The organism is Collimonas sp., assembly GCF_035566375.1.
In the GTDB taxonomy this organism is placed as follows: Bacteria; Pseudomonadota; Gammaproteobacteria; order Burkholderiales; family Burkholderiaceae_D; genus Collimonas.
On sequence record NZ_DATMRK010000007.1, the window covers coordinates 1 to 57545 of the forward strand.

Annotated in this window: 56 protein-coding genes (1 of these 56 running past the window's edge); 21 read left to right on the forward strand and 35 right to left on the reverse strand. The window is 56.5% G+C overall.

Annotated elements, in window-relative coordinates:
* The 8 genes from VNZ60_RS00990 to VNZ60_RS01025 form a co-directional block, all read left to right on the forward strand.
* Positions 1-346, forward strand: a 346-nt coding sequence (locus VNZ60_RS00990) for an O-linked N-acetylglucosamine transferase family protein (RefSeq protein ID WP_473964748.1), incomplete at its 5' end; no start/stop codon positions are given.
* Positions 343-1470, forward strand: coding sequence for a dTDP-4-amino-4,6-dideoxy-D-glucose aminotransferase VioA (gene vioA / locus VNZ60_RS00995; protein WP_325656306.1), 1128 nt, complete (start codon positions 343-345; stop codon positions 1468-1470). The genes VNZ60_RS00990 and vioA, both read left to right, overlap by 4 nt.
* Before the next feature lie 47 nt (positions 1471-1517).
* On the forward strand, positions 1518-2243 hold the full coding sequence (locus tag VNZ60_RS01000; RefSeq protein WP_325656308.1) for a WbqC family protein: 726 nt from the start codon (positions 1518-1520) through the stop codon (positions 2241-2243).
* Complete coding sequence (locus tag VNZ60_RS01005; protein WP_325656309.1) at positions 2236-3240, forward strand: hypothetical protein; 1005 nt, start codon at positions 2236-2238, stop codon at positions 3238-3240. Before VNZ60_RS01000 ends, VNZ60_RS01005 begins: the two co-directional genes overlap by 8 nt.
* Position 3241: 1 nt before the next feature.
* Complete coding sequence (locus VNZ60_RS01010; RefSeq protein ID WP_325656311.1) at positions 3242-3766, forward strand: GNAT family N-acetyltransferase; 525 nt, start codon at positions 3242-3244, stop codon at positions 3764-3766.
* A gap of 20 nt (positions 3767-3786) precedes the next feature.
* Positions 3787-4578 (forward strand): phytanoyl-CoA dioxygenase family protein, encoded by a 792-nt coding sequence (locus VNZ60_RS01015; RefSeq protein ID WP_325656313.1) that lies wholly within the window; start codon positions 3787-3789, stop codon positions 4576-4578.
* A 2-nt stretch (positions 4579-4580) separates the two neighbouring features.
* A complete protein-coding gene (locus tag VNZ60_RS01020) occupies positions 4581-5330 on the forward strand; it encodes a class I SAM-dependent methyltransferase (protein WP_325656315.1) in 750 nt (249 codons plus the stop codon).
* 2 nt (positions 5331-5332) lie between these two features.
* The gene (locus tag VNZ60_RS01025; RefSeq protein ID WP_325656317.1) at positions 5333-6445 is read left to right on the forward strand and encodes a class I SAM-dependent methyltransferase; all 1113 of its coding nucleotides are present in this window, start codon (positions 5333-5335) and stop codon (positions 6443-6445) included.
* A gap of 41 nt (positions 6446-6486) precedes the next feature.
* On the opposite strand, the gene nadC is transcribed toward VNZ60_RS01025, so the two are convergent.
* Together nadC and nadA are read right to left on the reverse strand one after the other, a co-directional pair.
* Positions 6487-7377: a carboxylating nicotinate-nucleotide diphosphorylase gene (nadC, locus tag VNZ60_RS01030; RefSeq protein WP_325656319.1), complete on the reverse strand. Its 891-nt coding sequence runs from the start codon at positions 7375-7377 to the stop codon at positions 6487-6489.
* Positions 7374-8525 carry a quinolinate synthase NadA gene (nadA, locus tag VNZ60_RS01035; protein ID WP_325656321.1) on the reverse strand — a complete coding sequence of 384 codons (1152 nt, stop codon included), beginning with the start codon at positions 8523-8525 and terminating at the stop codon, positions 7374-7376. Before nadA ends, nadC begins: the two co-directional genes overlap by 4 nt.
* 272 nt (positions 8526-8797) lie before the next feature.
* Between nadA and VNZ60_RS01040 the strand changes: the two genes are divergently transcribed.
* On the forward strand, positions 8798-9349 hold the full coding sequence (locus tag VNZ60_RS01040; RefSeq protein WP_325656322.1) for a hypothetical protein: 552 nt from the start codon (positions 8798-8800) through the stop codon (positions 9347-9349).
* Positions 9350-9451: 102 nt separating this feature from the next.
* On the opposite strand, the gene VNZ60_RS01045 is transcribed toward VNZ60_RS01040, so the two are convergent.
* Together VNZ60_RS01045 and bla are read right to left on the reverse strand one after the other, a co-directional pair.
* Positions 9452-11053, reverse strand: coding sequence for an ABC-F family ATPase (locus tag VNZ60_RS01045; protein ID WP_325656324.1), 1602 nt, complete (start codon positions 11051-11053; stop codon positions 9452-9454).
* Positions 11054-11178: 125 nt separating this feature from the next.
* Positions 11179-12135, reverse strand: coding sequence for a class A beta-lactamase (gene bla / locus VNZ60_RS01050; protein WP_325656326.1), 957 nt, complete (start codon positions 12133-12135; stop codon positions 11179-11181).
* A gap of 127 nt (positions 12136-12262) precedes the next feature.
* Between bla and VNZ60_RS01055 the strand changes: the two genes are divergently transcribed.
* Entirely contained in the window at positions 12263-13123 is an 861-nt protein-coding gene (locus VNZ60_RS01055) for a LysR family transcriptional regulator (protein WP_325656327.1), read from the forward strand.
* An 88-nt stretch (positions 13124-13211) separates the two neighbouring features.
* On the opposite strand, the gene ldcA is transcribed toward VNZ60_RS01055, so the two are convergent.
* From ldcA to guaB, 8 genes are all read right to left on the reverse strand, one after another.
* On the reverse strand, positions 13212-14147 hold the full coding sequence (ldcA, locus tag VNZ60_RS01060; RefSeq protein ID WP_325656329.1) for a muramoyltetrapeptide carboxypeptidase: 936 nt from the start codon (positions 14145-14147) through the stop codon (positions 13212-13214).
* On the reverse strand, positions 14144-14611 hold the full coding sequence (gene tadA, locus VNZ60_RS01065; protein ID WP_325656331.1) for a tRNA adenosine(34) deaminase TadA: 468 nt from the start codon (positions 14609-14611) through the stop codon (positions 14144-14146). Before tadA ends, ldcA begins: the two co-directional genes overlap by 4 nt.
* 14 nt (positions 14612-14625) lie before the next feature.
* Positions 14626-15075 carry a 6-carboxytetrahydropterin synthase QueD gene (queD, locus tag VNZ60_RS01070; RefSeq protein WP_325656333.1) on the reverse strand — a complete coding sequence of 150 codons (450 nt, stop codon included), beginning with the start codon at positions 15073-15075 and terminating at the stop codon, positions 14626-14628.
* Between the two features lie 22 nt (positions 15076-15097).
* Positions 15098-15733: a 7-carboxy-7-deazaguanine synthase gene (gene queE, locus VNZ60_RS01075; RefSeq protein ID WP_325656335.1), complete on the reverse strand. Its 636-nt coding sequence runs from the start codon at positions 15731-15733 to the stop codon at positions 15098-15100.
* A 450-nt stretch (positions 15734-16183) separates the two neighbouring features.
* On the reverse strand, positions 16184-16765 hold the full coding sequence (gene thpR / locus VNZ60_RS01080) for an RNA 2',3'-cyclic phosphodiesterase (protein WP_325656337.1): 582 nt from the start codon (positions 16763-16765) through the stop codon (positions 16184-16186).
* A gap of 66 nt (positions 16766-16831) precedes the next feature.
* Positions 16832-17416, reverse strand: coding sequence for a hypothetical protein (locus tag VNZ60_RS01085; RefSeq protein ID WP_325656339.1), 585 nt, complete (start codon positions 17414-17416; stop codon positions 16832-16834).
* Positions 17417-17748: 332 nt separating this feature from the next.
* Positions 17749-19329, reverse strand: a complete 1581-nt coding sequence (gene guaA / locus VNZ60_RS01090) for a glutamine-hydrolyzing GMP synthase (protein WP_325656340.1) — start codon at positions 19327-19329, stop codon at positions 17749-17751.
* 220 nt (positions 19330-19549) lie between these two features.
* Entirely contained in the window at positions 19550-21010 is a 1461-nt protein-coding gene (gene guaB, locus VNZ60_RS01095; protein ID WP_325656341.1) for an IMP dehydrogenase, read from the reverse strand.
* Positions 21011-21195: 185 nt separating this feature from the next.
* On the opposite strand from guaB, the gene VNZ60_RS01100 reads away from it, so the two are divergent.
* Complete coding sequence (locus VNZ60_RS01100) at positions 21196-21708, forward strand: DUF4124 domain-containing protein (protein ID WP_325656342.1); 513 nt, start codon at positions 21196-21198, stop codon at positions 21706-21708.
* Positions 21709-21744: 36 nt separating this feature from the next.
* On the opposite strand, the gene VNZ60_RS01105 is transcribed toward VNZ60_RS01100, so the two are convergent.
* Together VNZ60_RS01105 and VNZ60_RS01110 are read right to left on the reverse strand one after the other, a co-directional pair.
* Positions 21745-22101: an RnfH family protein gene (locus tag VNZ60_RS01105; RefSeq protein ID WP_325656343.1), complete on the reverse strand. Its 357-nt coding sequence runs from the start codon at positions 22099-22101 to the stop codon at positions 21745-21747.
* A complete protein-coding gene (locus VNZ60_RS01110) occupies positions 22094-22534 on the reverse strand; it encodes a type II toxin-antitoxin system RatA family toxin (RefSeq protein ID WP_325656344.1) in 441 nt (146 codons plus the stop codon). The genes VNZ60_RS01105 and VNZ60_RS01110 overlap by 8 nt, the downstream gene beginning before the upstream one ends.
* A gap of 67 nt (positions 22535-22601) precedes the next feature.
* Between VNZ60_RS01110 and smpB the strand changes: the two genes are divergently transcribed.
* Complete coding sequence (gene smpB, locus VNZ60_RS01115) at positions 22602-23051, forward strand: SsrA-binding protein SmpB (protein ID WP_061942239.1); 450 nt, start codon at positions 22602-22604, stop codon at positions 23049-23051.
* A gap of 94 nt (positions 23052-23145) precedes the next feature.
* On the opposite strand, the gene VNZ60_RS01120 is transcribed toward smpB, so the two are convergent.
* Both VNZ60_RS01120 and VNZ60_RS01125 read right to left on the reverse strand, forming a co-directional pair.
* Positions 23146-24063 (reverse strand): SPFH domain-containing protein, encoded by a 918-nt coding sequence (locus VNZ60_RS01120; protein WP_325656347.1) that lies wholly within the window; start codon positions 24061-24063, stop codon positions 23146-23148.
* Between the two features lie 89 nt (positions 24064-24152).
* Positions 24153-24641, reverse strand: a complete 489-nt coding sequence (locus tag VNZ60_RS01125; protein WP_325656349.1) for an NfeD family protein — start codon at positions 24639-24641, stop codon at positions 24153-24155.
* Between the two features lie 184 nt (positions 24642-24825).
* On the opposite strand from VNZ60_RS01125, the gene VNZ60_RS01130 reads away from it, so the two are divergent.
* The 3 genes from VNZ60_RS01130 (at position 24826) to VNZ60_RS01140 (ending at position 27298) form a co-directional block, all read left to right on the forward strand.
* A complete protein-coding gene (locus VNZ60_RS01130; protein WP_325656351.1) occupies positions 24826-26577 on the forward strand; it encodes a tetratricopeptide repeat protein in 1752 nt (583 codons plus the stop codon).
* A gap of 109 nt (positions 26578-26686) precedes the next feature.
* Positions 26687-26983, forward strand: a complete 297-nt coding sequence (locus VNZ60_RS01135; RefSeq protein ID WP_325656353.1) for a type II toxin-antitoxin system RelE/ParE family toxin — start codon at positions 26687-26689, stop codon at positions 26981-26983.
* 3 nt (positions 26984-26986) lie between these two features.
* Entirely contained in the window at positions 26987-27298 is a 312-nt protein-coding gene (locus tag VNZ60_RS01140; RefSeq protein WP_325656355.1) for an addiction module antidote protein, read from the forward strand.
* 84 nt (positions 27299-27382) lie between these two features.
* On the opposite strand, the gene ppsA is transcribed toward VNZ60_RS01140, so the two are convergent.
* Positions 27383-29740, reverse strand: coding sequence for a phosphoenolpyruvate synthase (gene ppsA, locus VNZ60_RS01145; protein WP_325656427.1), 2358 nt, complete (start codon positions 29738-29740; stop codon positions 27383-27385).
* A gap of 360 nt (positions 29741-30100) precedes the next feature.
* On the opposite strand from ppsA, the gene ppsR reads away from it, so the two are divergent.
* On the forward strand, positions 30101-30949 hold the full coding sequence (gene ppsR, locus VNZ60_RS01150) for a posphoenolpyruvate synthetase regulatory kinase/phosphorylase PpsR (protein WP_325656357.1): 849 nt from the start codon (positions 30101-30103) through the stop codon (positions 30947-30949).
* A gap of 39 nt (positions 30950-30988) precedes the next feature.
* Here ppsR and VNZ60_RS01155 read toward each other — a convergent pair whose 3' ends face one another.
* The 16 genes from VNZ60_RS01155 to rpsB all read right to left on the reverse strand — a co-directional run bounded on the left by VNZ60_RS01155 (position 30989) and on the right by rpsB (position 46943).
* Positions 30989-31780, reverse strand: a complete 792-nt coding sequence (locus tag VNZ60_RS01155) for a TrmH family RNA methyltransferase (RefSeq protein ID WP_325656358.1) — start codon at positions 31778-31780, stop codon at positions 30989-30991.
* Entirely contained in the window at positions 31777-32406 is a 630-nt protein-coding gene (rnhB, locus tag VNZ60_RS01160; protein WP_325656360.1) for a ribonuclease HII, read from the reverse strand. Before rnhB ends, VNZ60_RS01155 begins: the two co-directional genes overlap by 4 nt.
* Positions 32407-32460: 54 nt before the next feature.
* A complete protein-coding gene (gene lpxB, locus VNZ60_RS01165; RefSeq protein WP_325656362.1) occupies positions 32461-33642 on the reverse strand; it encodes a lipid-A-disaccharide synthase in 1182 nt (393 codons plus the stop codon).
* A 1-nt stretch (position 33643) separates the two neighbouring features.
* The gene (gene lpxA, locus VNZ60_RS01170; protein ID WP_325656363.1) at positions 33644-34432 is read right to left on the reverse strand and encodes an acyl-ACP--UDP-N-acetylglucosamine O-acyltransferase; all 789 of its coding nucleotides are present in this window, start codon (positions 34430-34432) and stop codon (positions 33644-33646) included.
* A gap of 4 nt (positions 34433-34436) precedes the next feature.
* A complete protein-coding gene (gene fabZ, locus VNZ60_RS01175; protein ID WP_325656365.1) occupies positions 34437-34943 on the reverse strand; it encodes a 3-hydroxyacyl-ACP dehydratase FabZ in 507 nt (168 codons plus the stop codon).
* Complete coding sequence (gene lpxD / locus VNZ60_RS01180) at positions 34936-36003, reverse strand: UDP-3-O-(3-hydroxymyristoyl)glucosamine N-acyltransferase (RefSeq protein ID WP_325656367.1); 1068 nt, start codon at positions 36001-36003, stop codon at positions 34936-34938. The genes fabZ and lpxD overlap by 8 nt, the downstream gene beginning before the upstream one ends.
* Positions 36004-36134: 131 nt before the next feature.
* A complete protein-coding gene (locus VNZ60_RS01185) occupies positions 36135-36605 on the reverse strand; it encodes an OmpH/Skp family outer membrane protein (RefSeq protein ID WP_414648753.1) in 471 nt (156 codons plus the stop codon).
* Between the two features lie 138 nt (positions 36606-36743).
* Complete coding sequence (bamA, locus tag VNZ60_RS01190) at positions 36744-39122, reverse strand: outer membrane protein assembly factor BamA (protein ID WP_325656370.1); 2379 nt, start codon at positions 39120-39122, stop codon at positions 36744-36746.
* A 60-nt stretch (positions 39123-39182) separates the two neighbouring features.
* Positions 39183-40550 (reverse strand): RIP metalloprotease RseP, encoded by a 1368-nt coding sequence (rseP, locus tag VNZ60_RS01195; RefSeq protein WP_325656371.1) that lies wholly within the window; start codon positions 40548-40550, stop codon positions 39183-39185.
* Positions 40551-40564: 14 nt separating this feature from the next.
* Positions 40565-41734, reverse strand: a complete 1170-nt coding sequence (ispC, locus tag VNZ60_RS01200) for a 1-deoxy-D-xylulose-5-phosphate reductoisomerase (protein ID WP_325656373.1) — start codon at positions 41732-41734, stop codon at positions 40565-40567.
* Positions 41735-41739: 5 nt separating this feature from the next.
* Complete coding sequence (locus tag VNZ60_RS01205; RefSeq protein ID WP_325656375.1) at positions 41740-42564, reverse strand: phosphatidate cytidylyltransferase; 825 nt, start codon at positions 42562-42564, stop codon at positions 41740-41742.
* The gene (uppS, locus tag VNZ60_RS01210; RefSeq protein WP_325656376.1) at positions 42564-43349 is read right to left on the reverse strand and encodes a polyprenyl diphosphate synthase; all 786 of its coding nucleotides are present in this window, start codon (positions 43347-43349) and stop codon (positions 42564-42566) included. Before uppS ends, VNZ60_RS01205 begins: the two co-directional genes overlap by 1 nt.
* Before the next feature lie 43 nt (positions 43350-43392).
* Entirely contained in the window at positions 43393-43953 is a 561-nt protein-coding gene (gene frr, locus VNZ60_RS01215) for a ribosome recycling factor (protein WP_325656378.1), read from the reverse strand.
* Between the two features lie 176 nt (positions 43954-44129).
* A complete protein-coding gene (gene pyrH / locus VNZ60_RS01220) occupies positions 44130-44846 on the reverse strand; it encodes a UMP kinase (RefSeq protein ID WP_211454164.1) in 717 nt (238 codons plus the stop codon).
* 265 nt (positions 44847-45111) lie between these two features.
* Positions 45112-45993 (reverse strand): translation elongation factor Ts, encoded by an 882-nt coding sequence (gene tsf, locus VNZ60_RS01225; protein WP_325656382.1) that lies wholly within the window; start codon positions 45991-45993, stop codon positions 45112-45114.
* Positions 45994-46187: 194 nt separating this feature from the next.
* Positions 46188-46943, reverse strand: a complete 756-nt coding sequence (rpsB, locus tag VNZ60_RS01230) for a 30S ribosomal protein S2 (protein WP_325656384.1) — start codon at positions 46941-46943, stop codon at positions 46188-46190.
* Between the two features lie 343 nt (positions 46944-47286).
* Here rpsB and map point away from each other — a divergent pair, with 343 nt between their 5' ends.
* The 3 genes from map to VNZ60_RS01245 all read left to right on the forward strand — a co-directional run bounded on the left by map (position 47287) and on the right by VNZ60_RS01245 (position 51533).
* Positions 47287-48114, forward strand: coding sequence for a type I methionyl aminopeptidase (map, locus tag VNZ60_RS01235; protein ID WP_325656386.1), 828 nt, complete (start codon positions 47287-47289; stop codon positions 48112-48114).
* Between the two features lie 15 nt (positions 48115-48129).
* Entirely contained in the window at positions 48130-50682 is a 2553-nt protein-coding gene (locus VNZ60_RS01240) for a [protein-PII] uridylyltransferase (RefSeq protein ID WP_325656388.1), read from the forward strand.
* 104 nt (positions 50683-50786) lie between these two features.
* On the forward strand, positions 50787-51533 hold the full coding sequence (locus tag VNZ60_RS01245) for a pseudouridine synthase (RefSeq protein WP_325656390.1): 747 nt from the start codon (positions 50787-50789) through the stop codon (positions 51531-51533).
* 127 nt (positions 51534-51660) lie between these two features.
* Here the strand turns inward: VNZ60_RS01245 and VNZ60_RS01250 are convergent, their stop codons facing one another.
* A complete protein-coding gene (locus VNZ60_RS01250; protein WP_325656392.1) occupies positions 51661-52131 on the reverse strand; it encodes a cyanophycin metabolism-associated DUF1854 family protein in 471 nt (156 codons plus the stop codon).
* A complete protein-coding gene (locus VNZ60_RS01255) occupies positions 52128-54452 on the reverse strand; it encodes a cyanophycin metabolism-associated ABC transporter (protein ID WP_414648752.1) in 2325 nt (774 codons plus the stop codon). The genes VNZ60_RS01250 and VNZ60_RS01255 overlap by 4 nt, the downstream gene beginning before the upstream one ends.
* 289 nt (positions 54453-54741) lie before the next feature.
* Here VNZ60_RS01255 and VNZ60_RS01260 point away from each other — a divergent pair, with 289 nt between their 5' ends.
* Complete coding sequence (locus tag VNZ60_RS01260; protein ID WP_325656393.1) at positions 54742-56898, forward strand: cyanophycin synthetase; 2157 nt, start codon at positions 54742-54744, stop codon at positions 56896-56898.
* Positions 56899-56978: 80 nt separating this feature from the next.
* Positions 56979-57545: the start of a cyanophycin synthetase gene (gene cphA, locus VNZ60_RS01265; protein WP_325656395.1), read on the forward strand. It continues 2004 nt past the right edge of the window; only the first 567 of its 2571 coding nucleotides appear in the window; it begins with the start codon at positions 56979-56981; the stop codon falls past the right edge of the window.

Sequence of the window (57545 nt, forward strand, 5' to 3'; positions counted from 1 at the left end):
GATGGGCGTGCCGACCTTGACCCTGGCCGGCAATACCGTCGCCGGCCGTACCGGCGCGGCAATCCTGGCGCAGGTCGGGTTGCAGCAGTTTGTGGCACAGGACGCCGAGGAATTCGTCGGCAAGGGTTTGGCCTTGGCCAACGATCCGGCTTTGCTCGCCGATATCCGCGCAAGCTTGCGCGAGCGCTTCACCAACTCGCCCATCAGCCAGCCGGCGCGCATCGCCGACAGCCTCACAGCCGCCATGCGCACCATGTGGCGCCGCTGGTGCAACGATGAACCTGCCGCGACCATCCCGCCATCCCCGCAAGACCATCGCCGTTGTTTACCAAAGGCCAGCGCATGAACTGTCTGACAAAACCACCGCAGATTTATGTCACGCAGCCGCTGCTGCCGCCATTAGCCGAGTTCATGCCCTATCTGGAACAAATCTGGAGCAACAAGATCCTGACCAATTGCGGCCCGTTTCACAAGCAACTGGAGCAGGCCCTGTGCGACTACCTCGGTGTCAAGCATATTTCCTTGTTCGCCAACGGCACACTGGCGCTGATCACCGCCTTGCAGGCATTGCGCATCGGCGGCGAAGTCATCACCACTCCGTACTCCTTCGTGGCGACCGCGCATTCCCTGCTATGGAACGGTATCAAGCCGGTATTTGTCGACATCGATCCGGTAACGCTGAACCTGGATCCGGCAAAAATCGAGGCCGCAATTACCCCGCAAACCACCGCGATCATGCCGGTGCATTGCTATGGCAATCCGTGCGACGTCGAGCGCATCCAGAACATCGCCGACGTCTATGGCCTGAAAGTGGTCTACGATGCCGCCCATGCCTTTGGCGTGAAAACCAATGGCAACAGCACCCTCAATCACGGCGATCTGTCGGTACTGAGTTTCCATGCCACCAAGGTATTCAATACCTTTGAAGGCGGCGCTATCGTTTCCCAAGATGCAAAAACCAAGCAACGCGTGGATCACCTGAAAAATTTCGGCTTTGTCGACGAAGTGACCGTGGTGGCGCCAGGCATCAACGGCAAGATGAGCGAAATCAATGCCGCCTTCGGCATGCTGCAGCTCAAAGGCATCGATCAAGCCTTGCAACAGCGCCAGGCTATCGACCGGCGCTATCGGGCCGGCCTGGCCGGGGTGGAAGGTATTGGCTGCTTGCCGCTGGCAGAAAATTTACAGTCCAACCATGCGTATTTCCCGATCTTCGTCCAGAATCACTTTCCGCTCAGCCGCGATAATTTGTACAACAAGTTGAAGAATCACGACATTTACGCGCGCCGCTACTTCTATCCATTGATCACCGATTTTCCGATGTATCGCGGCCTGCCGTCTGCCGCGCATGAAAATCTGCCGGTCGCCAGGGAAGTGTCGGGCCAGGTAATCTGCCTGCCGATCTATCCGGCGCTGATGCCGGAGCAGGTCGATTTCATTGTTGAACTGATTGCCGGCGAGCGTGGCTGATGGGTAGTCTGAGTCTGGCACGTAGTCTGGCGCGCAGTCTGGTTATCATGCAGCCCTATTTTCTGCCCTATATCGGCTATTGGCAGCTGATGCGGGCGGCCGAGCGCTTCGTCATCTACGACGATGTCAACTACATCAAAAGCGGTTGGATCAATCGCAACCGGATCCTGATCAACCGCGCTCCCGCGTATTTCACACTGCCGCTGCAACAGGCGTCGTCGAACCGACGCATATGCGACATCGGCCTGCAGCCATCCGAGGTCTGGCGCGACAAGCTGGTCAAGACATTGGAACTGACTTATCGCCAGGCGCCCTGCTTCCCTGAGGTATTCCCGGTCCTTGCAGCGATCATCCGTCACCGCACAGACAGCCTGGGCGAATTCCTGGCGCACCAGCTCCAAACCCTGGCGGCCTTCATGGGGTTGGCGACCCAATTTATCCTGGCCAGCAAATGCCATCAGAAGGATAGCCTGGATGGCCAGGCGCGCGTCATCAACATTTGCCGGCGCGAGGGAGCGACCGTATACATCAATCCACAAGGCGGCCAGGGGCTGTATGACGCTTCAGCGTTTTACCAGCAAGGCATAGATCTGCGTTTCCTCGTCATGCAGCCGATCCCGTATCCACAGGCCTCCCGCGAGTTCTTGCCCTATCTGTCGATCGTCGATGCGCTGATGGCGGTCGGGCCGGTCGCCATCAAAACGCATCTTGACGCGTATCGGCTGATCCGGCCTGGGCTATTTAACGACATCGGTAATCTCCATCATGCGTAACATAAACTCAACCGCCTCAACCGGCGCAACCGCGATAGGCGGCTATCTCGAACTTGAATTGCCGCAAGCGGTCCACCGGCTGTATCCGGATGCCTTGAGATTCCAGTCGGCGCGCGCAGCATTTCATGCGCTGTTGCTGGTCGGGAAACCCAAACGTGTCTGGCTGCCAAAATACATTTGCAATGCGATGCCGGACGTGGTGCATGCGCTCGCCATCGAATGCAGTTTCTATGATCTCGATCCGCAGCTGGGCGTCGCGCCGTCAGTCGTCCTTGCCGACGGCGACTGGCTGCTGCATGTCAACTACTTCGGCATTTGCGGACGCCAGCAACAGGCGTTGTCGATACGGTTCAATCCCGCGCAATTGATATTCGATCATTCGCAAGCCTACTTTTCACCGCCCGGGCCCGGTCTGGCGACCATCTACTCGCCGCGAAAATTCTTTGGGATACCGGATGGCGGCCTGTTACTGACAACTTTACCGGTTGCCGAGCCTGAGCATCATGATGCGAATTCGCTGGCCCGTTGCGCGCATTTGCTGGCGCGGCTGTACTCGGTTCCCGAAGCCGGTTATGCCGCATTCCAACAGGCGGAACAAACGCTCGACGATAGCCGGCCGGCCGCCATGTCGCCCCTAACGCGCCGCCTGCTTGCCAGCATCGATGACGAAGTTGTAAGACTGCGCCGCAATGACAACTTTCAATTCCTGCACAGCCGCTTGCAGCATGTGAACCGCATGCAAATTGATCCGGCGGATGCAGACGGGCCATTGTGCTACCCACTCCTTTCTGCAATTCCCGACCTGCGCAAAGCCTTGCTTGCCGAACGTATTTTTGTTCCAACTTACTGGCCTGAAGCGGCAAGCGGAACGGCAGCCGACTCGCTGGAACGGGATATGGTCGAGAATTGCCTGCCGATTCCTTGCGATCAACGCTACGACCGGACGGCATTGAGCAGGGTCGCAGATACCCTGGCCCGCTTGCTGGGAGATCGATGATATGACGCCTTATTTCAGAGAGCTGAACCGGTCCGACCTGGCTGCCATCAACCGCTGGCGCAACAATGCCGAGATGGTGGCGCAATTAGGGACGGCCTTCCGATTCATCGGCATGGACAGCGACGAAAAATGGATGGAGCATTACCTTTCCTCCAGAAGCAACAACGTCAGGCTGGCGATTTGCGACGATGGCACCCGGCAACTGATCGGCGTGGTGTATTTGCTCAACATCGACTGGCTGCACCGCAATGCCGAATGCGCGATCTGGATTGGTGAAATCGAAGCGCAAGACCGGGGGCTTGGAAAACTGGCGATGCAGCGGCTGCTGAGTCATGCCTTTCACGATCTCAATCTGCACCGGATTTATCTCAGCGTTTTATCGAGCAACGTGCGCGCATTCAGCATGTATAAAAAAATCGGATTTAGCGAAGAAGGCAAGCTGCGCGACGCGCTATTCAAGAACGGCGGCTATGCTGACCTGATTCAAATGTCGATACTCTCGAACGAATACGGCGGACCGCAGTGAGCACGCTTATGAGTACACCTATGAGCACACCTATCAGCATTACGGATTTCCAGCAGCAAATCGCTGAAACGGGATTTGTCATATTCGGGCAAGCCGTTGCGCCCGGCATGATCGAGCGGCTGCGCGCCGAGATTCCACTGAAACAGGAAATCTGCCGGCACTGGCAACGCAAGAATGGCCTGGATAGCGGCATGGATGGCGCCGCTCATCATATCGCCGGCGGCGCGGACAGTCTGGATGATTTCTTGTCGGCCTTCTATCTGGATGAATACATACGCGCCTATTTCGATAGCGAATATATCCTCAATTCCTACGGCGCACTGAATAACCTGCCGCATTCGGCAAACGCCTACCAGCATGGACAGAATTTCCACCGGGACGTCAGGACCTATTCGAAGGATTTTCGGCTGATGCTCAACATGCTGGTCATGGTCGACGATTTCACGCTGGAAAACGGTGCGACAAAGCTGGTTCCAGGCAGCCATCAAGTCAAGGACAGGCCCGCCGAAGCTTACCTGGCTAGCAACTCGGCGCGCGCCATCGGCAAGGCCGGCAGCATTCTGCTGTTCGACTCCAATCTCTGGCATTCGGCGGCGCCGAACACAACATCCCAGCCGCGGATGGCGCTCACCCTGACCTTCACCCGGCCGTTCTTCAAGCAACAAATGGATTATCCGCGCATGTTGGGCGACGCCTACCCCAAGAATGACAAGCTGCGCCAGCTTTTAGGCTACAACGCTCGCGTGCCGAGCAACTACGACGAGTGGTATCAGCCACCGGAAAAACGCATGTACAAACCAGGCCAAGGCTAACGATGAAAAACAGCTCTATAGATTGCAGCAGAGATCACAATCAGGAATACCAGGATAACGACGCCAGGCAATATGCCTACGATTTCGACTATGTCGTGCGGCGCTACATGATGCGCACGCTGTCGCCCTTCTTTGCCAAAGGCAAGGCATTGGAATTAGGCTGCTTTGAAGGTGAAACCACCAAGCTGTACACCGAACATTTCGACGACCTGAGCGTGATTGAAGCCGCCGACAGTTTGATTGAAGTGGCCAAACGCAAAGTCGCGCCGACTGTCCGCTTCATTCATTCCACCATCGAAACCGCCGAACTGGAACCGATCTACGACGCCATTTTCCTGGTCCATACACTAGAGCACCTGGACCAGCCGGTCCAGGCGCTGGCGCGGATCCGCCAATGGCTGAGCCCGACCGGCCGGCTGTTTGTGGTGGTACCAAACGCTAACGCCGCCTCGCGCCAGATCGCCGTCAAAATGGGCTTGATCGACACCAATGCCGCAGTTACCGCCGGTGAACTGGCGCACGGCCATCGCTGCACCTACAGTCTGGATACGCTGGAACATGCGGTGCGGCAGGCAGGTTTGCAAATCCAAGCCAGAGGCGGCGTGTTCTTCAAGCCATTCGCCAATTTCCAGTTCGACCAGCTGCTGCAGCACAAGATCATCGATCAAGCTTATCTCGACGGTTGCTACGCGCTCGGCATGCAATACCCGGATCTGTCGGCCAGTATTTACATGGTATGCGGCCGCGATTGACAATGATGAATTCCGATAACCACGTCAAACCCATCCTGATTTTTCCAGCCGGCATGCCGCGTTCGCTGGAGTTTCTGCGCAAGGCGCTGGGCGAAGGCCGCAGCGTGATCGGCGCTTCGTCGCTGAGCTTGGACCCGTCGCAGGAAAAATATCCGGCATGGCTGAACTTGCCCGACATCACCGCGCCTGAGTTCGGTGAGAAGCTGGGACAGGCCATCACGCAATGCAATATCAGCGGCATTTACACCCCCAACCCGGTGGTCTGGGATTATCTGAATCGTACGCTGAAAGAGATTGCGCCTGGCGTCAGCCTGGTGAACGAATCGCCGGTCGACATGGAATTGAACGGCTATCGTTCAGCCATCCATCATGCCGGGAAATTGCTCGCAACGGCGTTGCCTCTGGCGTCAAATATCGCCGGAAAAAAACCGGTCGCACAGATCGAACTCGCCGCCTTGGTGCGGCATGCCGATGTCATTCCCGGCATGTGCGATCACGAGAAATTCCGCGTGCTATGCGAAATCGCAAGGCACAGCCCGCGCGGCGACATCGTCGAAATCGGCAGCTGGTGGGGCAAGTCCGCTTTCATTCTGGCGCGCCTGGCGCGACTGTACGATATCGGCAAGCTGCTATGCGTCGATCCCTGGTCCAACCAGCATCTGGTGCAGAACGACGAACAAGGCATGGTCGACACCGTCTCCGCGCAAGTCGACGCCGAAGAAGCCCTGGCCGTGTTCGAAATGAATCTGCTGCCGTACAGCGCCGATCATGTGAATTATCTGCGCCTGCCGTCGGTGGACGCCGCGCTCCAGTACAGGAGCCGGCGCCAGGCCAGCACCGCAACCTTCGGCACCACCGACTACAGCGGCAGTATCGCCATCTTGCATATCGACGGCAACCATAGCTACAGCGCCGCGCAGGCCGATATCGCCGCATGGAGCGGCTTAGTGGCGGCAGGCGGCTGGATTGTCGTCGACGATTATGTCTGGCCGTATGGCGATGGCCCGCAACGGGCCGGGGACGAATTCCTGGCGGAAAACCAGGAGAAAATCGACGTCGCCTTTGTCATGGGCAGCGCGCTGTTCATTCAGCTGTCTCCAGGCGGCGATTATTGATATGACGGCTGGCCGGGAACCAAGGCCGGGCCGTCATCGATTTACTCAATAATCCGCAACGAGTAATCCGTTGCCCGGACATCCTTGGTCAGGCTGCCGATCGAAATCCGGTCAACCCCGGTTTCAGCGATCGCCCGCACGGAAGCCATGTTGATGCCGCCGGAAGCTTCCAGCAGCGCCCGGCCGGCAGTCAGGCTGACGGCGTCGCGCATGGCGTCGAGGCTGAAGTTATCAAGCAGGATCGATTTTGCCCCTGCGCGCAATGCTTCATCCAGCTGCACCAGGCTTTCCACTTCGATCTGCACCGTGACGCCCGCGTCCAGCTTGTCTGCGGCCTGCATGGCTGCAGCAATGCCGCCGGCTGCAGCAATGTGATTTTCCTTGATCAGGATACCGTCGTACAAAGCCAGGCGCTGATTATGTCCGCCGCCCACGCGCACCGCGTATTTTTGCGCCAGCCGCAGGCCGGGCAGGGTTTTGCGGGTATCGAGAATATGCGCCTTGGTGTCGGCAATGGCGTTGACGTAAACACGCGTCGCGCTGGCAACGCCGGACAGCAATTGCAGGAAATTCAAGGCGGTGCGTTCTGCGGTCAACAGGGCCCTGGCGGGCGCATCGATGATACAAACCTGGCTGTCGGCGCTCATCAGATCGCCCTCGGCATAAGACCATTCGATACGAATCCGCGCATCCAGCTGCTGCATCACCGCTTCGAACCACGGCGCGCCGCACAGCACTGCCTGCTCACGCACGATCACGCGCGCCTTGACCATCTGCTGCTCGGGGACCAGCTTGCCGGTCAGATCGCCGCTGCCGACATCTTCGGCGATCGCGCTCCGGATATTGCCATCAAATGCCGTTTGCAACGCAGCGTCAAACGGCGCGAAACGGTTCTTTAGGTTACTAACTAAGTTGCCGGTGGAAGTACTCATGCGGGACCGATTCCTGAAAACAGTTTTTGTTCTTGCGCCAGATCGCTGGATGGGCGCACATTGGCTTTGCGTTGCGCCGCAAAGTCGAGCATGCGGTCGATACAGCCCACCGCCTTGCGGCCGATTTCAGCATCGACATGGATTTCATTGCTGCCGGATTCCAGCACGTCGGCCAGATTCTGCAAGCCATTCATCGCCATCCATGGGCAGTGCGCGCAGCTCTTGCAAGTGGCGCTGTTGCCGGCGGTCGGGGCGTCGATAAAACGTTTGCCCGGCGCCGCCATTCTCATCTTGTGCAAAATGCCGTTGTCGGTTGCAACGATGAATTCGTCGGCGTCCAGGGTCTGGGCGGCGGCGATCAGTTGCGTGGTGGAGCCAACCACGTCGGCTTGCGCCACCACAGCTTCCGGCGATTCCGGATGGACCAGGATCTTGGCGTGTGGATGCTGCTGGCGCAGCAATTCCAGCTCGACGCCCTTGAATTCGTCATGCACCAGGCAGGAACCCTGCCACAGCAACATGTCGGCGCCGGTCTTTTTCTGTATATAACCACCCAGATGCTTGTCCGGCGCCCACAGGATTTTTTTACCTTGCGCGTGCAGATGGGCGACGATGTCGAGGCCGATCGAGGAAGTCACCATCCAGTCGGCGCGGGCTTTGACGGCGGCGCTGGTGTTGGCGTACACCACCACGGTACGGTCCGGATGAGCATCGCAAAAGGCAGAGAACTGGTCCGCTGGGCATCCCAGATCGAGCGAACAGGTTGCATCCAGATCGGGCATCAGCACGCGTTTATGCGGGCTCAGGATTTTTGAGGTTTCGCCCATGAACTTGACGCCGGCAACCACCAGCGTCTTGGCCGGATGATCGCGGCCGAAGCGCGCCATTTCCAGCGAATCGGAGACGCAGCCGCCGGTTTCTTCTGCCAGGTCTTGTATATCGCCATCAACGTAATAATGCGCAACCAGCACTGCCTGCTGTTCTTTGAGCAAGCGTTTGATGCGCTCCTTGAGTGCGATTTTCTGGTCTGGCGTGGGGGTATCAGGGACGCGAGCCCAGGCATGGGCGGTGCAGCTGGATGCTGCGCTACTGCCTAGGTCCATTTGCGGCCGCTCGAATTCAACGGTTTTGATGGCGTGGGTTTGCATGGCTACGATGGATGAGAGGGTAATGAACTGCGGTTAGGTCACAATAATACGACAGAAGGCCGAATAACATATTTTGCCGCAGTTGGCACGCTTTAGCTGGAACGGAATTCTACCGCTATCCGTTACGCCGTGTCTTAACATTACCGTATTGCAAGCTGGAATGAACTCCCGTACTATGATTTAACAATTATCATACAAGACTGTCACCAAAAAATTGCCGGAGTGCATCTTCTGGCATTTTTTTGGATGCAATAAAGGAATACAGGGGCATCATGATCATTTTCGACAAGACCGAGCGCGGCCGTACAGAAATAGCAACACGCGGCCAAACCGTTGCGCCACGCTTGCGTACGCTGTTATTGCTGGTAGACGGCAAGACCGGCAACGATGAATTACTGAGGAAGGTAGCCGGCCTGGGTCTGGGCCAGGAGCATCTGGATGAGTTGCTGCAAGCCGGTCTGATCCAGGTCAGCGCCGATACCGGCAATAACGCAGGTCATACCGCCGCCGCTATCGAAACTGCGGTGGTGAAAGAGATCCCGCCACCTGCTCCGCCGCTGCCGATTGAACAGGTGTTGCCGCCGGGGCAAACCCAGTTTGAAGCGATTTACCATTTCTATAACAACACCATCAAGAGCATGATCGGCCTGCGCGGATACGGTTTGCAGCTGAAGGTCGAGCGCGCCAGCAGCGTCCAGGATTTCCGCGAACTGCGGCAGCAATATCTGGAAGCGGTGCTCAAGGCCAAGGGCGATGAAATCGCCCGCAGCCTGCGCGGCCGGCTGGATCAGTTGTTGTATCTGGGAGAGCGGCCGCCACCGTAAACTAGTGCAATCCGTACAGCGATAAAAAAAGCGTGGCAGATAAATTCTGCCACGCTTTTTTTACATCATGGCGCAGTGATTTCCGCGCCCGACGATTTGCATTTACTCGATGCCCTGGCTGCTCAGGTAATCCTCGTAAGAACCCTGGAAGTCCACCACTTCGTTTTCCTTGACTTCCAATACCCGGGTCGCCAGCGACGACACGAACTCGCGGTCGTGCGAGACGAAGATCAGGGTGCCGGCATACTTCTCCAGCGCGATGTTGAGCGACTCGATCGATTCCATATCCATATGGTTGGTTGGCTCATCCAGCAGCAGTACGTTATGGCGGCCCAGCATCAGCTTGCCATACATCATGCGGCCCTTTTCGCCACCGGACAATACCTTGACGGACTTCTTGACGTCGTCGCCGCTGAACAGCAAACGGCCCAGGCTGGAACGTACGGCCTGGTCGTCATCGCCTTCCTGCGTCCATTGGCCCATCCAGTCGGTGAGTGTTTTGTCGGTCGCAAAATCTTCGGTCGGATCTTGCGGCATGTAGCCGACATTGGCGTTCTCTGCCCATTTGACCAGACCGCTGTCGGCTTCCAGGCCAGCGATATCGCTGCCGCCTATGCTGCGCAACAGCGTGGTTTTACCGGCGCCGTTGGCGCCGATGATGGCGATTTTTTCGCCGGCTTCAACCATGATGCTGAAATTCTTGAAAATCGGCCGATCGTAAGTCTTGCTGATGCCCTGCACTTCGACTGCCAGCCGATGCAGTTTTTTCTCGCCGTCAAAACGCACGAAGGGATTGGCGCGGCTGGATGGCTTGACGTCCTCGACCTTGATTTTTTCGATTTGCTTGGCGCGCGAAGTAGCCTGGCGTGCCTTTGATTTGTTGGCCGAGAAGCGGCGCACGAAATCCTGCAATTCAGCGACTTTGTCCTTGGCCTTGGCATTCACCGACAACTGCTGCGCACGCGCTTGCGACGACGCCAGCATGTAGTCATCGTAATTGCCGGGGTAAACCTTCAGGGTGCCGTAGTCCATGTCGGCCATGTGAGTACACACCTGGTTCAGGAAATGGCGATCATGGGAAATGATGATCATGGTCGAGTTGCGCTGGTTCAGCACATCTTCCAGCCAACGAATGGTATTGATATCGAGGTTGTTGGTCGGTTCGTCGAGCAGCAGGATATCCGGATTCGAAAACAACGCCTGCGCCAGCAATACGCGCAGCTTCCAGCCTGGCGCGACATTGCTCATCGGGCCTTGATGCTGTTCGATCGAGACGCCTACCCCCAACAGCAACTCACCAGCACGCGCTTCGGCGGTATAGCCGTCGTATTCGGCAAACCTGGCTTCCAGGTCGGCCGCCTTCATGTAGTCGTCGTCGGTGGCTTCGGGATTGGCGTAGATCGCATCGCGCTCGGCCATCGCTGCCCACATTTCGGTGTGCCCCATCATCACGACGTCGAGCACGCGCATTTCTTCAAACGCAAACTGATCCTGACGCAATTTACCCAAGCGTTCGTTCTGATCGAGCATCACGTTGCCGGCCGACGACTCCAAGTCGCCACCCAGGATCTTCATGAACGTGGATTTGCCGCAGCCGTTGGCGCCGATCAAGCCATAGCGATTGCCATCGCCGAATTTGACAGAAATGTTTTCAAACAGCGGCTTGGGGCCGAACTGCATCGTGATATTTGCGGTGGACAACATCTTAGCTTTGGTCTTTTCTTAATTGAATCATGGGGTTAGATAGTGGCGGCATTATACAGTATCCGCATTTGTGCACTGCATGAAGCGATGTAAAACCGTCGTCTGCAGCCGCTATTTCCACGAATTCAGCTCAATCTTCCGTTTTCCGCCTGACCGCCGCCTGACTTGGTTTGATCAGCAACTACCAGCGACGCCGCCAAACGCCCGACTTCCGCCAGCGTTGCATTGCGCGTGGCCTCCGCTGCCTTGGTCTCGGTCAGATAGCTGACAACCAATAGCGGTGCGCGGCCTGGCGGGAACAACACGCCGATATCGTTAGTAGAGCCGTAAGCGCCCGAGCCCGTCTTGTCCGCCACGCGCCAGCCGGCTGGCAACAATGCACGCAAACGCTTGTCGCCGGTCGTATTGCCGAGCAGCCAGTTTTTCAGCTGCTCTCGCGAGCTAGTGGACAAGGCCGTTCCCAACACCAGCTGGCGCATGGTGGCCAGCATCGCATTCGGCGAGGTGGTGTCGCGCGGATCGCCAGGGGTGGCGTGGTTGAGCTCCGGCTCGATGCGGTCGAGCCGGGTCACTTTATCGCCAAGGGAGCGCAGGTAGGCGGTCAACTGAGGCGGGCCGCCAAAGCTGTGCAGCAACAAATTGGCTGCAGTATTGTCGCTGAGGGTGAGGGCCGCTTCGCACAGTTCTGCCACCGCCATACCGCTGCCGCCGACATGTTTCTCGGTGGCCGGCGAATACGAGACCAGATCGGCAGTCTCGAAGCGGATCCGCCGAGTCAGTTGTTCCTGGCCCTGGTCCACACGCTTCAGCGTGAATGCCGCTGCCAGCAACTTGAAGGTGCTGCACATGGGAAACCGTTCATCGCCCCGATATGCATGGGCCTGTCCGCTATGGGTGTCGAGGATGGCAACACCGAGGCGGCCGCCGCTTTTAGCTTCTATCTCACGCAGTTGCCGGGCAATCGGGTCTGCCAGCGGCTTGCCGGCCTTAGCAGCCGAGGCCCAGGATTTCTGTGTGTAGCCGCTTAAGACTAACGCTCCGAGAGCGGCTCCCAGGCTTCCGGCAAACTGACGTCGTTTCATGTTTTCCCTCTTAGATGTATGAACAGGCAGCAACGATAACGCCGCCAGGATTATCTCTCAAGCTACAATATCCAAGGCAAGCCATAAGAAAAACTAGGCCAAATGAAGAAACCAATGGAGAAACAACGTGCACCTTCCCCTCAATTCATTACGCGCTTTCGAAGTCTCGGCACGCTTCCTGAGTTTTACCCGCGCCGCCTCCGAGTTGAATGTCACGCAAGCGGCGATCAGCCAACAGGTGAAGAATCTTGAGGAAAGGATGGGGGTGCAGCTATTCCGCAGACTGCCGCGCGGGTTGGCGCTGACCGACGAAGGCATCGCCCTGCTGCCGGTGCTGGCAGAATCGTTCGGCCGCATTGGCGCGGTTCTACAGCAATTCGGCGACGGCAGACGCTTGCGTGAGGTGCTGACCGTGGGCGCGGTCGGCACGTTTGCCGTTGGCTGGCTGATCCCGCGCCTGCGCGATTTCCAGCAAGCCCACCCGTTCGTCGATTTCCGCTTGTTCACCAACAATAACCGGGTCGATATCGCCGGCGAGGGGCTGGATTATGCGATCCGCTTCGGCGACGGCGCCTGGCATGCGACAGAAGCTGAAGCGTTGCTGGCGGCGCCGCTGTCACCGATGTGCTCGCCGGCAGTCGCATCGTTTCTGCGCGATCCAGCCGACCTCGCTGGGCAAGTATTGCTGCGCTCCTACCGCACCGACGAATGGGCTGCCTGGTTCACCGCAGCGGCGCTGCCCTGCCCCTTGCTCAGAGGCACCGTGTTCGATTCCTCGCTCACCATGGCCGAAGCCGCGGCACAAGGCGCCGGCGTAGCACTGCTGCCAACCCGCATGTTCGCCCGCGAGCTGCAACACGGCCGCCTGACGCGCCCGTTCGACATCGAGATCGCCGGCGGCAGCTACTGGCTGACCCGCCTCAAATCCAAACAAGTCACGCCCGCGATGCAAGCCTTTAGAGCATGGCTGCTCGATGCCACCAACTAAATTGGGGTCAGAGTCGAATTAATCGGATGACATGCATTACCCGCCAGCAGCAGTGCGAACGGGCTTTCTAGCCGGCAGATAGGAGATATCAGGACGCCAGGATGAGCGGGTTCTGAATAGTCAGTTGAAAGCCGTTTGCATCAGAGCGCAATTGCGCTTGTGCACCCACTTGCAGGGTTACCTTGTCGCGGATATGACCGAACGGCAAGCCGGTCAGTATCGGTACCGGCACGTGAGCTCGCAGATAAGCCAGCATGGCATCGAAGCCATAACCGTTGTCATACTCGGCCAGGCGATAATTGGAGAAATCACCCAATACAATCGCCTGCTGCCGCCCCAAAATACCGGCATATTGCAATTGCAGCATCATGCGTTCGATGCGATATGGATGCTCGCCGATATCTTCAAGGAACAAGATGCCGTCTTCGATTTGCGGCAAATAGGAGCTGCCGATCAGATGGTTCAGCATCGCCAGATTCCCGCCCCATAAGGTGCCGCTGACATTGACGACTGGATTGTCAGGCGCGCTGATTTGCAGCACCTGCTCCGGCTGTCGCAAACACTGCCAAAAATGCGACATCGTATATTCGCTCAGCTCGGCTTCACCGAAATCGCCGCACAGCATAGGCCCGGCAACACTCGTCGCTCCGGTCTGCGCCAACAGGGCCAGATGCAGCGCGGTGACGTCGCTGTGGCCGACGAATATTTTCTTGCTGGCAGCCAGGCGGCGCAAATCCAGCAGCGGCAATAAACGCGACATACCGTAGCTGCCGCGTATGGCCAGTACGATCTGCACCTGGGGATTATCGATCGCCGCGTAAATCTGTTCTACCCGGGCGGCGTCGGTGCCGCCGAAACGCAGGTATTTGGCGGCCGGATCATAGTAGTCATAGACCACGCAGCCCTGGCTTTGCAGTGCCAGAATGCCGCGCGCCAGCGCTGCTTCGTCGGGGGCGTAACCGCCGGGCGCAATCAGCGCCACACCGACGGATTTTTTTGAAGGCAGTTGGGAGATTTCAGTCACGATTGTTTTTGTTGAGCTTGCCGGCGTTCGGCGAAAAATTCTTTGAGTAGTGTGCCACATTCCTCAGCCAGCACGCCAGCCGTCACCTCGGTGTGGTGATTCAATTTTTCCTGCTCAAACAGATTGAGCACCGAGCCGCAAGCGCCGGTCTTGGGATCGCTGGCGCCGTATATCACGCGTGTGAGCCGTGCGTGCATCATGGCGCCGGCGCACATCGCGCACGGCTCCAGGGTTACGTACATTTCGCAACCGGGCAGACGATAATTACCGAGGATGGTGGCAGCTGCGCGCAGCGCCATGATTTCCGCATGCGCGGTGGGATCGTGATTGCCGATCGGCTGATTGAAACCGGTGGCGATGATCTGTCCGTCTTTCACTACCAGCGCGCCTACCGGCACCTCTCCCAAGGCCCAGGCATTGCGGGCCTGGGAAATGGCTTGCTGCATATAAATCGCATCACGCATAGGCACTCAACGACTCAACGGTCTTCTGAAATCTCGGCCCAGCAATTGGGCGTTTCATGCAATACCAGTTTTTGCAGATGCAGACCGGTGCCGTAGTGATCCTTGTAAGCCGCCTTGAGGATATCGAAAGCGGTGCGCGCCAGGTTCTCGACTGTCGGGATACGGTCGATGATGACGGTCTTGTGATCTGGCAGCGTCGCCAGGAAATCGCGTACTGCCGCGTCTTTTTCGTAGACCAGGAAAGCGTGATCCCAGACATCCACCAGATGCTGTTTTGCCAAGGTCTTGATGTCAGAGAAATCCATGATCATGCCGTTATCGGAGCTGCCCTCGACTTCAATCACCGCACCGACCAGAGTAATTTCCAGAGTGTAGCGATGGCCGTGCAGATTGCGGCACTGGCTCTTGTGATCGGGAATCCGGTGTCCGGCATCGAATTCCAGTTTGCGGGTGATGGTAAGCATAGCTAATCTTTTCTTTATAAATTCAGGGAATCTGCAGCAACTTGTGGGTCTGCAGGCTCAGTTTCCATTTCGGATTGCGCTTGCAAGTCTCAATCGCCAGCGCCAGATTGTGCGCCAGTTGCGGGCCATCCATGGCTTGTACGTAGAAATGTTCGAAATCAAGCGATTCATATGCCGCAAGCGATTGGCCGACTTGCGGAATCACCACTTTCAACTCATTGCCCTTGCGCAGCTTCAACACCGAACCCATCTTTGGACTGACGCAGATCCAGTCTATGCCTGGCGGCGGCAGCAGCGTGCCGTTGGTTTCGATGGCGATTTCAAAACCGGCCGCGTGCATGCTGTCTATTAGTGCCGCATCCAGCTGCAGCAACGGTTCGCCGCCGGTGAACACCACGAATTTGCTGGCGGCGTAGGTCTCAGGCCAGAGCGCATTGATGGTGTTGGCCAACGATTCACTATCCTTGAATTTACCGCCGCCTTCGCCGTCGGTGCCGACAAAATCGGTATCGCAGAACTGGCAAACCGCTGTACTGCGGTCTTCTTCGCGACCGCTCCACAGATTGCAGCCGCTGAAACGGCAAAACACCGCCGGGCGGCCGGCATGGGTGCCTTCGCCTTGCAGTGTGTAGAAAATTTCCTTGATGCTGTAGGTCACGGTGCTTCTCGCATATTCTCATCAGTTGGGAACGGAGGAAATCGTCGCAATGCTGGCTTGGCGACGCTTAAACGCTGTCCCGTAACGGGTAATTCTTACTCAGTTGTTTCTCGTTTGATTCTAGTTTGCTTTTCGTTTGATCCTCGCCTCTGGAAATCCGCATGGATATCTGGCTTAGCACAATCAATACTCGCAGTTTCCCGTCATTTTTACTATCAAAAACGACGGCATTTACTGGTGTGGGAGATAGGTCGATTTGCGGGAAAACCGCATTTCTGTTTCAAATATTTATGAGCAGATGGCGAACTAACCCGCTATTTTAGCGTAGAAAGGTGGTTTCCGCGATCCACAGGCAATATCCGATCGGCAAGAGCGCAGTACTTTCTGGCAATTTTCCAGTGCGTGGGCGGCACTGGTCGGTTGTCGCTGGACCCGGCATCAGGTTGAAAGTCAGGATAGGAGCGGCCACCGCGCCAGCTGTATGTGGCGGGTCTCACCAAGCAGGCTGCGTACCAGAACAAACTCATTCACTGTCCAGCGGATAGGTGCAATCGCCCGTAGCGGAAGCTGGTAATTGTTATACAACAAAGTCAGGTGAGGCGTGTAGTGTGAACGCGCGCTTCTTAAGCCGTTTCGTTGCAGCGCCACACCAAGAGTCTGCTGAAACGCCGACAGCGCAGCGACACCGTCGTCGCCTAGCAAGACCAAAGGGTAGTTGCGCCGCCTGCCGCGAAAACTCCCCGTGCGGTCAAACACAACATCGAACGGCGCCGCCCTGACACTTGCCGCCGCCGTCTTCGCCGCAGCGACGATGTCTTGCGGCAGCCCCAGATAATCGCCCAGGAAATTTAAGGTGACATGCAGGCGGCCTCTCGCAATCGACTTGCCTTTCAACGCATACTCATCACACAGGAGCCCCGTCTGCCGTACGATGGCTGCGGCCGCATCCGCAGTCGGGATGATCGCGAAAAACAGGCGGTCGGTTGCGTGTAGTGCGGTTTCGAAACCCGGCAAAGAAAATTGTTCAGGCATAGGGCAAATGCGCGGATGAAGCGGACGCCTTCAAATGAAATCCAGGATTTCAGGACTATATCGCCATCACGAAAGAATTGCTGCAGCACCGTCAGTTTTTTTGATGCGGGTCTTTTTAGCACGGAGGAAACCATAGACTGCGCCACCGCCGACAAGCGATCCGATGAACTGGTAAGCCGCGATCCCGTAGCCCAAGTAGCCGACTTCGCCAGTATCTGCCAGCCAGCTCCCAATCTTGTAATGGGCCGATGTCAGGTCAGCGTTGATGTATTGCCAGAACGGGATGAAGTCGGCCACCCGCCGCCCATCATCGAGAATCTGCGTCATGTAGGAAAGGTAATAGATGGCGAACTGCGCAGAGCCCGCGATAACGACCATTTGGACCAGCAGGATCGCCGTCGGAGGTTTATTGAAGTACAAGGAACCGAAGTAATAACCCGAGGCGGCAACCAAGCCAACGCAGATTGCCCCGATAGGTATGACGACCCAGGCGGAAGATGTAAATGTAAAGAAATTTAAGCCGATCGCTTGATAGAACGTGAAAAAATTTCGGCCGGTCATTTTTTCTACCGCGACATTCGCAACGACGACGAGCACAGTGGTGGCCAGGCCGCAGAGAGCGATCTTGAGCGAATCCGCAAAACTTTTCATTATTTTCCCCTGGGATGGCGGCTTTGCTCTGGCAGAAATAAGCGAAGCTGCTCTTCAATAATAACTCATTAGTTTCCATAAAGCATTAATCCAGGGGCGTGAAACGCGCGCCTGGCCCGCTATCGGCTTTAGGAGGGGGATCAACAAAATGCCTCTACTCCTGCGAAAGCTCTTCCCGAGCGGCCAATGGACAAAATGTAGCACCGGATATTTCCGGGTCTTTTGCTTTGCAATCGAATAATTAGGTATTCAGCAGAAAACAAAAAAGCCCGCATTTACGCGGGCTTTCGGGCATTTCTTTACTCTTGAGTACTAGCGAGCTAGGCCCCAAATCATTCCCACTCAATCGTCGCCGGCGGCTTCCCGGAAATATCGTACACCACGCGATTGATACCGCGCACTTCGTTAATGATGCGGTTCGATACCCGTCCCAGCAACTCGTGCGGCAGATGGGCCCAATGCGCAGTCATGAAATCCTGTGTCTGTACCGCACGCAAAGCAACCACATATTCGTAGGTGCGGCCATCGCCCATCACACCAACCGATTTGACCGGCAGGAAGACAGCAAAGGCCTGGCTGGTCTTGTCGTACCAGGATTCGTCTTCGTCGTCCTTGGTGTTGCGCAATTCTTCGATGAAGATGGCGTCGGCGCGGCGCAGCAGGTCGGCGAATTCCTTTTTGACTTCGCCCAGAATCCGCACACCCAAACCCGGGCCGGGGAATGGATGGCGATACACCATCGCATGCGGCAAACCGAGCGCGACGCCTAGTTTGCGCACTTCGTCCTTGAACAGTTCGCGCAGCGGCTCCAGCAATTGCAAGTTCAGGGTTTCCGGCAAGCCGCCGACGTTGTGGTGGCTCTTGATGGTATGCGCGGCGTTCTTGCCTTTGCCGGCACTTTCGATCACGTCCGGATATATCGTCCCTTGCGCCAGCCACTTTGCATTCTTCAGCTTGGCCGATTCGACCTGGAATACTTCAACGAATTCACGGCCGATGATCTTGCGTTTTGCTTCCGGATCCGTGACGCCGGCCAGATGGCCCATGAACTGCGCCGTGGCGTCGACATGGATCACCTTGACGCCGAGATTCTTGGCAAACATCTCCATCACCATCGTGCCTTCGTCGAGGCGCAACAGGCCGTGGTCGACGAATACGCAAGTCAGCTGGTCACCGATTGCGCGATGGATCAAGGCCGCTGCAACACTGCTGTCGACGCCGCCGGACAAGCCCAGGATCACTTCATCGCTGCCGACTTGCTGGCGGATCGACTCCACCGCCTCAGCGATGTAATCCGGCATATTCCAGTCCGGTTTGCAGCCGCAGATATCGACCACAAAACGCGTCAGGATAGCTTCGCCCTGCACCGTGTGGGTGACTTCCGGATGGAACTGCACCGCGTAGAATTTACGCTCTTCGTCGGCCATGCCGGCAATCGGGCAATTAGGCGTGGAGGCCATCAGCTTGAAGCCTGGCGGCATGTCATTGACCTTATCGCCATGGCTCATCCATACCTTCAGCATGGCATGCGAATCAGGTGTCACGAAATCGCTGATATCTTTCAGCAGCGCCGTATGGCCGCGTGCACGCACTTCGGCGTAACCGAATTCACGCACCTTGCCCATCTCGACCTTGCCGCCCAATTGCTCAGCCATGGTTTGCATGCCGTAGCAGATGCCGAATACCGGTACGCCCAGCTCGAACACTGCCTGCGGCGCGCGTGGGGTATCACCGTCGGTAACGCTATTCGGGCCGCCCGACAGAATCACGCCGGAAGCACCGTAGTTACGCACGAATTCGTCGGATACGTCGTAGGGATAAACCTCGGAAAACACACCTGCTTCGCGCACGCGGCGTGCGATCAGTTGGGTAACCTGGGAGCCGAAATCGAGGATGAGGATTTTTGAGTGCATGGTGGAGGCCTGGTAGCTGATTTAGCAAAAAAAGAGAATCTTTTATAGGACTTACGCAAAACTGTGCCGGCAAGGCACGACGACGAAGACAGTACGGCGTACGGCTAGGAGGAGTAACGCCGCTGGGGCAGTTTTACGTAAGTCCTATTTAAACTGCACGCGCCACCTGCGGCATAGTCGCAGGTGGCGCGTTCATGTGACAGGATCAAGATCGCCGCTATCAATCGGTACGATAGTTTGGCGCTTCCTTGGTAATCTGCACATCATGGACATGCGATTCGCGCATGCCGGCTGAAGTGATTTCGACAAACTCGGCTTTTTCGCGCAGTTCGTCGATCGTCGCACAACCGCAATAGCCCATGGAAGAACGTACGCCGCCGACCAGCTGATACAAGATGGTCAACACGCTGCCTTTGTAAGGAACCCGGCCTTCAATGCCTTCCGGCACGAACTTGTCGGCCTTGTTGGCAGAATCCTGGAAGTAGCGATCGGCCGAACCGTCCGACATCGCACCCAGGCTGCCCATGCCGCGATACGATTTGTAGCTGCGGCCCTGGAACAGGATCACTTCGCCCGGCGCTTCTTCAGTACCGGCGAACATGCTGCCCATCATCACAGTCGAGGCGCCGGCGGCCAAGGCCTTGGCGATGTCACCTGAGAAACGAATGCCGCCGTCGGCGATACAGGGAATCCCTGTGCCCTTGAGCGCTTGTGCGACATTGGAGATAGCGGAAATCTGCGGCACGCCGACACCAGCCACAATCCGCGTCGTGCAGATAGAGCCAGGACCGATGCCGACCTTGACGCCATCGGCGCCATGATCCGCCAGCGCCTTGGCGGCAGCCGCGGTAGCGATATTGCCGCCGATGACTTCAACCTGCGGGAAATTCTGCTTGACCCATTTGACGCGATCCAGCACGCCCTTGGAGTGACCGTGCGCGGTGTCGACCACGATGACGTCGACGCCGGCTTTCACCAACAACTCGATGCGTTCTTCGTTATCGGCGCCAACGCCGACTGCCGCACCAACCCGCAATTTGCCCTGGCTATCCTTGGAAGCCAGCGGGTGCGAAGTCGATTTCTGGATATCCTTGACCGTGATCAGGCCGCGCAACTCAAATGCGTCGTTGACCACCATCACGCGTTCCAGACGATGTTTGTTCATCAGGCGCTTGGCTTCCGACAAATCGGCGCCGTCCTTGACGTACACCAGTTTCTCGCGCGGCGTCATCTTGGCGCTGACTTCTGCCTCCAGCTCTTCTTCAAAGCGCAGATCGCGGTTGGTGATAATGCCGACCAGGCGATTGCCGTCGACCACCGGGAAACCGCTGATGCCGTGCAATTCCGATAATGCAATCACTTCACGGATACGCATGTTCGGCGGAATCGTGATCGGATCACGCACCACGCCGGATTCGAAACGCTTGACCTTAGACACTTCGCGCGCTTGTTCCTGCGCGGTGAGGTTCTTATGGATAATGCCGATACCGCCCTCTTGCGCCATGGCGATCGCCAGCCGCGCTTCAGTCACGGTATCCATTGCCGCCGACAACAACGGAATGTTGATATCGATATTGCGGGTCAGGCGTGTTTTGAGGGTGGTGTCTTTGGGGAGGACGTCCGAATAAGCGGGGACTAACAGCACGTCATCGAACGTGAGTGCTTTTTGAAGTAGACGCATAGTTTTTCCTATAGGCGCAAAAGCGAATTATACAGAAATCCGGGCAAGTCGCCTAACACTGCACAATTTTACGCAGCAACAAGGAAAATATTTCCACATGGCACCATCGATTGATTGACACGACTGCTTAAACATGGCGAAATCTGCGCTCTGCCAATCTACTTCTACCGTCTCAAGGAACAGTAATGAATGCACCCCGCCTGAAACAGGTTTTCTCCGCCGCCGCGGCTCTGGTCTTGCTCAGCCTGGCGACTTCGGCTCTGGCGCAATTCGTGTGGCTGGACGACAAAGGCGTAAAACAATATTCAGACATGCCGCCGCCGCCCTCTGTACCGAACAAGCGCATCCTGAAAACACCGGGTCAAAGCCTGCCGCGCAACGCCGGCGCAGAAGATAGCGGCTCTGTTGCCGACAGCAAGCCGGAGGCAAAAGCGCCACCAACCGTCGCCGAACAAGACGCTGCATATCAAAAGCGCAAGGCTGAACAGGCAGAGAAGAACAAGAAAGCCGAACAAGAGGCCAAGCTGGCCTCCAACAAGGCAGAAAATTGCGTCCGCGCCCGCGCCAACCAGCGTGCGCTGGATTCTGGAGCACGGATTTCCGAGACCGACGCTAACGGCCAACGCTCATACATAAGCGATCAACAGCGGGCACAGCAAACCGCCCAAAACCGCGAGGCATTGAACGACTGCCAATAAAAAGAAAATAATCAGGAAATCGCAACAGCCCGCCACTCAGCGGGCTTTTTTATCGGCAGCCTTTGCGCTACGCTTATCAGCGCGTTTACGGCGCGATTCCATCGGATCGGCAATCAACGGACGATAAATTTCAATCCGGTCCTGATCGCGCAACACCGTATCCAGCGTCTTCAGTTTGCCAAAGATACCGACCCGCCAGCAGCTGAGATCGATTTCGCGTATCTCTTCCAGCAAGCCGCTGCGTTTGATCCCGTCATGCAGCAAGGTTCCAACCGGTACCGACAGCTGTCTTAAGGCTTGCACTTCAGGAGTGACATAACAAACTTGTATGCGGATCGTTCTTTCGGTGGCGGCAACGGCGCTGTCGTCCTTGGTCATTGCTTTATCAGTCATGATGACCGTACACCGCGTCGGCGCGTTTGCAGAAGGAATCGACGAAACTGTTGGCAATCATGCTGAACACCGGCCCGATCAGTTTTTCCAGGATCCGGCTCGAGAATTCATAGTGCAAATCGAATTCGATTTTGCAGGCGTCGGCCCGCAGCGCCTTGAAACTCCAGTTGCCGTCGAGATGCTTGAACGGCCCTTCGACCAGGCGCATCTGCATCGCAGTCGGCGGCGTGTTGCTGTTTTCAGTAGTGAACGCTTGCTTGATACCGTGGTAATGTATGTTGAGTGTCGCCACCAACTTGCCCTCCTCGCGTTCGCGGACATCAACGCCGCCGCACCACGGCAGGAATTGCGGGTAATCTTCGACCCGATCCACCAGCGCAAACATCTGTTCAGCGCTATATCCCAAAAGAACCGTTTTATGCACTACTGCCATTGAATATCAACCGTTTGATAGAATCACAACTTGAAATTTTAACCGACCTGCGCGATTTTCCTAATACATGAGCATTATTGATAACAAAAAAGTCTTCCACGACTACTTCATCGAAGAGCGTTTTGAAGCGGGCATGGAGTTGCACGGCTGGGAAGTCAAGGCTATCCGGGCCGGACGCGCCAATCTGAAAGAATCCTACGTCATCGTCCGCAATGGCGAAATCTACCTGTTTGGCGCGCATATCAGCGCCCTCCTCAGCGCATCCAGCCACGTCCATCCGGAAGCGGTGCGGACCCGCAAGCTGCTGCTGCACGCCGAGGAAATCAAGAAACTGATCATCAAGGTCGAACGCTCCGGTTATACGCTGGTGCCGATCAATCTGCACTACCTGCGCGGCCGCATCAAATGTGAAATCGGCCTGGCAAAGGGCAAAAAGCAGCATGACAAACGCGACACCGAGCGCCAACGCGACGGCGAGCGTGAAGTCCAGGCTGCGATGAAACAACACCGGCGTTAGACCGAACTCAATACCGAGCGCAATAAAAAAGCGGCCCCGGCGAAGTTGAAATTTCGCCGGGGCCGCTTTTTTTGTTACCTGATTATGACTTGGATTATGACTTGGACTGAGACTTGACCACCTGCATCGCAGTGGCGATCAAACCGCTGATATCGCCCATGTTAGCTGGCACGATGATCGAATTATTGGTCTTCGCCAATTGCCCGAACGCCGCCACGTATTGCTCAGCCACTTTCAGATTCACTGCATCCGAACCGCCTGGCGACTGGATCGCCGCCGCGGTCTTGCGGATAGCTTCAGCGCTCGCCTCAGCAATCGACAGAATCGCCGCCGCCTGGCCTTGGGCGCGGTTGATGGACGCCTGTTTTTCACCTTCAGACTTGGCAATCGAGGCTTCGCGTTCGCCGGTCGCGATATTGATCTGTTCCTGCTTACGGCCTTCCGAGGCGGCAATCAACGCCCGCTTTTCACGCTCGGCGGTAATCTGCGCCTGCATCGCATGCAAGATTTCCTTAGGCGGTGTCAGATCCTTGATTTCATAACGCAGCACCTTGACGCCCCAGTTGGCTGCGGATTCATCAATTGCGCTGACAATCGTGGTATTGATGTGATCGCGCTCTTCAAATGTTTTATCCAGCTCCATCTTGCCGATCACCGAACGCAAGGTGGTTTGCGCCAGTTGCGTGATCGCGGCGATATAGTTGGAAGAGCCGTAGGAAGCGCGCATCGGATCGGTAATCTGGAAATACAAGATGCCGTCCACCTGCAATTGCGTGTTGTCGCGCGTGATACAAACTTGCGGCGGCACATCCAGCGGGATTTCTTTCAAGACGTGCTTATAGGCGACGCGATCGATAAACGGTACCACGATGCTCAACCCCGGACCCAGGGTTGCATGATACTTGCCTAGACGTTCGACCACCCACGCATGCTGCTGCGGCACCACTTTGATCGTTTTAGCAATAAATATAATGACAATCACCAGCAAGACTAACGAGACGCTTCCGAACATGATTTTTTTCCTTATGAATTGAAACAGTGTCATTCGCCGCAACGCGACGCATTACAACGCATTGCGGCTAGGCATGAGGCCTACTTGTGCTAATGCTGAGTGGGACTATTGCCGACAATCAGCCGGCTGCCGCGTATTTCTTGGATAAAAAACTGGCCGGCGTCCGCATTTGCCGCCGGCGCCAGTTCGACATCCCACATCGCGCCGCGATACTTGACGCGCGCCGTATATCGGCCACCTGCGCCGCCGCCCGCACCGTTGGTACCGTTGCCGGTGCCAACATCGTGCTGCCACTGCTCGACCGTGATCGCCTGGCCGATATCCAGATTGACATTGGGATCGCGCTCAGCCTTGACTTTGGTGCGGCGGCCGAATTTGCTCCGCCGCAAAATAAAGGTAGCGATCAAAGCTACCACTGCGGCAATTAATAATTGCCACTCCACGCCTAGCCCCATCAGCGCGGCGACGCCACCGACAGCCAGGCCAATCGCCACCATCAATAAATACAAGGTAGTGGTGAACAGTTCCGCCACCACCAGCAGACCAGCCGCCAACATCCACGTCACCCATCCGGCCATATGTCGCTCTCCGTTATATAGAACACGCAGTGTAATCCATTTGACAACTAGGAATACTACTAAAAACCGGCGCGCGTTGATTCATACCCAAAGCGCCAAAGCTGATGCCGACCCAATCCAGTGCTATGCTCCCACACTGTCCCATAGACGGCCATCAGCCACAGCAGCCTTCAACCAGCCATACATGAACACGATCCATCTTATTCAACAAGCATACAAGGATTTCCAGAATGGAAATGCCGGCCATGCCGAACTGTCACTGAAAAACATTCTAAAGAGTCAGCCGGAAAATTTCGATGCACTGCATATCCTCGGCGTGATCTGCGCAGCCACCGGGAAAAAAAACGAAGCGATGCAGCTGTTCGGACAAGCTCTTGCACAGGATGGCAAGAATGTCTCGCTGCATTACAAACTGGCCCGGGTGCAGTTTGAATCCGGTCAATTCGAGGCAGCGCTGGGCGCTTATGAAAAAATTATTGCCTTGGGTTATATCAAACCCGAGATTCTGCTGGCTAAAGCAGTCGCCCTGATCAATTTGCAACACCATCGGGAGGCACTGGACTGCATCGATCAAGCATTAAGCAAATGGCCGGATTACGCCGACGGCTGGTCACACAAGGGCAGCATCTTGTACCAGCTGGGGCAGTTTGAAGAAGCACTGCATTGTTTTGAGCAAGCACTATCGCTGCAACCGGCCACAGCAGACAGCTGGTACAAAAAAGGCTTGGCGCTGGACAAACTGGCGCGCTATACGGATGCGCTCGCCAGCCTTGACCGCGCCATAGCGCTAGTGCCGAAGAGCGCCGCCTACTGGCTCGACCGGGCGGTCATCCTGCATAAACTGGAGCGTTATGCCGAATCCCTGAGCGACAACGAAACCGGCCTGGCGCTAGCGCCTGACAATGCCGAAGCCTGGGGCGATCATGGCTTGACCCTGAGCCGCATGAAACGCCACCAGCAAGCGCTCGCCAGCTATCAGCGCGCCCTCGGCCTGCGAGACGAGTACGCGGACGTGCTATCGAATCAATCGTTGTCGCAACTGGTGCTGGGGCAATTCGAAAGCGGCTGGCAAAGCTATGAATACAGATGGAAGAAGGGCAATGCAGACTTTCGTCGCCATACTGAAATCCCTTTGTGGCTGGGCCAGCCAGCTATCAGCGGCAAGCGGATTCTGTTGTGGTCGGAACAGGGCTTGGGTGACACCATCCAGTTTTGCCGCTATGCCGCCCTGGTCGCGGCGCTAGGGGCCGAGGTGGTGCTGGAAGTCGATCCCGCACTGAAAACAATCGCCCAGACCATGGGTGATTTCAAAGTAATCGCCATCGGCGAACGATACGCACCAGTCGACTATCAAACGCCGTTGATGAGCCTGCCGCTGGTTTTCAAAACCGATCTGACAAGCATCCCGGCCTCACCCTCTTATTTCAAAGCGGATAGCGAGAAACAGGAAAGCTGGCGAAAACGACAGGATTTCGCCAACGGAAAACTCAAAATCGGCTTGGTGTGTTCCGGCAATGCGGGCAATACCAACGACCACAGACGCTCCGCGCCGCTGCAGGAATTTGCGCCGCTACTGCAACTGGATGGAGCGGATTTTTTTCTGCTGCAAACAGATGTGCGGGATGCGGATCAACTATTCTGCCAGCGCACCCCGCAGCTCAAGCTAGTGGCAAACGATATCTCGGACTTTGACGATACCGCAGCGATCATCGCCAATCTCGACTTGGTGATCAGTGTGGATACTTCTGTCGCCCACCTGAGTGGCGCTCTGGGCGTGCCGGTGTGGATTCTGTTGCCGTGGGTGCCTGACTGGCGCTGGTTGCTGGATCGCGAGGACAGCCCGTGGTATCCGAGCGCGAGATTGTTCAGGCAAAACCGGGCCGGCGACTGGCAAGGCGTGATGGAACGCGTAACCAGTGCGCTGAACGATTTTTAAGTATCGCCGTAAAATCGAATCAAAATAAAGTAATTATTTGACAACAATAAGAATCCACGAGAAAGTCAAATACTCCTTGACTTAAGTATCCAATTGGATACACTCGAATATGCTTGATGTCTTGCTCTCCGATGTTTTTAAAGACTGGCTTCTTGATCTGCGCGATGTCCAAGGGAAAGCCAAAATTCTGACCCGTATCAGATCAGCCAGCTATGGCAATCTTGGCGATGTTGAAGCAGTCGGCGAAGGCGTTAGCGAATTGCGCATTCATTGCGGTCCGGGTTACCGCATTTATTTCACCAGGCGCGGTAAAGCGTTGATATTACTGCTGGTGGGCGGCGACAAGTCCTCGCAGAAGAAGGACATCAAGCTTGCCAGACAAATGGCGAAATCACTGAAGGAGTGAAACATGAAACAAACATTTTCGCCGTTTGACGCTGCAGAGTTTCTGGATAACGATGAAATCATCGCAGCCTATCTTACCGAAGCGCTGGCAGACGACAATCCTGATGTGTTTATTGCCGCTCTGGGCGATGTCGCAAAAGCGCGTGGGATATCGCAAATTGCCAAGGACGCCAAGCTTGGCCGCGAGAGCTTGTATAAGGCGCTCGCACCGGGTGCAAAACCGCGCTTTGAAACCATCGCCAAACTGATCAATTCGCTTGGCGTCAAAATCGCCATAGTACCCAGCGCTCATCTGGAATCTGCAACGTTGCCATAGAGCGGCAAACTTTTCGCATCTCCAAATAAAAAACCTCCCCGCTTGAATCCAAGCGGGGAGGTTTTTCGCGTGTTGACTTAAGGCTTATTGCGCGGCTGCGAGCTTCTGCCAGGTATCGATCACCGAATCCGGATTCAAGGAAATCGATTCGATGCCCTGCTTCATCAGCCACTCGGCAAAATCAGGATGGTCCGACGGCCCCTGACCGCAAATGCCGACATACTTGCCCTTGGCGATACAGGTCGCGATGACCTTCTCCAGCAGGGCCAGGATAGCAGGATCGCGCTCGTCGAAATCGGCCGCCAGCAACTCCATGCCGGAATCGCGATCCAGGCCCAAAGTCAGCTGTGTCAGATCGTTGGAACCGATCGAGAAGCCGTCGAAATGTTCCAGGAACTGCTCTGCCAGGATCGCATTCGATGGCACTTCGCACATCATGATCACGCGCAAATCGTTTTCGCCGCGCACCAGGCCATTCTTGCCCAGCAGGCCGATGACTTTTTCTGCCTGCCCCAAGGTCCGCACGAAAGGCACCATGATCTCGACATTGGTTAAGCCCATGTCGTTACGCACCCGCTTCATCGCCTGGCATTCCATTTCAAATGCTTCGGCAAAGTCGCTCGCCAGATAACGTGCAGCGCCACGGAAACCCAGCATTGGATTTTCTTCATCGGGCTCGTAACGCGAACCGCCGATCAGCTTCTTGTACTCGTTCGACTTGAAGTCGGACAAACGCACGATCACTTTTTTCGGCCAGAATGCAGCGGCGATGGTGGCGATCCCTTCGGCCAGTTTATCGACGTAGAAAGCCTTAGGTGAAGCATGGCCGCGGGCCACCGACTCTACCGCCTTCTTCAGGTCGGCATCGATGTTCGGGTATTCCAGGATCGCACGCGGGTGCACGCCGATATTGTTGTTGATGATGAATTCCAGACGCGCCAGGCCGACGCCGCCATTTGGAATCGATTGGAAATCGAAAGCCAGTTGCGGATTGCCGACGTTCATCATGATCTTCAATGGCAGCTTAGGCAGTTCGCCACGCGCCACTTCGGTGACTTCGGTTTCCAGCAGGCCATCGTAAATCTTGCCTTCATCGCCTTCGGCGCAGGATACGGTGACCAGCGTGCCGTCTTTCAGCACATCGGTAGCATCGCCGCAGCCGACTACCGCCGGCACACCCAGCTCGCGCGCAATAATCGCGGCGTGGCAGGTACGGCCGCCACGGTTGGTGACGATCGCCGAAGCGCGCTTCATCACCGGCTCCCAGTTAGGATCAGTCATGTCGGCCACCAGCACGTCGCCCGGTTGCACTCTTTCCATTTCGGAAGCGTCATGGATCACGCGCACCGGACCGGCGCCGATCTTCTGGCCAATGGCGCGGCCGTGGGTCAGCACATTGCCGATACCCTTGAGTTTGAAACGTTGCTGGGCGTCAGTCGATTTTTCTTGCGACTTCACGGTTTCCGGACGCGCTTGCAAGATGTACAACTTACCGTCGCGACCGTCTTTGCCCCATTCGATGTCCATCGGACGTTCGTAATGCTTCTCGATGATGGTGGCGTATCTGGCCAACTCGACGATTTCTGTATCGTTCAGCGAATAGCGGTTGCGCAGCTCGATCGGCACGTCGACCGTCTTCACAGAACGGCCAGCCTTGGCTTCGCCGGTGAATTCCATCTTGATCAGCTTGGAGCCGATGTTGCGGCGGATGATCGGCAGCTTGCCCTGTTCCAGCATCGGCTTGTGAACGTAGAATTCGTCCGGATTCACTGCGCCCTGCACCACAGTCTCGCCCAGGCCGTAGCTGGAGGTGATGAACACCACATCCTTGAAGCCGGATTCGGTATCCAGGGTGAACATGACACCGGCGGCGCCGACGTCGGAACGGACCATGCGCTGGACGCCGGCCGACAACGCTACTTCGGCGTGGGTGAAACCCTTGTGCACGCGATAAGAGATAGCGCGATCGTTGTACAGCGACGCGAACACATGCTTCATGGCTTCCAGCACGTTGTCGATGCCGACCACGTTGAGGAAGGTTTCCTGCTGGCCGGCAAATGAGGCGTCCGGCAAGTCTTCAGCCGTGGCCGACGAACGCACGGCAAACGACATCTCGCTGGACGAATCTTCGACCAGGCGTTTGTAAAAGGCGTGAATTTCCTGTTCCAGACGCGGCTGGAACGGCGTTTCCACTATCCATTGACGGATCTCGGCGCCGGCTTGCGCCAATGCCCGCACATCGTCAATGTTCAGGTTTGCCAGGCGCTCGGCAATCCGGTCGGCCAGGGGCGCGCCGCCATCGGCGCTGTGCGACAGGAAATCGCGGAAAGCCTGCGCAGTTGTAGCAAAGCCGCCCGGCACCCGTACCCCCGCGCCGGCCAGCTGGCTGATCATTTCACCCAGTGATGCATTTTTGCCGCCGACGGAATCGACATCCGTCATCCGCAGATTTTCAAAGGAGATGACGTAAGCCGCCCCCTGGGTAGCACCCATCTGTATTGCATTGGACATAACAACCTCTAGTTTGATGATAAGAAATCTTCACAATTGCCTTCGCCGCCCTTGGCTTTTTGTTATTCTTCGTCAGGTAGCTTCAAATATTCAGTTGGCTGCCATTTTATGCCAATTTGGCTTCCAAAGGCGCACAAGGCGGCAGCACCCTTAACTAGAGTCCGCGCTCCGTTAAAAGTTTCTGCGCCGCTATGGGCGCTAACGCGCTTACTGGGCGCTTACTGGGTGTTTTACTGAGCGCTGCCTGGTTTTCGTGTTTTTTTATTTCATCATTTTATTTTTGACAACGCTATGCTAGATGCTGCCCCCGCCCCGCTGGTTCCTGCCAATCGCACCGTATTTTTTGTCTCCGACGGCACCGGCATTACCGCCGAAACCTTCGGCCATTCGGTGCTGACCCAGTTTGACCTGCGCTTCAAGCAGGTGCGCCTGCCCTTCATCGATACCCTGGACAAGGCCTACGAAGCAATCCGCAAGATCAACGAGGCTTGTGTGGCGGACGGCAAATTACCTATCGTGTTTTCGACGCTGGTCAAAGCCGACCTGTCAAAAGTCATCCAGCAGGCCAAGGCAATGCATATGGACCTGTTCCAGACTTTTGTCGAACCGTTGGAAAGAGAACTGGAAGTCAAGTCCACCCACACTATTGGCCGCAGCCATAACACCGCCAATACCGACGAATACAAGAACCGGATCGAAGCCATCAATTTTTCGCTGGCGCATGATGATGGCCAGTCGCACAAGAACCTGGCTGACGCCGACGTCATCCTGGTTGGCGTGTCGCGCTCGGGAAAAACCCCGACCAGCCTCTATCTGGCCATGCAGTTCGGCGTCAAGGCCGCAAATTATCCTTTGATTCCAGAAGATTTCGAACGCGACAAATTGCCAAGCGGCCTGATGCCGTTCAAGCAAAAGATTTTCGGCCTGACCATCGCTCCAGACCGCTTATCGGAAATCCGCAACGAACGCCGTCCCGGCAGTAAATACGCCGCGCTGGTAAATTGCCGTTATGAAGTGAATGAGGCGGAAAAAATCATGCGGCGCGAAGGGATACGCTGGATGTCGTCGACCACCAAATCGATTGAAGAAATTGCGGCAACGATTTTGCAGGAAATCAAGCCGGATATCCGGACTTTCTAAGCAGAGGCACAAGCAAAAGCAGCAGCTGGCTTGCTGGATTTAAGCCTGCGCCAGTGTCTGCCGCAGCTGTTCAAAAAAACATACCGCCGCTGCGGCGGCAACATTCAACGACTCCATCTGGCCACGATGTGGAATCACGACTTGTTGACTGGCCAGTTGCAATAAATCTTCCGCAACGCCCTGCCCCTCATGGCCAAACAACCACGCTAACGATACGCTCAGGTCCGCCTGATAAATACTTTGGGTGGCGTACGAACTGGTGGCAAACACCGGTATCTGCGTCGTCGCCATCAACGCCGCCAGATCGACCCCCTCAAAAATGTCCAGTATGAAATGCGCGCCCATTCCTGCTCGCAAGACTTTGGGCGACCAGGCGGATGCGCTGCCTTCGGAACAATAAATCTGCTTGATGCCGGCGGCGGCGGCGCTGCGCAAGATGGAGCCGAGATTTCCCGGATCCTGCAAGTTGTCGAGCAACACGGCCGACTGCGTCAATCCTGCCGGCGTGGCTGCCCTCGGCGTTTCAATCACAAATAACAAACCGACGCCATGCTCAACCTGGCTCAGCGCCTGATACTGGCCATCCGGCAGCACCACGCATTGCACGGCGGTGGCCTGGCATTGACGAATCACTGCGGCCGCTTCGGCATGCGTCAGTGCCGCTTCGCTGGCAACGCACAGCACCGGTTTACCGCCATGCTGCAAATACGCTTCGGTTAAATGAATCCCGTCCAACAAAGTGCGGCCGGCCTTGCGCCGCGCTTGCGCGCTGGTCGCCAGCTGCTTTAATTCCTTGTACAAGGGATTGGCGGACGAGGTAATGCTTTTCATGCCGCCGCTCCATCGGGGTTTACTGCCAGCAACGCCCGCACCGGCGCATAAGACTTGCGATGCACAGGCGACACGCCATGCAGGCGCAGCCGCTCCATATGCAATGCGGTCGGATAGCCTTTGTGCTGGTCGAAAGCGTAATGCGGATATTGTTCGTGCAACACTTGCAACGCGGCGTCGCGCGCTGTCTTGGCCAGAATCGACGCCGCCGAAATAGCTTGCACCTTATCGTCGCCCTTGATGATGGCCTCGGAACGGATGCTGAGTTGCGGACAGCGGTTGCCATCGATCAGCGCCAGCGTCGGCAGCATGGCCAATCCTTCCACCGCGCGCCGCATCGCCAGCATGGTTGCCTGCAATATGTTGAGACTATCGATTTCCGCTTCTGAGCATTCAGCAATTGCCCAAGCCAAGGCATTGGCTTTGATTTGCTCAGCCAGCGCTTCGCGCCGTTCGGCAGTCAGTTTCTTGGAGTCGCGCAGGCCGCTGATCGGCCGCGCCGGATCGAGTATCACGGCGGCAGCAAACACCGGTCCGGCCAGGGGGCCGCGGCCAGCCTCATCGACGCCGCAAATGATTTCGCCGTCGTAGGTAAAAAGAGAGAGATTTGGATCAGATAGGGTCACGGCATTCCACGAAATAGGTACGCCGGATCAGGCCGGCGAGAATCCAGATGAGCGTCAACGTTGCTTTTTATTCTGCGCATTTTGCTCAATCACTTGCAACACCGCTTGCGCACTTTCGTTAGCGGTATCGCGCAACAAGGCATGATGCATCTCGGTAAAGCGTTGTCGCAACATCGCCTGGCGCGCAGGGTCTTCCAGCTGCTGCCAGAGCGCATCCGCCAACGCCTGCGGCGTTGCGGCGTGCTGCAGAAGCTCCGGCACCAGAAATTCACGCGCCATGATATTCGGCAAACCTATCCACGGCTGGTAACTCATATGGCGCAGGATTTCCCAAGTGGCGCGCATCATTTTGTAGGCGATCACCATAGGCTTCTTGTACAGGGCGACTTCCAGCGAGGCGGTGCCAGAGGCGACCAGCACCGCATCTGCGGCAGCCATGGCAGTGTGCGACTGGCCATCCAGCAACTGGATAGGCAGATCCTGCAAACCGGCCTGGCTGACCAGCTCGCTAAAGAATTTGCGTTGTTTCTCGCCCGCCATGGGAGCGACGAAACGCATGCCAGGATCGCGCTGCGCCAGTATTTTTGCAGCCTGCACAAAGGCGATTGTATTGTGTTTCAGCTCGCCCATGCGGCTGCCAGGCATGATCGCCACCACCCGGCCATCGGCCGGCAGGCCAAGCACGCTGCGCGCCGCGGCAACATCCGGCACCATCGGAATCACTTGCGCCAGCGGATGGCCGACGTAAGTTACCGGAATCCCCGCTTTGCGATAGATCTCTGCTTCAAATGGAAAGATGACCAGCATATGCGACGCCGCACGCGCGATCTTCTTGATACGGCCGCCGCGCCAGGCCCAGATCGAAGGGCCTATAAAATGCACCGTGGGAATGCCGGCCTGACGCAACTGTGCTTCCAGGCCGAAGTTGAAATCCGGCGCATCGACGCCGATAAACACACTCGGCTTTTCCGCCAGCAGGCGATCGCGCAGCGCGATCTGGATGCCCTTGATCTCGCGGTAGTGAGCAAGTACTTCGAACAAGCCGTTGACCGATAGCTTTTCCATCGGCCAGTCGCTGACAAAACCGTATTCAGCCATCTTGGCGCCGCCGATGCCATACATGGGCGCATCCGGCAAATGCGGACGCAGGCCGGACAGCAAACGGCTGGCCAGCAAATCGCCGGAGGTTTCTCCGGCGACCATGGCGATTGCTACGTTGGAGTCAGTGTCCGCCATATCAGCGGATGATGCCACGCGTAGAAGCGGCGATGAAATCACGCATCAGCCTCAAATATGCAGCGGATTCAGGCGTTTTCAGCTCTTCCTGCGCCAACACGGCCATGGCGTCGTCCAGCGCCAGGCCGGAACGATAAATAGTCCGGTAAGCACGCTTGATCGCCATGATTTGCTCGCTGCTGAAACCACGACGCCGCAGGCCTTCGCTATTGATCCCCGCAGGTTCGGCGCGGTTACCCGCGGCTGTCACGAACGGCGGAATATCCTGGCTGACAGCGGCAGTGAAAGCTGTCATCGCATGGGCGCCGATACGGCAAAACTGGTGCACGGTGGTAAAACCGCCGAGCAATACCCAGTCGCCTATGTGCACATGTCCCGCCAGCGTCGCGTTATTGGCGATCGTGGTATTACTGCCAATCTGGCAATCATGCGCCACGTGGACATAGGCCATGACCCAGTTATCGTCGCCGATACGGGTGACGCCGCCGTCCTGCACGGTACCGAGATTGAGAGTGACAAACTCGCGAATGGTGTTGCGGTCGCCAATCTCCAGACGGGTTGGCTCGCCGGCGTACTTCTTATCTTGCGGCACCGCGCCAATCGATCCGAACTGGAAAATCGAATTGTCGCGTCCGATCGTGGTGTGCCCTTCGATCACGGCATGCGGGCCGATCTTGCTGCCGGCGCCGATAGCGACATGCGGGCCGATCACCGTATAAGCGCCGACTTCCACGGAACTGTCGAGGGCCGCCTTAGGATCGATGACGGCCGTAGGGTGAATGCGCGTCATTGAATCACTCTGCCGGGCTGGCGTCCACCACCACAGTCGCAGCTGCGCCGGGACTGACAGCGGTGCGCATGGTGCACATGAATTCCGCTTCCACTGCCATTTCACCATCGACACTGGCAACCGCCTTGTATTTCCAGATACCGCGCACTACGCGCACGATTTCAACCTGCAGCTTGATCTGGTCGCCAGGTTCTACAGGGCGGCGGAAACGGGCTTTGTCGATGCCAAGGAAATACACTACGGTATTTTCATCCGGCTTGCGGCCTTCGGTCAGAAATGACAGCAAAGCGGCGGTTTGCGCCAATGCCTCGATGGTCAAGACGCCTGGCATCACCGGTTTATTGGGGAAATGGCCGTTGAAAAACTCTTCATTGATAGTGACATTCTTGATCGCAGTGATCGACTTGCCACTTTCCCAATTCAATACGCGATCAACCAGCAACAGCGGATAACGATGCGGCAGGTAAGTTTTGATCTGATTGATATCTAGCGTTTGGCTTGGACTATTCATTATCTTTTTCGGTAAGCTGTTGCGGTAACTGTTTAATGGATTTTTCCAGAGACCGGATTTTCTCACGCATTGTATTCAGATTGCGTACCAAGGCAGCAGATTTTTCCCAATCGCCGTGTTTTGCAATCGGATAAAAACCGGTGTATTGGCCCGGTTCGGAAATCGAGCGCAATGCCAGCGTCCCCGCTGACACATGCACATGATCGACGATGGTAATGTGGCCATGGATCATCGCCGCCCCGCCTATCGAGCAATATTTACCGATTGTGGCGCTGCCGGCGATGCCGGCGCAAGCTGCAATCGCAGTATGGGCGCCGATATGGCAGTTATGGGCGATCTGGATCTGGTTGTCCAGCTTGACCCCTTCTTCAATCACGGTATCGGCCAAAGCGCCGCGGTCTATGGTGGTATTGGCGCCGATTTCGACGTCGTCGCCGATCAATACCCGGCCGGTCTGGGGAATCTTGACCCAGACTCCGCCGTCATTGGCAAAACCGAAACCATCGGCGCCGATCACCACACCGGAATGGATGATGGCGCGCTGGCCAATCTGGCACGCGTCATAAATCGTGACATTAGGATACAGCCGACTTTCTGCGCCGATGCTGACGTCCCGGCCAAGCACGCAACCGGCCCCGATCCGGACGTTTTCACCAATCGAAGCGCCAGCCTCGATAACCGCGTTGGCGCCGATAGAAGCAGTCGCAGCGACATGGGCGGCAGGATCTACATTGGCTGCCGGATGAATTCCAGGCGGCACCGGGATGGCATTTTTTGCAGCAAACAACTGCGCCGCCCGCGCAAAATACGCATAGGGATTGGCCGCGACAATACGCGCACCGTGATAATCGGCGCCGACCGCTGCATCATCTGCTGCAGACAAAATGATCGCCGCCGCCTGAGTTTGCGACACCTGGGAACGAAACTTGGGATTGGACAGGAAGGTGATCTGTGATGCGCTGGCGTCGCTCAGTGGCGCGATGCCGGATACCTGGATATCCGCATCACCGATCAATTGGCCACCCAAGCTAGCGACCAATTCTTTTAGCCGAATGCTCATACTGTGGCCTTAACAGAATCTGGATTTATGCAAAATCCCGCCAGCAGCGTTATGCCTCCTAGCTGTACATCCGTACTATCGTCGTCGGCATGCCTTGCTGGCGAAATTTTGCATAAATCCAGGGAGTGAATTTATTTATTGAGAATCTTCAACACTTTGTCAGTGATATCGATACGCGGGCTGACATACACCCCGCCCTCCTGGAACACCATATCGTATTTTTCCGCTTCAGCAATCTGCTTGATCGCCTTGGTCGAACGTTCCAGCACAATCGCCAGTTCTTCGTTGCGGCGCTGGTTCAGATCTTCGCGGAACTCACGTTGCTTGCGTTGAAAATCCTTGTCCAGATCGCTCAGCTCGCGTTGGCGTTTGATCCGCTCGGATTCCGAAATCACGGCCGAATCCTTGTCCAGCTTGTCTGCCATGTTTTTCAGGCGGGTAGCCTGATCTTGCAGATCTTTGTCGCGCTTGGAAAACTCGGCTTCGATTTTGGTTTGTGCAGTCTTGGCCGGTGTCGCTTCACGCAAAATGCGCTCGCTGCTGACGAAGGCGATTTTCGAGCCTTCATCAGCATGCGCCGGCGCCACCGACAATATGCACATCGCCAGCAAGCCGGCCGATGGCAATGATGTAAATATTTTAATTAGAGATTTCAACACTGTTCTCCGCAATTCAAATGATGCAACTTGTGCATTATGCCATTCTTGCCAGGAACTGCAATTGTGCAGTATCCCGACGTTTTAGAAGCCGGTACCCAACTGGAACTGGAACGACTGCTGCTTATCGGTCGGTTTCGCATTCAAAGGTTTGCCGTAACTGATTTTCAACGGGCCGATAGGTGACACCCAGCTCAAACCGATACCAGTAGAATAACGCAACTCACTCAACTGCATCGGCGACTTGTCTGCATACACCTGGCCACCATCGAGGAAGGTGAACCAGCGCAAGGTGCGGTCGTTGCCGGAACCAGGGAACGGGAATTGCGCTTCCAGGTTGCCGAACAAGCGCGACGCGCCACCCATGGAATCGCCGTACTGGTCGCGGTTGGTGCCTACGCCCAGGGTCGAGCCTTCAAATCCACGCACGGTGCCGATACCGCCGGCATAGTAGTTCTTGAACACAGGGAACGGCTTGCCGCCGATGCCGCGGCCATAGTCGATTTCGCCGTTCGCAGCCAAGGTCACAGCATTGCTGAACAAAGGCTGGAAGTACTGGTGCTGATAGCTGGCACGGTAATAGCGCAAGGTGCCGACTGCGGAAACTTCAAGACTGGCGCGCTGATAGCGGCCCTTGGTTGGCACCAGTGCACTGTCGCGGCTGTCGCGCTGCCATGCTGCCGTCAGCGGGAAACTGTTGGTAGTCGCTGCCGACGGGCTGCTCAAGACCTTATAGCCCAGGCCGCTGTCGACCAGTTGGCCGTTACCGAAGTCGCTGACATATTGCTGATAAAGCAGCGGGCTGGAGGCGTCGGCCTTGACGTTGGTGTTTTCGATACCGACGCCGAAGAACACCGTATCCAGCTCCGAGAACGGCACACCGAATTTGATATCGCTACCGATGGTTCTTACCTTGTAGTCACCGGTGGTGTACTGCGACGGGCGCACGGTACGGTAGTAGACATCGTAGGTACGGCTGATGCCATCATCGGTAAAGTAAGGATTGGTTTGCGACAGTGCAACCACCCGCGAGTAGCTGCTGGTATTGACATCCAGGCCGATGGTATTACCGCTGCCGAAAGCATTCTGTTGCTGGATCGAGCCAGACAAACTCAATTTATCCGTTTGCGAAAAACCGGCGCCAACCTGGATATTACCGGTCGGCTTCTCGGTCACCGCCATGTTGATATCCACCTGATCGGAAGTGTTCGGCACTTCCGGCGTTTCGATGGCGACGTCCTTAAAATAGCCAAGGCGGTCAACCCGGTCGCGCGAAAGCTTGATCTTCGAACCGTCATACCAGGAATCTTCAAATTGACGGAATTCGCGGCGCACCACTTCATCGCGCGTCTTGGTATTGCCGGCAACGTTGATGTGGCGTACGTACACGCGCTTGCCGGGGTCGACCAAAATGGTAAACGCCACTTCTTTGGTTTCGCGATTCAAATCCGGATTGGCGTTGACGTTAGCAAATGCATAGCCGAAATTACCCAGGCGCTCCGACATCTTCTTGGTACTGTTGTTGAGCTTTTCACCGTTGTAGATGTCGCCCTTTTTCAGCTCCATCAGCGCACTGAGTTCGCTCTCACGGCCAAACATCTCGCCTTCCATCTTGATGTCGGAAACCTTGTATTTCTCACCTTCATTGATATTGACGGTGATGTAGATATCTTTCTTGTCCGGGGTAATCGAAACCTGGGTCGACTCCACTTGCATTTCGATATAGCCGCGGTTCAGGTAATACGAACGCAAGGTCTCGATATCACCCGACAATTTCTCTTTCGCGTACTGATCCGCCTTGGTGTACCAGGTAAACCAGCCTGGCGAACGCAGTTTTATCTGGTCGCGCAGAGTGCCGTCAGAAAACGCCTTGTTGCCGACGAAACGGATTTCCTTGATGCGCGATACTTCGCCTTCATCCACCGCGAACGTGACGTTGACCCGGTTACGTTCGATAGGGGTAACAGTAGTAGTCACCTTCATGCCGTACAGGCCGCGTGACAGGTATTGTTTCTTCAATTCCTGTTCAGCGCGATCGACCTGGGCTTTATCGAAAATGCGCGATTCGCCAACGCCGATTTCTTTCAATGCCTTGGTCAGTTGATCTTTATCGAATTCCTTGATGCCGGAAAAATCGACGCCGGCAATTGACGGCCGTTCTTCCACCATGACCACCAGCACATCGCCTTCGGACTCAACCCGGACATCCTTGAAGAAGCCGGTCGCATACAATGCCTTGATCGCTGCCGTACCTTTCTCATCGGTGAAGGTTTCACCGACGCGCACCGGCAGGTAACTGAAAACGGTACCTGCCTCGGTACGTTGAATCCCTTCGATGCGGATATCCTTGACCACAAACGGCTGTACCGCCAGCGCTTGGCCCGAACACAGGGCAAAGGCAGCAGCAGCAATCAAACGACGGGGAAGAATCGACAAAGGGAAGTGCTCAGAATGTAATTTCATTAGCGATCGTTTTTTATCAATGTCCTTGCCTGCCACGATTGTCAGACAAGAGAGCGGAACTTAAAATATGAGCCGAACGATGTCGTTAAACATGGCGACCATCATCAACGTCATCAGAATACCGATACCTGCGCGCTGTGCAATTGCACCAATCCGCTCAGGAATGGGGCGTCCAGTCAAAACTTCCAGCGAATAATACAGCAAATGGCCACCATCTAGAACCGGAATAGGCAGCAAATTCATGACGCCCAGACTGATGCTGATGAAGGCGATAAAGCTCAGATAGCTGAATGCGCCGATACGCGCAGTCTGGCCTGCGTAGTCGGCAATGGTGATAGGACCGGTGATATTTTTCCAGGAAACCTCGCCGATCACCATTTTACCCAGCATCTTGAGGGTCAAGACACTGCCGTCCCAGGTCCGCTGGGCGCCCTTGGCCAGCGCCTGCAGCGGCGGGCTGCTGACCAGGATCATTTCCGGCGCCATCGGCATTTCGACCTTAATCAAGCCGATTTGCCCATTTTTGCCGGCTTGCGCTTGCGGCGTCACGCTCAGGGTGAAACTATTGCCGTTTCGCAAACCTGCAAGAGTCAGCGGTTTGCCTGGCGATGCGTTGACCTTATCGACGAAAGCGACGCCATCGGCAACCGGCTCGCCATTCACGCTGGTAATCAGATCGCCTTCATGCAAGCCAGCCTGCATGGCAGGGCCGCCCGGCAGGATTTTGCCGAGGACCGCTTTGGCGCGCGCCAGCTTGATACCTAATTTTCCAAGAAAATCGCCTTCAAGATCCTTCGCCGTCAGCCCGTCTATCGGCAAATTAACGGTATCGAGCAAATTGCCGCCTGTCGGGCCGGCATTGGGCTTGCGGATGTCGAGCTTGATCGGCGTCTTATCGATCACTCCCTGCAGCACTTTCCAGCGCAACTCGGACCAGGCCTGGATCGCGTCGCCGTTCACCGCCGTAATTAATTCGTCGCCGCGCAAACCGGCCTGATAGGCCGCAGTCTGCTCAGCGACGGCGCGCACTCTTGGCGTAGGCTCCATCTCGCCATAGCAGTACAAACCGGCAAATAATAAAATGGCAAGGATGAAATTGGCCAGAGGGCCGGCCACCACGATCGCCATGCGCCGCCATACTGACTGGCGGGTAAATTCGCGTCGCAGTTCTTGCGGCGGCAAACCGCTCACGTCTTGCTCGCGAGCATCGAGCATCTTGACGTAGCCGCCCAAAGGCAGGATGGAAATAGCCCATTCGGTTTGATCGGGGCCAAATTTGCGCGAGAAAACAATCTTGCCCATCCCCACCGAAAAGCGCAGCACCTTGACGCCGCACAAACGTGCGACCCAATAATGGCCAAGCTCGTGGATGATGACCAGGGAGCCAAGTGCGACAACAAATGCCAGGATAGTTTGCAGGAAGGCCATTGAGTGCTATGCGATCAGGAAATCAAGGAATGAACTGTTTGGCGCGCCAGAAGATCCTGCTCAAGCAACGAATCGATATCGCTTACCGCGCACAGCGGCAATTTATCCACGGTGCGCGCTATCAATTGATCGATCATGCGAAAGCCGATTTTTCCATCTAGAAAAGCTTGGACCGCGATTTCATTCGCTGCGTTCAATATTGTTGCTGCCGAACCGCCGGCTCGCAATGCATCATACGCGAGTTTCAGACAGGGAAAACGCTGCAGGTCGGGCCGGCTGAATTGTAACTGTCCGACCACGGTCAGATCGAGCGGATTGACGCCGGACGCCATCCGCTCCGGATAAGCGAGCGCATAGGCAATCGGGGTGCGCATATCGGGGTTGCCCAATTGCGCCAGGACCGAACCGTCAACATAAGAAACCATGGAGTGAATCACGCTTTGCGGATGAATCACCACCTCGATCTGATCAGCCGAGGCGCCGAACAGCCAATGCGCCTCGATCACTTCCAGGCCCTTATTCATCATGGTCGCGGAATCGACCGAAATCTTGCGTCCCATGACCCAGTTCGGATGGGCAATCGCCTCCTCTGGCGTGACGGACTCCAAAGTCTCCACGGCCCGGTTCAGGAACGGCCCGCCGGAAGCGGTCAGCAATATTTTCGCCACCCCAAGTGCCGCCGGCTGACGCTGATAGCCATGCGGCAAACACTGGAAAATCGCATTGTGTTCGCTGTCGATAGGCAACAGCACGGCGCCGCTTTGTGTCACTGCATCGATGAACAACTGCCCCGACATGACCAAGGCTTCTTTGTTCGCCAGCAGGATTTTTTTGCCGGCCTTGGCGGCAGCCAAAGTCGGCGCCAGACCTGCCGCGCCGACGATTGCCGCCATCACCGCATGACACGCCTCGGCGCTAGCCACCTGAGATAACGCCGCAGCACCATACAGCACTTCGATTGCAGGCGCTTTGTCCCGCAACAAGGCGCTTAGCTGCTGCGCCGCCGCCGCGCTGCCCACCACTGCCAGTTGCGGCTTGAAGCGCAGGCATTGCTCAGCCAGTTGTTCAACCCGGCTGTGCGCGGTCAGGGCGTATACCGAATAGCGTTCGGGATGACGCGCCAGTACATCCAGCGTCGACATGCCGATCGAACCGGTGGAGCCGAGAATAGTAATATTTTGCATACGACCTAAAACCAAAAACTCAATAATGCGGCCAAGGGCAATACCGGTATCAGCGCATCGACCCGGTCCAGCACGCCGCCGTGACCAGGCAGCAGATTGCTGCTGTCCTTGATGCCGGCCCGGCGTTTCAGTAGCGATTCAAACAAATCGCCGGCCACACTGGCGGCTACCAGAACTGTCGCTGCCGCCAGCAATCCAGCCCAACCCCAGCTAGCCAGCAAACGCATCGGGAACGTCTCGGCCAGCGCAGGCGCCAGGCTAAACCCGAATACCATGATCAGCACCAGGATCCAGCCGCCGAGCGCCCCTTCCCAAGACTTGCCGGGAGAAATCGAAGGCGCCAGCTTGTGCCGGCCGAATGCTTTACCGGAAAAATAGGCGCCGATGTCCGCCACCCAAACGATCACCAGGACCGACAACAGATATAGCGGCGATTGATGAAACAGCACCACAATCGCCAGAAAGCAGCCAAAAATCGCGATGGCGTAACTGCCGGCAACCAGCCGGTTGCCGAAGCTGCTCAAGGCCGGCAGGCCCAGACCTAAGGCCGGCACAAAGCGCAAGCACCAGATTGCCACGCAGAGTACAAACAATAAACGAATATTGGGACCGCTGCCGGTGTACATGATGGCGCCGAACAAAATCAGCGCAGCCAGTCCCCAGGCCAGAGCGGCTTTGGCGGAAGCGCCGAAGATCCTGGCGCTTTCCCAGATGGCTGCTGCAAAAAAGAGCGTCGAGACGACGACGAATGCGGGGAAATAATTGAAGTACAAGATCGGCAGCAAGACTGCCAATAAAAGCAAGGCCGTGATGACACGCGTTCTTAGCATCAGGAAGCCTGCTCCAGCAATTGTGCACTGGTGCGCCCGAAGCGACGCTCCCGCTGCTGATAAGAGGCAATTGCCTTGTCCAGCTCGTCAGCGCCGAAATCCGGCCAATAGGTATCGGTAAAATACAGCTCGCTATACGCCAGTTGCCACAGCAGGAAATTGGAAATGCGTTGCTCGCCGCCGGTACGAATAAACAGATCCGGTTCAGGCGCATAGGCCATGGCCAGGTGCTGCGCCAATTCTTCTTCTGTGAAGGCGGCAGGATCCTGGCCGGCGCCGGCGCCAGGAACAGCTGCCCCGCCGCGTGCCGCCAGCATTTTTTGCACTGCCTGCATCACATCCCAGCGGCCGCCGTAGTTAGCGCAGACGGTGACAGTCATGGCAGTGTTGCCGGCGGTCTTACGCTCAGCGTTGTCGATCATTTGCTGCAGCTTGTCATCGAAGCGGCTTAAATCGCCGACCACTTTCAGGCGAATGCCGTTGGCGTGCATCTTGCCCACTTCGCGTTCCAGCGCCACCATGAACAAACGCATCAGCAGCGACACTTCATCGGCTGGCCGGCGCCAGTTTTCCGAGCTGAAGGCGAACAGCGTCAGGTATTCGACGCCACGTACGGCACAGGCTTCGACCACCGCGCGCACCGCCTCGACGCCCTTGCCGTGACCGGCAACGCGCGGCAAAAAGCGACCGGTCGCCCAGCGGCCGTTGCCGTCCATGATAATGGCAACGTGCCGTGGCACGGACGGACTTGCTGGCAGTGATTGCGTGGAACTTGTATGAGCCATAGATAATGAGATAAGAAAATGGAGAGCGGCAGAACGGCCGTGGTCACACCGTCATGATCTCTTTTTCTTTGTCGACCACTTGTTTATCAACTTCAGCCACAGACTTGTCGGTCAATTTCTGGATCTCGTCCTGCGCACGACGTTCGTCGTCTTCCGAGCATTCCTTGTCCTTGACCAGTTTCTTGAAGGACTCGTTAGCATCGCGCCGAATATTGCGAATGGCAATTTTTGCATCTTCCGCTTCACCCTTGACCAGCTTCACCATTTCCTTGCGGCGCTCTTCTGTCAGCGCTGGCGTCGGCACACGGATCATCTCGCCTTGGGTGGATGGGTTGAGGCCCAGATCGGATTCACGGATGGCCTTCTCGACCACCGCAATCATTTTCTTCTCAAATGGCTGTACGCCAATGGTACGGGCATCGATCAAGGTCACATTGGCAACCTGGCTCAGGTTGGTCGGGCTGCCGTAGTACTCCACCATGATGTGATCGAGAATCCCGGTGTGGGCGCGACCGGTGCGTACTTTCGCCAGATCGGCGCGCAAAGTCTCAAGCGACTTTTGCATTCTCAGTTCAGTATTCTTTTTAACTTCAGCAATACTCATGCTGCTCTCCTATTCGAAAACTTTAAAACGAAACTTTAAAACGAAACTTTAAAAATCAATTACTTATTTGTGTAACTCATTTGTGTAACTCATTTGCGTAACTCATTTGCGTAACTCATTTGCCTAATTTATTTACGTAACTCATTTGCGTAAATATTATAAATTACACAAATAATTTAAACGTGCACCAAAGTACCCTCATCTTCACCCATGATGACCCGCTTCAGCGCGCCGGGCTTGACGATGGAGAATACCTTGATCGGCAGTTTCTGGTCGCGGCACAGGGCAAACGCGGTGGCATCCATGACTTGCAGATGCTTGGTGATTGCCTCATCGAAAGTGATGTGCGAATAGCGCGTTGCCGTTGGATCTTTATTTGGATCTGCGCTATAGACGCCGTCAACCTTGGTCGCCTTCAGGACGATTTCCGCACCGATTTCCGAACCGCGCAATGCCGCTGCGGTATCGGTGGTAAAGAACGGATTGCCGGTACCCGCTGCAAAGATGACAATTTTATCTTCTTCCAGATATTGCAGGGCTTTAGGCCGCACATAAGGCTCGACTACCTGCTCGATGCTGATTGCCGACATGACACGGGCTGTGAGGCCTTTTTGCCGCATGGCGTCTGCCAATGCCAGCGAATTCATCACGGTTGCCAGCATTCCCATATAGTCGGCGGTGGCGCGATCCATACCCTGGGCGCCCGGCGCTACGCCGCGGAAAATATTACCGCCGCCAATCACGATCGCCAGTTCAACGCCTAACTCAGCCACTTCGGCGACATCAGCAACCATACGATCGATCGTCGCCCGATTGATGCCATAGGCGTCGTCGCCCATCAGAGCCTCACCGGAGAGTTTCAGGAGAACACGCTTGTAAGCTGGTTTTGTCATGGTCTGGGCCCCTTGTGGCTTTCCGATTGATAATGTATTAGTCAATGCCTGGCTGAAGGACTGCAGCGCCATTGTCAGGCCAAACCGCAGCAAAATCCACTATCAACGCGCGCTTTCAGCGTGTATCGATGCTCAGCGCCGATTCCTGCGACCTTTCCCGCCCCGGGTTACGGAGCAGCGATTCAGCAAGGCATTCCTTAGTCCTTGGCTCGCGAAGAAAATTCCTCAGAGCCAAAAAAACGGGCCTTTCGGCCCGTATTCTTGCTTACGCCTGCTTGGCCGCAGCAACCGTCGCTGCAACTTCTGCAGCGAAGTCATCTTGTTTCTTCTCGATGCCTTCACCGACCACAAACATGGTGAACGACTTAACGCTGCTATTAGTTGCCTTCAGCATTTGTTCAACAGTTTGCTTGTCATTCTTGACGAAAGTCTGATTCAGCAAAGAAACTTCCTTCAGGAATTTCTGCACCGAACCTTCAATCATCTTGGCCGCGATATCCGCAGGCTTGCCGGATTCAGCCGCCTTCAGAGTAGCTACCGAACGCTCTTTCTCGATCAGTTCGGCAGGCACCTGGTCCGACGACAAGGAGACCGGCTTCATCGCTGCAATGTGCATGGCAACGTCTTTACCGACTTGTTCGTCGGCGCCGTCGAATTCAACCATCACGCCGATACGTGTGCCATGCAGGTAAGAAACCAGCTTGGCGGCAGTGTCAAAACGTGTGAAACGGCGAATCGACATATTTTCGCCGATACGGCCGATCAAGGCAGCGCGAGTTTCCTCAACGGTGCTACCGTCGAGCGGCAAAGCCGACAAGGCAGCGACGTCGGCCGGATTGTTTTCTGCAACCAGCTTGGCGCAAGCATTTGCCAAAGCCAGGAAGTCGTCGTTCTTGGTCACGAAGTCGGTTTCGCAATTGACTTCCACCAGGGCGCCAACGCCGCCGGCGATATACGCTGCAACCACGCCTTCGGCGGTCACGCGGGAAGCGGCTTTGGAAGCCTTGCCGCCCAGTTTCACGCGCAGAATTTCTTCTGCTTTGTCCATGTCGCCGCCAGCTTCGGTCAACGCTTTTTTGCATTCCATCATAGGCGCATCAGTCTTTGCGCGCAGTTCGCCTACCAGTGCTGCTGTAATTGCCGCCATACTATTCTCCTAGCTGAGTTGATGCTGTTCTTGCTGTCCTGCCGACCTGGTCACCGCTGTGCAGTGCGCCCAATCATCAGCCTTCCAGCAGCATCATTCAAAATATATTCGGGTAAAAAATAAGCAAGTGATACAAAAAAAGGGGCAACCACGCCCCCTTTTTATTCTGAAGTATCGAACCTCAGATTTGAGGCTTAAGCCTGATCGTTAACTTCAACGAATTCATCGCCGGCTGCGCCCTTGATAGCTTCAACCACGTCGTTCACTGCATTGGCACGACCTTCCAGGATCGCATCGGCAACGCCGCGAGCGTACAGAGCGATTGCCTTGGACGAGTCATCGTTACCAGGGATAACGTAAGTCACGCCGTCTGGCGAGTGGTTGGTGTCAACCACGCCGATAACCGGGATGCCCAGTTTAGCGGCTTCAGTGATGGCGCCCTTGTGGTAGCCGACGTCGATCACGAAAATTGCGTCAGGAATGCCGCCCATGTCCTTGATGCCGCCGATAGCCTTTTGCAGCTTGATCAGTTCGCGTTGGAACATCAGGCCTTCTTTTTTGCTCAGCTTCTCAACCGAACCGTCTTCAATCGCGGCTTCCATTTCTTTCAGGCGCTTGATCGAGGTCTTGATGGTCTTGAAGTTGGTCAGCATGCCGCCCAACCAGCGTTGGTCAACGAAAGGCGAACCCGAACGTGCTGCTTCAGCAGCAACGATTTCGCGTGCTTGACGCTTGGTGCCGACAAACAGGATGTTGCCGCGGTTGGATGACAATTGGCGGATGTACTTCATCGCCTCTTGGTACATACCAAGGGTCTTTTCCAGGTTGACGATATGAATCTTGTTGCGGTGACCGAAGATGAACGGCGCCATCTTTGGGTTCCAGAAACGGGTTTGGTGACCGAAGTGGACACCGGCTTCCAGCATTTCACGCATTGTTACTGACGACATAATTTTCTCCAGGGTTAGGTCTGGAACCCGCTCAGTCACTATCTTTGCCGTATTTACACACCGACAAGAACAGCACCCTTTTCGAGCGGATTCGCGCTTTTAAAACCGATTTTTAAACAAAATGAACTACTCAAACAACGACATAGCCAGATAGCAATCCGAGCTAACCCAAGATTGTACCCCAAAACCCCAGACTTCTTCAAGCGCCGCGAGGCATATCTTTAAGCGCATCTTGTTGGGCTCGTTTATAATCGTGACCTGAGCGAAAACAGGCCGTTTTCGGCTGTTTTCCAGTCGCTTTCCAACGAATTTCAAGAATTTCTCATACTCATTCTTATATTTTATGACTTCCATCTCGATTAAAACCGCCGAAGATATCGCCGGCATGCGCATCGCCGGCAGGCTCGCCTCGGAAGTGCTCGATTACATCACGCCGTTCGTCAAGGTCGGCGTCACCACCGGTGAGCTGGATCGCCTGTGCCACGAGTACATGACAAATGTGCAAGGCACCATCCCTGCCCCGCTGAACTATTGCCCGCCCGGTTATACGCCCTATCCGAAGGCTATCTGCACCTCGGTCAATGACGTCATCTGCCACGGCATTCCGGGCGACAAGGTATTGAAAAGCGGCGATGTCGTGAATCTCGATATCACCGTCATCAAGAATGGCTACCACGGCGACACCAGCCGCATGTTCTATGTCGGCGAACCCTCGATCATGGCCAAGCGCCTGGGCGACATCACCTATGAATGCATGTGGCTGGGAATTTCCAAGATCAAACCCGGCGCGCATCTGGGCGATATCGGCTATGTGATTCAGCAGCACGCCGAAAAAGCCGGCTACAGCGTAGTTCGCGAATTCTGCGGCCACGGCATCGGCAAGGTGTTCCACGAAGAGCCGCAGGTATTGCACTACGGCCGTCCCGGCACTCTGGAACGACTGGAAGCCGGCATGATTTTCACGGTCGAGCCGATGATCAACGCCGGCCGCCGTGATATTCGCGAAATGGGCGACGGCTGGACCATCAAGACCAAGGATCGCAGCTTGTCGGCCCAATGGGAGCATACCGTTCTGGTGACAGAAACCGGCTACGAAATCCTGACCCAATCCGCTGGTACACCGCCACCGCCTGCCTTCATTCAACCAGCGACTAACGCCACTACCGCGTAGTTGGCTTACATTTACATGACGACACTTGCCGCGACTCTCAAAAAACAGCTTAGGACCGAGCGGCAAACCATCATCTCTGCATTTCTGGCGGACGGCAAACCCGGCGAACTGCTGACGGCGTTGCGGCGCAGCGTCGACATCGCCCTCACGCAAGCCTGGAAAATGCTGGAGCTGCCGTCCAGTGCGGCGCTGGTGGCGGTCGGCGGTTATGGCCGCGGCGAGTTATTCCCGCATTCCGACGTCGATGTGCTGATCCTGCTGGCCGCCAGCCCGGACCCCGAATTGAAAGCCAAGCTGGAACAACTGGTGCAGCTGTTTTGGGATATCGGTCTCGAAATCGGCCACAGTATCCGCACCATAGACGAATGCCTGAGCGAATCTGCCGCCGACATCACGGTTCAGACCAGCTTGCTGGAAGCGCGGCTGGTGAGCGGTAATCAGCCACTGTTCCATCAGTTGCAGGAACGCTGCAATGCGGCCATGGACGCCTGCGCCTTTTTCCAGGAAAAAATCCTGGAAATGCGCCAGCGCCACGTCAAGTATGAAGATACGCCCTACAGCCTGGAACCGAACTGCAAGGAAAGCCCGGGCGGCTTGCGCGACTTGCAAGTCATCCTGTGGGTGGCGAAGGCTGCCGGCCTCGGCGAATCCTGGCCCAAGCTGGCCAAGCATGGCCTGATCACCGCCGCCGAAGCACGCCAGCTGTCACGCCAGGAACGTGCCTTCAAAGATATCCGGATCCGCCTGCACATCTACACCAATCGGCGCGAAGACCGGCTGGTGTTCGACGTCCAGACGCCGATCGCCGAAGCACTCGGTTTCCAGACCACCGAAACCCGGCGCGCCAGCGAATACCTGATGCAGCGCTATTACTGGGCCGCCAAAGCGGTGACCCAGCTCAACACCATCCTGCTGCAAAATATCGAAGTGCAACTGTTTCCGCAGCCGATGGCGCCGCAACGCATCAACGACCGCTTCAACCACCTTAACCACCTGATCGATATCGCACGCGACGACCTGTTCCAAACCACGCCGTCAGCGATGCTGGAATTGTTCCTGCTGCTGGCCCAGCATAGCGAACTGAAGGACATGACCGCGCGCACCCGGCGCGCCCTGTGGCATGCCCGCGTCAAGATCGACAACAGGTTCCGCCGCGATCCGCTGAATCGGTCACTGTTCATCCAGATCATCCAGGCGCCGCAGGGAATTACCCACGCGCTGCGCGGCATGAATCAAACCAGCATCCTGGGTCGTTACCTGCCGAATTTCCGGCGCATCGTCGGCCAGATGCAGCACGACCTGTTCCATGTCTACACGGTCGACCAGCATATCCTGATGGTGGTGCGCAACGTGCGCCGCTTTACCATGAGCGAACATGCCCATGAATATCCGTTTTGCAGCCAGCTGATCGCCAACTTCCCGCGCGCCTGGCTGTTGTATGTCGCCGCCTTGTTCCATGACATCGCCAAGGGCCGTGGCGGCGATCACTCCAAGCTAGGCATGACCGACGCCCTGCATTTCTGCCAGCAGCATGGCTTGCCGGCGGCGGATACCGAGCTGGTGGTGTTCCTGGTCGAACATCACCTGACCATGTCCCAAGTGGCGCAAAAGCAGGATCTGTCGGACCCCGAGGTGATCCTCAACTTTGCCGCCACCATGAAGGATGAACGTCATCTTACTGCGCTCTACCTGCTGACCGTGGCCGACATCCGTGGCACCAGCCCCAAGGTGTGGAATGCCTGGAAAGGCAAATTGCTGGAAGACCTGTACCGCATGACGCTGCGGGTGCTGGGCGGTGAAACGCCGTCGGCCGATCGCGAACTGAAAAATCGCCAGGAAGAAGCCCTGAAAACCCTGCGCCTGTATGGCTTGGCGGCAGACGCTCACGAGCAGTTGTGGCAGCAACTCGACGTCGCCTATTTCTTGCGCCACGACGCTTCCGACATCGCCTGGCAAACCCGCTCCTTCTACAACCAGACCGACAGCGCCAATCCGATCGTCAAGTGCCGCCTGGCGCCGATCGGCGAAGGTTTGCAGGTGGCGGTCTACACCAAGGACCGGAGCGACCTGTTCATCCGCATCAGCAGCTATTTCGACAGCAAGAATTTCAGCATCCTGGATGCAAAAATCCAGACCACGCGGCACGGCTACGCGCTCGATTCTTTCCTCATCAGCGCGCCGCTGTTTGCCAAGCACTATCGCGACATCATCAACCTGATCGAGCATGAACTGACCCTTTTACTGCAATCCGACAGCCCGCTGCCGGCGCCCTCCAAGGGCCGCCTGTCACGGCTGTCGCGCACCTTCCCGGTGACGCCGACGGTCGATCTGCGCCCCGACGACCGCGGCCAGTATTACCTGCTATCGATTACCGCCAATGACCGCACCGGGCTGCTGTATTCCGTCGCCAGCGTCCTGGCCAAGCACAAGATCAATTTGCACACCGCCAAGATCATGACCCTCGGCGAGCGGGTCGAAGACGTGTTCCTGGTCGATGGCAATGCGCTTAACCATGCGCGATTGCAAATCCAGCTGGAAACCGATTTGCTGGATGCGCTGCATATTTAGCTTCGATTTAAGCTGCTCTGCAGTTTTTATTTTTATACTCTTCTTATTCGATTTAAGCTGCTCTGCAGTTTTTATTTTTATACTCTTCTTATTTTTTGCATTCCATGACCGAACCATTACGCCTTTCCAAACGCATGTCAGAACTCGGGCTATGCTCGCGCCGCGAAGCCGATGAATGGATCGCTCGCGGCTGGGTCCGGGTTGATGGCGTCGTCGTCTCGGAACTCGGCAGCAAAGTATTGCCAAGCCAGCGCATCAGCGTCGAACGCCAGGCCGCGGCCGAACAATCGAAACGGGTCACCATCCTGATCAACAAACCGGTCGGTTACGTCAGCGGCCAGGCCGAAGACGGTTATCAACCGGCGGTGGCGCTGATCAAGGAAGCCAACCGCTGGAGCGAAGACCGCTCGCCGACCTTGTTCCATCCGACCCAGTTGCGCAGCCTGGTGCCGGCCGGCCGCCTCGATATCGATTCGGTCGGCCTGCTGGTGCTGACCCAGGATGGCCGCATCGCCAAGCATCTGATCGGCGAAGAAACCAGCGTCGATAAAGAATACCTGGTGCGGGTGCGCTACACCAAAGGCGACAAGCTGCCCGACGCCGAACTGCGCCGCCTCAATCACGGCCTGACCCTGGACGGCAAAAAGCTCAAGCCGGCCATCGTCAAATGGCAAAACGAGGACCAGCTGAGTTTCACCTTGCGCGAAGGTAAAAAACGCCAGATTCGCCGCATGTGCGATATGGTCGGGCTCAAGGTATTGGGTTTGAAACGGGTGCGGATTGGCGGTGTGAAGCTGGGGAATTTGCCGGAAGGGCAATGGCGCTATCTGGGCGCAGACGAGCAATTTTAATACCGGCTTAATAATACGGCTTAATAATACGGCTTAATAACACCGGCTTAAGAAACCGGGTCAGCCTCAACGCTGACCCGCAGGCCGCAGCGGGCGGCCAGCGAGGGCCGCTGCCGCTTCCAAGAAACTACAAGAAACGATCCAGAATCTTGCGGCTGGCCTTGTCCAGGGCCTGCGTATCGCGGATCAGGAACTGCACGCCGTGGCTGTCGGCAATCAACAAACTGGTCGCCACGATGCGCCGGATATCCTCTTCCCCCTTCAGCGTAAAAGAAGCATCGCCGCGATTGGTTTCCACGTACCAGGTGCTAGGTGCGGTAAAACTGGAAACCCGTTGAATACGCCGAATTTCCGGCATGAATTCACGGCTCGCCAGTTCTTTCTCGACCATGGCGCGGGTCGCATCCGGCAAATCACTCAGGCGTGAAATCCAGGCCAGCTCCTGGCCATCGCCGTTCACCAGCGAGATGCCGTCGTCCGGCGCGCCGATAGGAAAGGCGCGCACCGGCACCACGCCTTCATGCACTTCGCCATTCGCGCCGGTGTATACCAGACGACCAAAGGCATTGCGGCTTAGTTTGAAATCATGGATTGTCATGCGGCACTCTCATCGCTCTCTTCGCTGTCTTCATCGACCAATGTCGGCTCGGCATCGACGTTGCGCAACTGCGCTTGATACAGACGGTAATAGGCGCCTTCGCGCAGCATCAATTCGTCATGGCTGCCGACCTCGACTATCTGGCCGCGATCCAGCACCACCAATCGGTCAGCCTTGCGCAAGGTCGACAAACGGTGAGCAATCGCTATCGTGGTGCGGCCTTGCACCAGGTTGTCGAGCGCTTTCTGGATTTCTTTTTCTGTAGTGGTGTCGACCGACGACGTAGCTTCATCCATGATCAGGATGCGCGGATCGATCAGCAAGGCGCGGGCAATCGAAATACGCTGGCGTTCGCCGCCCGACAGCGCCTGGCCGCGTTCGCCCACCAGCGAGTCATAACCTTGCGGCAAGCGCAGAATGAATTCGTGGGCATGGGCGGCGCGCGCGGCGGCAACGATTTCTTCGCGGGTGGCTTCAGGTTTTCCGTAGCAGATATTCTCTGCAATCGTGCCGAAAAACAGGAACGGCTCTTGCAGCACCAGGCCGATATTGCGGCGGTATTCCGAGATCGGCATGGAGCGGATATCGACGCCGTCAATCCGTATCGATCCTTCCGACACATCATAAAAACGGCAGATCAGATTGACCAGGGTGCTCTTGCCGGAACCGCTATGCCCCACCAGGCCGATCATCTCACCCGGCGCAATCGACAGGTTGACGTCGCGCATCACCGCCCGGTTGCCGTAACGGAAACCGATATTGCGCAATTCGATGGCGCCTTTCACGTGCTCCAGATGCACCGGGTTGGCCGGCTCCGGCACACTCGATACGTGATCCAGGATTTCGAAAATGCGCTTGGCGCCGACCGCGGCTTTTTGCGTCACCGAAACGATCCGGCTCATCGAATCGAGGCGGGTATAGAAGCGGCTGATGTAAGCCAGGAACGAGGCCAGCACACCGACCGTGATTTCATTTTTCGAGACTTGCCAGATACCGAACACCCAGACCACCAGCAAACCCATTTCAGTCAGCAAGGTAACCGTCGGCGAGAACAGAGACCAGATTTTATTGACCCTGTCGTTGACCAGCAGGTTGTGCTGGTTGGCGTCGCGGAAACGCGTGGCTTCACGCTTTTCCTGGGCAAACGCCTTGACCACGCGGATCCCTGGAATCGTATCGGCCAGGACATTGGTCACCTCGGCCCAGATCCGATCGATCTTTTCAAAACCATGCTTCAAGCGGTCCCGCACCAGATGGATCATCCAGGCAATGAACGGCAACGGCACCAGTGTCACCAGCGCCAGCCAGGGATTGATCGAAAACAGGATCACCGCAGTCATCACGATCATCAATACGTCGATCGCAAAATCCAGCAAATGCAAGGACAGGAACACGCAGATGCGATCGCTTTCGGAACCGATGCGCGCCATCAGGTCGCCGGTGCGTTTGCCGCCGAAATATTCTTGCGACAGGCGCAGCAAATGTTCGTAGGTAGTAGTCCGCAAATTGGCGCCGATGCGCTCGCTGACCAAGGCCAGGATGTAGGTACGGGCCCAGCCCAGGCTCCAGGCGACCAAAGCCGAAGCCAGCAAACCCGACAAGTAAAGCTTGACCAGATCGTAGTTGATCGGCTTGCCGTTTTGATATGGAATCAGCACATTATCCATCAAGGGGCCCATCAGATAAGGCGGCACCAGGGTGGCGGCAGTAGAAATCAGCATCAGCACAAAACCCAGCAGCAGCATGCCCTTGTAGGGCGTGGCAAAACGCGCCAGCCGGAACAGCGCCCAGGTCGAAGACGGGGCCTCTTTTTTTTCAGGACAAATCAGACACTCGTCGCTACCGGGCGGCAAAGGCGCCTTGCATTGCGGACAAGTAGCCTGCTCCTGGCGCGCTGCAGAACGCCCTGCCAGATGATCGTCGCGCTGCTGCTCGAAGACCTTGATCAGGCGCAGCGCTTCCAGGTTGAGACCGAGCGTGTAACGCCAGCTGGCCAGCTGTTGTTGTTCGTCGAACAATTCCAGGCTGCCGACGCCGGCGTGATCGTGATGACCCAGCGTCAGGCCCGGCCGGTAAGCCCATTCACACCAGCTGCTGTCTGCAGCCATCTTGGCCAGCACACGCTGATTGGTGAGCAATACCAGACCGCGCGCGAAATGCAGCGAAGCGTTGAGATCGACTTCCAGGGACGCCAGAATCTCTTCGGCGGGAGCTAGTTGAGTTGTCACTTCGGCACGCCAGGAGGCGGGCAGCATAGGTGACAAATCAGGCGATAAATAATTACCAGTGGTGAGCACAGGGGATAAAGGGTTGCTTTTCATCTAAACGGCATGGTGTGTCCGCATGCATACTCGGACAGGATGGAATTTTGTGTGAAATCGCCGCAAATGGCGCACATCGTCTGCCGCAAGTATTATATCCTATCGAGTTTTTCGGAAACGTTACTTTTCGTTACCAATTAAACCTATCTTTTTGTTATTTGGTGAGCCCTTGTAAACCAATTCACGCTTTAGTGCGTTACAGATAATTGCAGGGTGTTGAAACCGGCACATGCAAAAAATTCAGCATTCACGCAAGTATCGTCCTATTGCATTGCCTCATTGCTCACTCATGAAAAACATTGAAATTCTCCGTATCATGTCGCTGCGCGGTCCAAATATCTGGACCTATCGATCAACTCTTGAGGCGTGGATCGACATTGGTGAACTGGAAGATTTCCCCTCCAATACCCTGCCCGGCTTTAACCAGCGCCTGACCAGCTGGCTGCCCTCCCTGATCGAGCATCGCTGCAGCTACGGTGAACGCGGCGGTTTTGTACAGCGCCTGCAAGACGGCACCTGGCCCGGCCATATTCTCGAACACGTCACACTGGAATTACAAAACCTGGCCGGCATGCCCGGCGGTTTCGGCAAAGCCCGTAGCACCTCGGTGCGCGGCGTCTACAAAGTTGCGGTGCGCGCGCGCCATGAACAAGTGACCCGCGCCGCCCTGCACGCCGCCCGCGACCTGGTGATGGCAGCAATTGAAGACAAGGTATTCGACGTCCCTGCCACCATCGCTGAACTGCGCAGCATGGTCGATTCGCGCTGCCTGGGGCCGAGCACGGCCTGCATCGTCGAAGCGGCGGATGAACGACGCATCCCCTCGTTCCGCCTCACCGAAGGCAATCTGGTGCAACTCGGCCACGGCGTTCGCCAGCGTCGCATCTGGACCGCGGAAACCGATCAGACCAGCGCCATCGCAGAAAGCATCTCCAGCGACAAGGATCTGACCAAGAGCTTGCTGCAGGCTTGCGGCGTGCCGGTGCCGGAAGGCCAACTGGTGGAGAGCGCCGCAGAGGCCTGGGAAGCGGCTGAAGACATCGGCTTGCCGGTGGTGGTCAAACCGTCCGACGCCAATCACGGCCGCGGCGTATTTATCGATCTCAACACCCAGGCCGAAATCGAAACCGCCTATGCGCTGGCGCTGCAAGAAGGCAGCAGCGTCATCGTCGAGCGTTTCATTCGCGGCAACGAACACCGCTTGCTGATCGTTGGCGGCCGCCTGGCGGCAGCTGCGCGCGGCGAGCCGCTGTCAGTCAGCGGCGACGGCAGTTCGACCGTGCGCCAACTGATAGACAGCCAGATCAATTCCGATCCACGCCGTGGCGAACTTGAAGAATGCCCGCTCAGCCTGGTGCTGCTGGATGAAGAACCAGTGGTGCGGGTGGAGCTGGAGCGGCAAGGCTTTAACGGCGAATCGATCCCGGCCGCAGGCCAGCAGGTACTGATCCAGCGCAATGGCAATGTCTCTATCGACGTCACCGATCTGGTTCACCCTAGCGTCGCCGCCGCAGCCTCGCTCGCCGCGCGCGTGGTCGGCCTGGATATTGCCGGCGTCGACCTGGTGGCCGAAGATATTTCGCGGCCGCTGGAAGAACAGCGTGGCGCGATCGTCGAAGTCAACGCCGGCCCCGGCCTGCTGATGCATCTGAAACCGGCGCAAGGCAGAGCGCGTCCGGTCGGCCGCGCCATCATCGAGCACCTGTTTGCCGCTGCCGACAATGGCCGCATCCCGATCGTCGGCGTCACCGGCACGCACGGCAAAACCACCGTCTCGCGCCTGATCGCCTGGCAACTGCATTTGAGCGGCAACCATGTCGGCCTGGCTTGCGGCGACGGCCTCTATTTCGCGCAGCGGCAAGTCGAAAAAGGCGACCGCGCCAATTGGGAATCAGCGCAACGGGTGCTGATCAACCGTGCGGTCGAAGCCGCCGTGTTTGAAAACAGTCACGACACCATTCTCTCGGAAGGCCTGGTCTACGATCGCTGCCAGGTCGGCGTCGTCACCAATATCGCCGCCGACGACAGCTCGCCGCAGTACTACATCGCCGATGCTGAGGAAATGGTGAAAGTGGCCCGCACCCAGGTCGATGTTGTATTGCCGAGCGGGGTTGCTGTGCTGAACGCCGCCGATCCGCTGGTAGCGGGCATGGCGTCGTTGTGCGACGGCGAGGTGATTTTCTTTGGCGTCGACCCTGCCCTGCCGGTGATTGCCGAGCAACTTGAACAAGGCAAGCGCGCAGTCTTTATCCAGAATGACCAGATCATGCTGGCCACCGGCAAAAGCGAAACGCTGCTAGCCGACATCACTACCGTGCCGCTGATCAGCCGTAGCAAAGACAGCTTCCAGATTGAAAATGTATTGGCAGCAGTGGCTGCCGCATGGGCGCTGGACATCTCTCACGATTTGATGCGTGCAGGGATAGAGACTTTCGAGATGGTTTAAAAATTTAAGCAGGGTCGGCAACCATTTGCCGACCCTGCTTTTTTGATTAGTAATATCAGTATTAATAGGAAAACTTGTTGATGGACGTTTCACGTATCCGAGTACTTCGCGGCCCCAATCTGTGGAGTCGACATACCGCTATCGAAGCCATCGTGTCTTGTACCGATGCCGAGCGCGCCATTGCAGGCATCGCAGGTTTCGAAGCCAGGCTACGTGAACGCTTTCCACAGATTGGCTTCCTGGAAGCGAGCGGCAAAAGCGAGGTCGTCTCGATGGCGCACGCCTTGGAGATTGCCGCGCTCGGACTGCAATCGGAAGCCGGTTGCCCGGTCACTTTCAGCCGCACCGTGCCGACTTTGGAAGCCGGCGTCTATCAGGTAATCGTCGAATATACCGAAGAAGATGTCGGCAAGCTGGCTTTCCAATTGGCGCTGGAGCTGTGCCTGGCGGCGCTGCAAGACAAGCCTTTCGATCTCACTGGCGCCTTGGCCAACCTGCAGGAACTGGACGAAGACATTCGCCTCGGACCGAGCACCGGCTCCATCGTGCAAGCCGCCGTGGCGCGCGGGATTCCGTTCCGTCGCCTGACCGGCGGCAGCATGGTGCAATTCGGCTGGGGCAGCCGCCAGCGCCGCATCCAGGCGGCC

Bases quoted from the DNA above. Each gene is read 5' to 3' on its own strand.
- vioA (WP_325656306.1), top strand. From the start codon at position 343: ATGAACTGTCTGACAAAACCACCGCAGATTTATGTCACGCAGCCGCTG.
- VNZ60_RS01000 (WP_325656308.1), top strand. From the start codon at position 1,518: ATGCAGCCCTATTTTCTGCCCTATATCGGCTATTGGCAGCTGATGCGG.
- VNZ60_RS01005 (WP_325656309.1), top strand. From the start codon at position 2,236: ATGCGTAACATAAACTCAACCGCCTCAACCGGCGCAACCGCGATAGGC.
- VNZ60_RS01010 (WP_325656311.1), top strand. From the start codon at position 3,242: ATGACGCCTTATTTCAGAGAGCTGAACCGGTCCGACCTGGCTGCCATC.
- VNZ60_RS01015 (WP_325656313.1), top strand. From the start codon at position 3,787: ATGAGCACACCTATCAGCATTACGGATTTCCAGCAGCAAATCGCTGAA.
- VNZ60_RS01020 (WP_325656315.1), top strand. From the start codon at position 4,581: ATGAAAAACAGCTCTATAGATTGCAGCAGAGATCACAATCAGGAATAC.
- VNZ60_RS01025 (WP_325656317.1), top strand. From the start codon at position 5,333: ATGATGAATTCCGATAACCACGTCAAACCCATCCTGATTTTTCCAGCC.
- nadC (WP_325656319.1), bottom strand. From the start codon at position 7,377: ATGAGTACTTCCACCGGCAACTTAGTTAGTAACCTAAAGAACCGTTTC.
- nadA (WP_325656321.1), bottom strand. From the start codon at position 8,525: ATGCAAACCCACGCCATCAAAACCGTTGAATTCGAGCGGCCGCAAATG.
- VNZ60_RS01040 (WP_325656322.1), top strand. From the start codon at position 8,798: ATGATCATTTTCGACAAGACCGAGCGCGGCCGTACAGAAATAGCAACA.
- VNZ60_RS01045 (WP_325656324.1), bottom strand. From the start codon at position 11,053: ATGTTGTCCACCGCAAATATCACGATGCAGTTCGGCCCCAAGCCGCTG.
- bla (WP_325656326.1), bottom strand. From the start codon at position 12,135: ATGAAACGACGTCAGTTTGCCGGAAGCCTGGGAGCCGCTCTCGGAGCG.
- tadA (WP_325656331.1), bottom strand. From the start codon at position 14,611: ATGCGTGATGCGATTTATATGCAGCAAGCCATTTCCCAGGCCCGCAAT.
- queD (WP_325656333.1), bottom strand. From the start codon at position 15,075: ATGCTTACCATCACCCGCAAACTGGAATTCGATGCCGGACACCGGATT.
- thpR (WP_325656337.1), bottom strand. From the start codon at position 16,765: ATGCCTGAACAATTTTCTTTGCCGGGTTTCGAAACCGCACTACACGCA.
- VNZ60_RS01085 (WP_325656339.1), bottom strand. From the start codon at position 17,416: ATGAAAAGTTTTGCGGATTCGCTCAAGATCGCTCTCTGCGGCCTGGCC.
- guaA (WP_325656340.1), bottom strand. From the start codon at position 19,329: ATGCACTCAAAAATCCTCATCCTCGATTTCGGCTCCCAGGTTACCCAA.
- guaB (WP_325656341.1), bottom strand. From the start codon at position 21,010: ATGCGTCTACTTCAAAAAGCACTCACGTTCGATGACGTGCTGTTAGTC.
- VNZ60_RS01100 (WP_325656342.1), top strand. From the start codon at position 21,196: ATGAATGCACCCCGCCTGAAACAGGTTTTCTCCGCCGCCGCGGCTCTG.
- VNZ60_RS01105 (WP_325656343.1), bottom strand. From the start codon at position 22,101: ATGACTGATAAAGCAATGACCAAGGACGACAGCGCCGTTGCCGCCACC.
- VNZ60_RS01110 (WP_325656344.1), bottom strand. From the start codon at position 22,534: ATGGCAGTAGTGCATAAAACGGTTCTTTTGGGATATAGCGCTGAACAG.
- smpB (WP_061942239.1), top strand. From the start codon at position 22,602: ATGAGCATTATTGATAACAAAAAAGTCTTCCACGACTACTTCATCGAA.
- VNZ60_RS01120 (WP_325656347.1), bottom strand. From the start codon at position 24,063: ATGTTCGGAAGCGTCTCGTTAGTCTTGCTGGTGATTGTCATTATATTT.
- VNZ60_RS01125 (WP_325656349.1), bottom strand. From the start codon at position 24,641: ATGGCCGGATGGGTGACGTGGATGTTGGCGGCTGGTCTGCTGGTGGTG.
- VNZ60_RS01130 (WP_325656351.1), top strand. From the start codon at position 24,826: ATGAACACGATCCATCTTATTCAACAAGCATACAAGGATTTCCAGAAT.
- VNZ60_RS01135 (WP_325656353.1), top strand. From the start codon at position 26,687: ATGCTTGATGTCTTGCTCTCCGATGTTTTTAAAGACTGGCTTCTTGAT.
- VNZ60_RS01140 (WP_325656355.1), top strand. From the start codon at position 26,987: ATGAAACAAACATTTTCGCCGTTTGACGCTGCAGAGTTTCTGGATAAC.
- ppsA (WP_325656427.1), bottom strand. From the start codon at position 29,740: ATGACGGATGTCGATTCCGTCGGCGGCAAAAATGCATCACTGGGTGAA.
- ppsR (WP_325656357.1), top strand. From the start codon at position 30,101: ATGCTAGATGCTGCCCCCGCCCCGCTGGTTCCTGCCAATCGCACCGTA.
- VNZ60_RS01155 (WP_325656358.1), bottom strand. From the start codon at position 31,780: ATGAAAAGCATTACCTCGTCCGCCAATCCCTTGTACAAGGAATTAAAG.
- lpxB (WP_325656362.1), bottom strand. From the start codon at position 33,642: ATGGCGGACACTGACTCCAACGTAGCAATCGCCATGGTCGCCGGAGAA.
- lpxA (WP_325656363.1), bottom strand. From the start codon at position 34,432: ATGACGCGCATTCACCCTACGGCCGTCATCGATCCTAAGGCGGCCCTC.
- fabZ (WP_325656365.1), bottom strand. From the start codon at position 34,943: ATGAATAGTCCAAGCCAAACGCTAGATATCAATCAGATCAAAACTTAC.
- lpxD (WP_325656367.1), bottom strand. From the start codon at position 36,003: ATGAGCATTCGGCTAAAAGAATTGGTCGCTAGCTTGGGTGGCCAATTG.
- VNZ60_RS01185 (WP_414648753.1), bottom strand. From the start codon at position 36,605: ATGTGCATATTGTCGGTGGCGCCGGCGCATGCTGATGAAGGCTCGAAA.
- bamA (WP_325656370.1), bottom strand. From the start codon at position 39,122: ATGAAATTACATTCTGAGCACTTCCCTTTGTCGATTCTTCCCCGTCGT.
- rseP (WP_325656371.1), bottom strand. From the start codon at position 40,550: ATGGCCTTCCTGCAAACTATCCTGGCATTTGTTGTCGCACTTGGCTCC.
- ispC (WP_325656373.1), bottom strand. From the start codon at position 41,734: ATGCAAAATATTACTATTCTCGGCTCCACCGGTTCGATCGGCATGTCG.
- VNZ60_RS01205 (WP_325656375.1), bottom strand. From the start codon at position 42,564: ATGCTAAGAACGCGTGTCATCACGGCCTTGCTTTTATTGGCAGTCTTG.
- uppS (WP_325656376.1), bottom strand. From the start codon at position 43,349: ATGGCTCATACAAGTTCCACGCAATCACTGCCAGCAAGTCCGTCCGTG.
- frr (WP_325656378.1), bottom strand. From the start codon at position 43,953: ATGAGTATTGCTGAAGTTAAAAAGAATACTGAACTGAGAATGCAAAAG.
- pyrH (WP_211454164.1), bottom strand. From the start codon at position 44,846: ATGACAAAACCAGCTTACAAGCGTGTTCTCCTGAAACTCTCCGGTGAG.
- tsf (WP_325656382.1), bottom strand. From the start codon at position 45,993: ATGGCGGCAATTACAGCAGCACTGGTAGGCGAACTGCGCGCAAAGACT.
- rpsB (WP_325656384.1), bottom strand. From the start codon at position 46,943: ATGTCGTCAGTAACAATGCGTGAAATGCTGGAAGCCGGTGTCCACTTC.
- map (WP_325656386.1), top strand. From the start codon at position 47,287: ATGACTTCCATCTCGATTAAAACCGCCGAAGATATCGCCGGCATGCGC.
- VNZ60_RS01240 (WP_325656388.1), top strand. From the start codon at position 48,130: ATGACGACACTTGCCGCGACTCTCAAAAAACAGCTTAGGACCGAGCGG.
- VNZ60_RS01245 (WP_325656390.1), top strand. From the start codon at position 50,787: ATGACCGAACCATTACGCCTTTCCAAACGCATGTCAGAACTCGGGCTA.
- VNZ60_RS01250 (WP_325656392.1), bottom strand. From the start codon at position 52,131: ATGACAATCCATGATTTCAAACTAAGCCGCAATGCCTTTGGTCGTCTG.
- VNZ60_RS01255 (WP_414648752.1), bottom strand. From the start codon at position 54,452: ATGAAAAGCAACCCTTTATCCCCTGTGCTCACCACTGGTAATTATTTA.
- VNZ60_RS01260 (WP_325656393.1), top strand. From the start codon at position 54,742: ATGAAAAACATTGAAATTCTCCGTATCATGTCGCTGCGCGGTCCAAAT.